The 57,671-nt window shown below is 69.1% G+C and carries 49 protein-coding genes and 2 tRNA genes (1 of these 51 running past the window's edge); 23 read left to right on the top strand and 28 right to left on the bottom strand.

Going from position 1 to position 57,671, the window contains the following annotated elements; translation table 11 throughout:
- Positions 1-641 carry the 3' portion of an urease accessory protein UreD gene (locus ACK5IN_RS00700; RefSeq protein ID WP_416894313.1) on the top strand. 337 nt of this gene lie to the left of the window's left edge, so only the last 641 of its 978 coding nucleotides appear in the window; its start codon lies beyond the left edge, outside the window; its stop codon occupies positions 639-641.
- 22 nt (positions 642-663) lie between these two features.
- On the top strand, positions 664-1,590 hold the full coding sequence (locus tag ACK5IN_RS00695; protein WP_416894312.1) for an urea transporter: 927 nt from the start codon (positions 664-666) through the stop codon (positions 1,588-1,590).
- 142 nt (positions 1,591-1,732) lie between these two features.
- Here the strand turns inward: ACK5IN_RS00695 and ACK5IN_RS00690 are convergent, their stop codons facing one another.
- From ACK5IN_RS00690 to ACK5IN_RS00675, 4 genes are read right to left on the bottom strand one after another with little or no spacing between them, the layout of a single operon-like run.
- A complete protein-coding gene (locus ACK5IN_RS00690; protein WP_416894311.1) occupies positions 1,733-2,473 on the bottom strand; it encodes a class I SAM-dependent methyltransferase in 741 nt (246 codons plus the stop codon).
- Positions 2,466-3,278 carry an ABC transporter ATP-binding protein gene (locus tag ACK5IN_RS00685; RefSeq protein WP_416894310.1) on the bottom strand — a complete coding sequence of 271 codons (813 nt, stop codon included), beginning with the start codon at positions 3,276-3,278 and terminating at the stop codon, positions 2,466-2,468. Before ACK5IN_RS00685 ends, ACK5IN_RS00690 begins: the two co-directional genes overlap by 8 nt.
- Positions 3,275-4,279, bottom strand: a complete 1,005-nt coding sequence (locus tag ACK5IN_RS00680) for an ABC transporter substrate-binding protein (protein WP_416894309.1) — start codon at positions 4,277-4,279, stop codon at positions 3,275-3,277. The genes ACK5IN_RS00685 and ACK5IN_RS00680 overlap by 4 nt, the downstream gene beginning before the upstream one ends.
- 24 nt (positions 4,280-4,303) lie before the next feature.
- Positions 4,304-5,398 carry a FecCD family ABC transporter permease gene (locus ACK5IN_RS00675; protein WP_416894308.1) on the bottom strand — a complete coding sequence of 365 codons (1,095 nt, stop codon included), beginning with the start codon at positions 5,396-5,398 and terminating at the stop codon, positions 4,304-4,306.
- A 91-nt stretch (positions 5,399-5,489) separates the two neighbouring features.
- Here ACK5IN_RS00675 and ACK5IN_RS00670 point away from each other — a divergent pair, with 91 nt between their 5' ends.
- Positions 5,490-5,957, top strand: coding sequence for a Fur family transcriptional regulator (locus tag ACK5IN_RS00670; protein WP_416894307.1), 468 nt, complete (start codon positions 5,490-5,492; stop codon positions 5,955-5,957).
- 18 nt (positions 5,958-5,975) lie between these two features.
- On the opposite strand, the gene crcB is transcribed toward ACK5IN_RS00670, so the two are convergent.
- The 6 genes from crcB to ACK5IN_RS00640 all read right to left on the bottom strand — a co-directional run bounded on the left by crcB (position 5,976) and on the right by ACK5IN_RS00640 (position 10,942).
- Positions 5,976-6,353: a fluoride efflux transporter CrcB gene (crcB, locus tag ACK5IN_RS00665; RefSeq protein ID WP_416894306.1), complete on the bottom strand. Its 378-nt coding sequence runs from the start codon at positions 6,351-6,353 to the stop codon at positions 5,976-5,978.
- Positions 6,350-6,826 (bottom strand): fluoride efflux transporter FluC, encoded by a 477-nt coding sequence (locus ACK5IN_RS00660; RefSeq protein WP_416894305.1) that lies wholly within the window; start codon positions 6,824-6,826, stop codon positions 6,350-6,352. The genes crcB and ACK5IN_RS00660 overlap by 4 nt, the downstream gene beginning before the upstream one ends.
- Before the next feature lie 214 nt (positions 6,827-7,040).
- Entirely contained in the window at positions 7,041-7,955 is a 915-nt protein-coding gene (locus ACK5IN_RS00655; protein WP_416894304.1) for a glycine betaine ABC transporter substrate-binding protein, read from the bottom strand.
- Positions 7,956-8,052: 97 nt separating this feature from the next.
- Entirely contained in the window at positions 8,053-8,967 is a 915-nt protein-coding gene (locus ACK5IN_RS00650; protein WP_416894303.1) for an ABC transporter permease, read from the bottom strand.
- On the bottom strand, positions 8,967-10,250 hold the full coding sequence (locus tag ACK5IN_RS00645; RefSeq protein ID WP_416894302.1) for a quaternary amine ABC transporter ATP-binding protein: 1,284 nt from the start codon (positions 10,248-10,250) through the stop codon (positions 8,967-8,969). The genes ACK5IN_RS00650 and ACK5IN_RS00645 overlap by 1 nt, the downstream gene beginning before the upstream one ends.
- Before the next feature lie 389 nt (positions 10,251-10,639).
- On the bottom strand, positions 10,640-10,942 hold the full coding sequence (locus ACK5IN_RS00640; protein WP_416894301.1) for a chorismate mutase: 303 nt from the start codon (positions 10,940-10,942) through the stop codon (positions 10,640-10,642).
- Positions 10,943-10,998: 56 nt separating this feature from the next.
- Here ACK5IN_RS00640 and ACK5IN_RS00635 point away from each other — a divergent pair, with 56 nt between their 5' ends.
- Positions 10,999-12,135: an AI-2E family transporter gene (locus ACK5IN_RS00635; RefSeq protein WP_416894300.1), complete on the top strand. Its 1,137-nt coding sequence runs from the start codon at positions 10,999-11,001 to the stop codon at positions 12,133-12,135.
- A gap of 13 nt (positions 12,136-12,148) precedes the next feature.
- On the opposite strand, the gene ACK5IN_RS00630 is transcribed toward ACK5IN_RS00635, so the two are convergent.
- From ACK5IN_RS00630 to ACK5IN_RS00620, 3 genes are all read right to left on the bottom strand, one after another.
- A complete protein-coding gene (locus ACK5IN_RS00630) occupies positions 12,149-13,162 on the bottom strand; it encodes a lactonase family protein (protein ID WP_416894299.1) in 1,014 nt (337 codons plus the stop codon).
- Positions 13,163-13,303: 141 nt separating this feature from the next.
- Positions 13,304-14,587, bottom strand: a complete 1,284-nt coding sequence (locus tag ACK5IN_RS00625) for an adenylosuccinate synthase (protein ID WP_416894326.1) — start codon at positions 14,585-14,587, stop codon at positions 13,304-13,306.
- 343 nt (positions 14,588-14,930) lie between these two features.
- Positions 14,931-22,328, bottom strand: a complete 7,398-nt coding sequence (locus ACK5IN_RS00620; RefSeq protein WP_416894298.1) for a DUF5979 domain-containing protein — start codon at positions 22,326-22,328, stop codon at positions 14,931-14,933.
- A gap of 333 nt (positions 22,329-22,661) precedes the next feature.
- Between ACK5IN_RS00620 and argG the strand changes: the two genes are divergently transcribed.
- Both argG and ACK5IN_RS00610 read left to right on the top strand, forming a co-directional pair.
- Complete coding sequence (gene argG / locus ACK5IN_RS00615) at positions 22,662-24,104, top strand: argininosuccinate synthase (RefSeq protein WP_416894297.1); 1,443 nt, start codon at positions 22,662-22,664, stop codon at positions 24,102-24,104.
- A 161-nt stretch (positions 24,105-24,265) separates the two neighbouring features.
- Entirely contained in the window at positions 24,266-26,845 is a 2,580-nt protein-coding gene (locus ACK5IN_RS00610; RefSeq protein ID WP_416894296.1) for a penicillin acylase family protein, read from the top strand.
- Between the two features lie 138 nt (positions 26,846-26,983).
- Here ACK5IN_RS00610 and mnhG read toward each other — a convergent pair whose 3' ends face one another.
- The 6 genes from mnhG to ACK5IN_RS00580 are packed head-to-tail and all read right to left on the bottom strand — an operon-like array spanning position 26,984 to position 33,209.
- Positions 26,984-27,346, bottom strand: coding sequence for a monovalent cation/H(+) antiporter subunit G (mnhG, locus tag ACK5IN_RS00605; protein WP_416894295.1), 363 nt, complete (start codon positions 27,344-27,346; stop codon positions 26,984-26,986).
- The gene (locus ACK5IN_RS00600; protein WP_416894294.1) at positions 27,343-27,612 is read right to left on the bottom strand and encodes a monovalent cation/H+ antiporter complex subunit F; all 270 of its coding nucleotides are present in this window, start codon (positions 27,610-27,612) and stop codon (positions 27,343-27,345) included. The genes mnhG and ACK5IN_RS00600 overlap by 4 nt, the downstream gene beginning before the upstream one ends.
- The gene (locus ACK5IN_RS00595) at positions 27,609-28,163 is read right to left on the bottom strand and encodes a Na+/H+ antiporter subunit E (protein WP_416894293.1); all 555 of its coding nucleotides are present in this window, start codon (positions 28,161-28,163) and stop codon (positions 27,609-27,611) included. The genes ACK5IN_RS00600 and ACK5IN_RS00595 overlap by 4 nt, the downstream gene beginning before the upstream one ends.
- Entirely contained in the window at positions 28,160-29,725 is a 1,566-nt protein-coding gene (locus tag ACK5IN_RS00590) for a Na+/H+ antiporter subunit D (protein ID WP_416894292.1), read from the bottom strand. Before ACK5IN_RS00590 ends, ACK5IN_RS00595 begins: the two co-directional genes overlap by 4 nt.
- The gene (locus ACK5IN_RS00585; RefSeq protein WP_416894291.1) at positions 29,722-30,264 is read right to left on the bottom strand and encodes a Na(+)/H(+) antiporter subunit C; all 543 of its coding nucleotides are present in this window, start codon (positions 30,262-30,264) and stop codon (positions 29,722-29,724) included. The genes ACK5IN_RS00590 and ACK5IN_RS00585 overlap by 4 nt, the downstream gene beginning before the upstream one ends.
- Entirely contained in the window at positions 30,261-33,209 is a 2,949-nt protein-coding gene (locus ACK5IN_RS00580) for a Na+/H+ antiporter subunit A (RefSeq protein ID WP_416894290.1), read from the bottom strand. Before ACK5IN_RS00580 ends, ACK5IN_RS00585 begins: the two co-directional genes overlap by 4 nt.
- Positions 33,210-33,316: 107 nt before the next feature.
- Here ACK5IN_RS00580 and ACK5IN_RS00575 point away from each other — a divergent pair, with 107 nt between their 5' ends.
- Entirely contained in the window at positions 33,317-34,543 is a 1,227-nt protein-coding gene (locus ACK5IN_RS00575; protein ID WP_416894289.1) for an MFS transporter, read from the top strand.
- Between the two features lie 14 nt (positions 34,544-34,557).
- On the opposite strand, the gene ACK5IN_RS00570 is transcribed toward ACK5IN_RS00575, so the two are convergent.
- Positions 34,558-35,937 carry an MFS transporter gene (locus ACK5IN_RS00570; RefSeq protein ID WP_416894288.1) on the bottom strand — a complete coding sequence of 460 codons (1,380 nt, stop codon included), beginning with the start codon at positions 35,935-35,937 and terminating at the stop codon, positions 34,558-34,560.
- A gap of 184 nt (positions 35,938-36,121) precedes the next feature.
- On the opposite strand from ACK5IN_RS00570, the gene nucS reads away from it, so the two are divergent.
- Genes nucS through ACK5IN_RS00550 form a run of 4 tightly spaced genes read left to right on the top strand, consistent with a single transcriptional unit; the run spans position 36,122 to position 40,908 of the window.
- The gene (nucS, locus tag ACK5IN_RS00565; RefSeq protein WP_416894287.1) at positions 36,122-36,817 is read left to right on the top strand and encodes an endonuclease NucS; all 696 of its coding nucleotides are present in this window, start codon (positions 36,122-36,124) and stop codon (positions 36,815-36,817) included.
- Positions 36,818-36,843: 26 nt separating this feature from the next.
- Entirely contained in the window at positions 36,844-37,527 is a 684-nt protein-coding gene (locus tag ACK5IN_RS00560) for an HAD hydrolase-like protein (RefSeq protein ID WP_416894286.1), read from the top strand.
- A complete protein-coding gene (locus ACK5IN_RS00555; RefSeq protein WP_416894285.1) occupies positions 37,520-38,806 on the top strand; it encodes a hypothetical protein in 1,287 nt (428 codons plus the stop codon). Before ACK5IN_RS00560 ends, ACK5IN_RS00555 begins: the two co-directional genes overlap by 8 nt.
- Complete coding sequence (locus ACK5IN_RS00550; protein ID WP_416894284.1) at positions 38,803-40,908, top strand: bifunctional lysylphosphatidylglycerol flippase/synthetase MprF; 2,106 nt, start codon at positions 38,803-38,805, stop codon at positions 40,906-40,908. Before ACK5IN_RS00555 ends, ACK5IN_RS00550 begins: the two co-directional genes overlap by 4 nt.
- A 57-nt stretch (positions 40,909-40,965) precedes the next feature.
- On the opposite strand, the gene ACK5IN_RS00545 is transcribed toward ACK5IN_RS00550, so the two are convergent.
- Positions 40,966-41,172 (bottom strand): cold-shock protein, encoded by a 207-nt coding sequence (locus ACK5IN_RS00545; protein WP_416894283.1) that lies wholly within the window; start codon positions 41,170-41,172, stop codon positions 40,966-40,968.
- Positions 41,173-41,520: 348 nt separating this feature from the next.
- Between ACK5IN_RS00545 and nhaA the strand changes: the two genes are divergently transcribed.
- Complete coding sequence (gene nhaA, locus ACK5IN_RS00540) at positions 41,521-42,870, top strand: Na+/H+ antiporter NhaA (protein ID WP_416894282.1); 1,350 nt, start codon at positions 41,521-41,523, stop codon at positions 42,868-42,870.
- Between the two features lie 68 nt (positions 42,871-42,938).
- Here nhaA and ACK5IN_RS00535 read toward each other — a convergent pair.
- Positions 42,939-43,022: transfer RNA gene (locus ACK5IN_RS00535), tRNA-Leu, on the bottom strand.
- Between the two features lie 231 nt (positions 43,023-43,253).
- On the opposite strand from ACK5IN_RS00535, the gene ACK5IN_RS00530 reads away from it, so the two are divergent.
- Genes ACK5IN_RS00530 through pknB form a run of 7 tightly spaced genes read left to right on the top strand, consistent with a single transcriptional unit; the run spans position 43,254 to position 52,054 of the window.
- Positions 43,254-43,997 (top strand): FhaA domain-containing protein, encoded by a 744-nt coding sequence (locus tag ACK5IN_RS00530; protein ID WP_416894281.1) that lies wholly within the window; start codon positions 43,254-43,256, stop codon positions 43,995-43,997.
- Positions 43,994-44,506 (top strand): FHA domain-containing protein, encoded by a 513-nt coding sequence (locus tag ACK5IN_RS00525; protein WP_416894280.1) that lies wholly within the window; start codon positions 43,994-43,996, stop codon positions 44,504-44,506. The genes ACK5IN_RS00530 and ACK5IN_RS00525 overlap by 4 nt, the downstream gene beginning before the upstream one ends.
- Before the next feature lie 6 nt (positions 44,507-44,512).
- Positions 44,513-45,751: a Stp1/IreP family PP2C-type Ser/Thr phosphatase gene (locus tag ACK5IN_RS00520; RefSeq protein WP_416894279.1), complete on the top strand. Its 1,239-nt coding sequence runs from the start codon at positions 44,513-44,515 to the stop codon at positions 45,749-45,751.
- Complete coding sequence (locus tag ACK5IN_RS00515) at positions 45,748-47,124, top strand: FtsW/RodA/SpoVE family cell cycle protein (RefSeq protein ID WP_416894278.1); 1,377 nt, start codon at positions 45,748-45,750, stop codon at positions 47,122-47,124. Before ACK5IN_RS00520 ends, ACK5IN_RS00515 begins: the two co-directional genes overlap by 4 nt.
- Entirely contained in the window at positions 47,121-48,578 is a 1,458-nt protein-coding gene (locus tag ACK5IN_RS00510; RefSeq protein ID WP_416894277.1) for a peptidoglycan D,D-transpeptidase FtsI family protein, read from the top strand. The genes ACK5IN_RS00515 and ACK5IN_RS00510 overlap by 4 nt, the downstream gene beginning before the upstream one ends.
- Entirely contained in the window at positions 48,575-50,317 is a 1,743-nt protein-coding gene (locus ACK5IN_RS00505) for a serine/threonine protein kinase (RefSeq protein ID WP_416894276.1), read from the top strand. Before ACK5IN_RS00510 ends, ACK5IN_RS00505 begins: the two co-directional genes overlap by 4 nt.
- Positions 50,318-50,356: 39 nt before the next feature.
- Positions 50,357-52,054 (top strand): Stk1 family PASTA domain-containing Ser/Thr kinase, encoded by a 1,698-nt coding sequence (gene pknB / locus ACK5IN_RS00500; protein ID WP_416894275.1) that lies wholly within the window; start codon positions 50,357-50,359, stop codon positions 52,052-52,054.
- A gap of 15 nt (positions 52,055-52,069) precedes the next feature.
- On the opposite strand, the gene ACK5IN_RS00495 is transcribed toward pknB, so the two are convergent.
- From ACK5IN_RS00495 to ACK5IN_RS00485, 3 genes are read right to left on the bottom strand one after another with little or no spacing between them, the layout of a single operon-like run.
- Complete coding sequence (locus tag ACK5IN_RS00495) at positions 52,070-52,687, bottom strand: anthranilate synthase component II (protein WP_416894274.1); 618 nt, start codon at positions 52,685-52,687, stop codon at positions 52,070-52,072.
- Positions 52,684-52,839: a hypothetical protein gene (locus ACK5IN_RS00490; protein WP_416894273.1), complete on the bottom strand. Its 156-nt coding sequence runs from the start codon at positions 52,837-52,839 to the stop codon at positions 52,684-52,686. Before ACK5IN_RS00490 ends, ACK5IN_RS00495 begins: the two co-directional genes overlap by 4 nt.
- Entirely contained in the window at positions 52,839-53,609 is a 771-nt protein-coding gene (locus tag ACK5IN_RS00485) for a class E sortase (RefSeq protein ID WP_416894272.1), read from the bottom strand. Before ACK5IN_RS00485 ends, ACK5IN_RS00490 begins: the two co-directional genes overlap by 1 nt.
- Positions 53,610-53,673: 64 nt before the next feature.
- On the opposite strand from ACK5IN_RS00485, the gene ACK5IN_RS00480 reads away from it, so the two are divergent.
- Positions 53,674-53,910: a cell division protein CrgA gene (locus tag ACK5IN_RS00480; RefSeq protein ID WP_416894271.1), complete on the top strand. Its 237-nt coding sequence runs from the start codon at positions 53,674-53,676 to the stop codon at positions 53,908-53,910.
- A 93-nt stretch (positions 53,911-54,003) separates the two neighbouring features.
- Here ACK5IN_RS00480 and ACK5IN_RS00475 read toward each other — a convergent pair whose 3' ends face one another.
- Both ACK5IN_RS00475 and ACK5IN_RS00470 read right to left on the bottom strand, forming a co-directional pair.
- Positions 54,004-54,888, bottom strand: coding sequence for a rhomboid family intramembrane serine protease (locus ACK5IN_RS00475; protein ID WP_416894270.1), 885 nt, complete (start codon positions 54,886-54,888; stop codon positions 54,004-54,006).
- Positions 54,889-54,909: 21 nt separating this feature from the next.
- Positions 54,910-55,467 carry a peptidylprolyl isomerase gene (locus ACK5IN_RS00470; RefSeq protein WP_416894269.1) on the bottom strand — a complete coding sequence of 186 codons (558 nt, stop codon included), beginning with the start codon at positions 55,465-55,467 and terminating at the stop codon, positions 54,910-54,912.
- Between the two features lie 97 nt (positions 55,468-55,564).
- Between ACK5IN_RS00470 and ACK5IN_RS00465 the strand changes: the two genes are divergently transcribed.
- Both ACK5IN_RS00465 and ACK5IN_RS00460 read left to right on the top strand, forming a co-directional pair.
- Positions 55,565-56,146 carry a DNA helicase gene (locus ACK5IN_RS00465; RefSeq protein WP_416894268.1) on the top strand — a complete coding sequence of 194 codons (582 nt, stop codon included), beginning with the start codon at positions 55,565-55,567 and terminating at the stop codon, positions 56,144-56,146.
- A gap of 89 nt (positions 56,147-56,235) precedes the next feature.
- Complete coding sequence (locus tag ACK5IN_RS00460; RefSeq protein ID WP_416894325.1) at positions 56,236-56,682, top strand: aminoacyl-tRNA deacylase; 447 nt, start codon at positions 56,236-56,238, stop codon at positions 56,680-56,682.
- 56 nt (positions 56,683-56,738) lie between these two features.
- Here the strand turns inward: ACK5IN_RS00460 and ACK5IN_RS00455 are convergent.
- Positions 56,739-56,811 (bottom strand) — tRNA-Ala (locus tag ACK5IN_RS00455).
- A gap of 186 nt (positions 56,812-56,997) precedes the next feature.
- Here ACK5IN_RS00455 and ACK5IN_RS00450 point away from each other — a divergent pair.
- Positions 56,998-57,671, top strand: a 674-nt coding sequence (locus tag ACK5IN_RS00450) for a replication initiator (protein WP_416894267.1), incomplete at its 3' end; no start/stop codon positions are given.

The raw sequence follows: 57,671 nt of genomic DNA, 5'->3' as shown, positions 1-57,671 counted from the left end.
CCGGCACATCCGCGCACGTGACGACGCAGGCGCACACCAAGGTCTACCGCATGGAGTCGGGGTACGCGACCGCGCTCGTCAACCTCGACGTCGCCGACGGGGCGTACGTCGAGTACCTGCCCGATCCCGTGATCCCGTATGTCGACTCGCGCCTGTACCAGCGCACCGCTGTGACCCTGCACCCCGGCGCGACGCTCGTGACCGGCGAGACCGTCTACGCGGGGCGGCTCACCCGCGGCGAGCACCACGACTACGCCGCCTTCGCGAGCGACTTCGAGGTGCGCCGACCCGACGGCTCCCCGGTCGCGTTCGACCGGGCGCGGCTCGTGCCGCACGACGGCGACGTCGCCGGGCCCGCCGTGCTGGGTGGTCGCGACATCGTCGCGTCGCTGTACGTCCTGACACCGCAGGTGAAGGCGGCCGAGGTGGCCGAGGCGCTGCACACGGCAGCCGCGACCGCCCTGGCCGGAGCCGAGGACGATGCCGCGCTGTTCGGCGTCAGCGTGCTGCCGGGCGACGCCGGTGCCTGGCTTCGGTACGTGGGCGACGACACGATCACCTCCGCGGAGGTGCAGCGGACTGCCGCCGCGGCCGCACACGAACTCATCACGGGGCGTCCGGCCCCGCTGATCCGCAAATGACACCGCCAGAGAGGGGACGACGATGACCACCGCCGACACCACCGCCGCGCCGAACCGGGGCCTCCAGTGGCTGCTGGGCATCCTGCACGGACCGTCGCAGATCTACTTCCAGCAGAACGTGTTCGCGGGCATCCTCATCTTCGCGGCCTTCTTCGTCGCCGACTGGCGCATGGGCATCCTCGCTATCCTGGGGGCGATCGGCGGGGCGATCGGCGGCCGGCTGATGGGCTTCCCGCTGTCGAACGTCGCCACCGGCATGCAGGCGTTTTGCGGCACCCTCGTGGGCGCGGCGGTGTTCGCGGCGCTCGGCGGCGAGCACTGGTACAGCTATGTGCTGGGCGTCGGCGGAGGCCTGGTCACCGGCCCGGTCACATGGGCGGTCAACGCGCTGTTCACCAAGACGGCACTGAAGAAGTACAACCTGCCCTACACGACGGCGCCGTTCGTGATCGTCGCGACGATCATCGCCCTCTCGACCCTGGCCCTCGCCGTCAAGAGCCCGCCGTCGGACTACTCGACCGAGCCGTGGTCGGCGTTCTGGACGTCGACGCTCACCAATGTGTCGCAGGTGGTGCTGATCGACAACACCTGGTCGGGGGCGATCATCCTGCTCGCACTGTTCATCTCGGCGTGGCGTGTGGGCGTCGCGGCCGTGCTCGGCAGTGTGCTCGGCACGGTCACGGCGATCATCATGGGCGAGTCGTGGTCAGAGATCGCCAACGGCCTGGCGAACTACTCGGGCGTGCTGACCGCGATCGCGCTGAGCGTGACGTTCCTGAAGAGCTCGGTCGCCTCGTGGCTGTACTCGCTGCCGTGGATCGTGATCACCGCGATCGTCACGCTGCTCATGCACCGCCTCGGGCTCGAGACCTACACGTGGCCGTACATCCTCACCACATGGGTCGCGCTGATCGTCGCGTTCTACCTGGGCGGGCTCAAGCGTTCGTGACGACGCTATATGGCGAACGAGACCGGATGCGCACTGCCAACGGCCTTTCGTCCTCGACGTGATCTGTTCGTTCGCGACCGGCTTTGTCGATGGTCGTGATCATGGCAGCGAGATCGCCATCCGTTCTGCCCTTTCCATCAGGTCAGGCTCTGGCAGTCAGGCGGTACTGCAGCTGCACACGGTGCCCCGGGGCGACGCCGTAGCGCCGGTCGAGGTCCATGATCTCGGGCAGCTCGTCGACCGTGACGTCTGCGAATCCGGCATGCGTGAGCATGTCGGCGGTGCGCTGGATGTCAGAGGCCTCCGCCAGCGGCAGGCGCGCCCGGGCCTCGGCGTCGTATGCGACACGGAACTCATCGTCGTGCGGGTTCGCCGCGGCCAGCTCTTCGGCGGCGTCGATCCCCTCGGGGTACCACAGCGAGTCGACGGCGACGAGCACCCCGCCCGGACGCAGCAGCTCGCGCCACGCGCGCAGCGCGTCGGCCGGGTCGCGCAGTGTCCACAGCAGATACCGGGCCGTGAGCGCATCGAACGAGCCGGCCGGGAACGGCGGGGCCACCGCATCGCCCTCGACGAACTGCGGTGCGCGCGACATCTCCTCCGCCTTGCGACGGGCCTCGGCCAACATGCCGTCCGCGAGGTCGACGCCGGTGACGGCGTACCCGAGCCGGGCCAGAAGCAGGGCGACGTTGCCGCTGCCCGTGCCGAGGTCGAGCACGTCGGCGGGTGCCGGCGGCAAGGCTGCGGTCCAGACATCCCCCCACACCTGCTCGGCACCGGGCCGCTGCTGCCGCTCAAGCTGGCTGGCGTCGTACTCGGGGGCACGAGCGCTCCAGTACGCGTTGATGCGGCTCTGGACGGGGTCGAGGAACGTGTCAGACATGGGCGTCCTTCTGGGCGTGATGCTCGTGGCCGATGGGCTCGGCGTGATTCGGGGTGCGGAACAGCAGCTGCAGCCGTCCGTCGTCCGCGGTGACCGGCTGGATGTGGATGCCGTAGACCGGCTCGATGATCTCGGGGCGCAGCACCTCGTCGATCGTGCCCGCTGCGACGACCCGTCCGCGGTCGAGCAGCACGAGCCGGTCGCAGTACCGTGCGGCGAGGTTGAGGTCGTGTAGCACGATGATGGTCGTGACATCCAGCTCGCGCACGAGCGAGAGCACCTCGTGCTGGAAGTGGATGTCGAGGTGGTTGGTCGGCTCGTCCATCAGCAGGTGGGTCGCCTGCTGGGCCAGGGCCCGCGCGATCAGCACCCGCTGCCGCTCACCGCCCGACAGATCGCCGACGTCGCGGTCGGCGAGGTGCTCGGCCCCGACGCGGCGCAGCGCCTCCGCGGCGATCTCGACGTCGTCGGCCGACGACCGCTGCCACGTGTTCAGGTGCGGGCTGCGCCCGAGCATCACGGTGTCGGTCACCGAGAGCGGCAGCTCGCCGACGGCCTCCTGCACGACGACGGCGACCTCGCGGGCGAGGTCGCGGCCGTGCATGCTGGCGATCGGCTGATCGTCCACCACGACCTCGCCGGCCGACGGCCGCAGCGCTCGGTACAGCGTGCGCAGCAGCGTCGTCTTGCCGCTGCCGTTGGGGCCGATGAGGCCGACGACCTCGCCCGAGCGCGCCGCCACCGAGGCGCCGTGCAGCACCTCGGTGTCGCCATAGGCGTGGCTGACGTGCTCGGCAGAGATCATGAGCCGTCGCCGAAGAACCCGACGATGCGCTCGAGCCCGTCCACCGACAGCGGGGTCGGCGGCTCGGTGAAGTTGAACAGCTGAGCGAGCACGTCGTCGTTCTCGAGCGCGCGCAGCGACTCGCTGCCGGGCAGGTTCGTCACTTCCTTGATCGCGGCATCCCCGTCGCCCTGATACAGGATGACGATAGCGTCCGGGTCATGACCGAGCAGCTCTTCGATCGACACCTCGAAGACCCGGTCGGCGGTGTCGGCGAAGACGTTCTCGAACCCGGCCGCCTCCACCTGCGGCTGCGCCATGGATGCGCGTCCGTAGGCGTAGAGCGGGCCGCCGCCGATCGACGGGTAGAGCACGGCGATGGTGCGCTTCTCGGCGCCGGCCGTGACCTCTTCCACGGCGGTCACCCGGCGCTGCAGGTCCGCGACGAGCTCTTCCGCCTCGTCGCTGCGGTCGAAGATCTTGCCGTACACGAGCACCTGTTCGTAGAGCGACTCGAAACTGGTGTCGCCGACCCCCGTGGCGCAGTAGACGGGCTGGATCAGCGCATTCGCTCCAGCGTCGAGCAGCCCTTCGCGGGTGATGCCCTCGGGCAGGCCGAGGGCGAGGTCGGGCTCTTCCGCGATGACCACCTCGGTGTTGATCAGCAGGTGGCCCGAGGCGTTGATGTTCTCCGACAGCGCGGGGATCTCGTCGATGCGCTTCGCGAGGTCGGGCGTGTAGTACTCGGCGGGGAAGCTCCCGGCGCGGGAGACGACGCGGTCGAGCACGCCGAGCCCGTCGAGGATGGTCACGGGGGCCGACTCGAGCAGGATGACGCGCTCGGGCGCCTGCTCGAAGACCACCTCTGCCTCGCAGTTCTGGACCGTGAGCGGGTAGGTCGTGCCGCCCGGCACCGGAATCGCGGCCTCGCCCGCCGCTCCGTCGGAGGGGACGGACGAGCATGCGGCGAGAACGAGGGTCAGGATGCCGAGCGCGGCGAGCGATCGTGTGGCGCGGGTCATGGGGTCTCTGCTTTCTGCGAGTGGTCAGGATCGGCGCGCGTACATGCGGCGCACGAGGATGAGCAGGAACGGAGCGCCGACGATGGCGGTGAGGATGCCGATGGGCAGCTCACGCGGCTGCATGAGCGTGCGGGCGAGCGCATCCGCCCAGATGAGGAACAGGGCGCCGAGCAGGGCGGAGACCGCGAGCATCCGCCCGTGGACGGCGCCCACCAGCCGCCGCGCGAGGTGCGGGATGACGAGTCCGACGAAGCCGATGGCCCCCGAGGCGGCGACCACCGCTCCCGTGCACAGCGCGACGACGACGAGCAGCTGCACGCGCACGCGGTCGGGCGAGACTCCAAGCGTGAGTGCCGTCTCGTCGCCCGCGGCGATCGCATCGAGGCGCCGTCCGTTCATGAGCAGCAGGGCGAGCGTGACCGCGACGACGGCGACGACGATCGCGAGCACGACGTCCCACCGGGCCAGCGAGAGCGATCCGAGCAGCCAGAACATCACCGATCGTGATCCCTCGGCCGAGTCGGAGGCGAAGATGAGGAAGCTCGTCGCCGCAGACAGTGCGTACCCGACCGCGACGCCCGACAGCAGCAGCCGCAGCGAGGTGATGCGCCCGCCCGCGCGCGCGATGAAGAAGACGAGCAGGGATGCGGCGAGCGCGCCGACGAAGGCGCTGAACGGCAGGGCGTACTGACCGATGCCCGCACCGAAGCCGAACAGGATGGCGCCGGCCGCACCGGTCGAGGCCCCCCCGGAGATGCCGAGGATGTACGGGTCGGCGAGCACATTGCGCACCATCGCCTGCAGCGCTGCGCCGCACAGCGCGAGCCCCGCACCGACGACCAGACCGAGCAGCACGCGCGGGATGCGCACGTTCCAGACGATCGCCTCTTCGGATCGCGACCAGGCGCCCTCGGCGGGGGAGCCGAAGAGGTGGTGCGAGACGATCTGCAGGATCGTGTCGGGGGCGATCGAGATCGGGCCTATGCCAATGGCCAGCACGGCGGAGACGAGTGCGGCGACGACCAGGCCCCCCGTCCACAGCGTCGTGCGCAGCTGCGCAGTGCGGACGGACTGCGCGAACGTCGGCGCCGGTGGCCTGCGTTCCCGTGTGATCGTCATGTCTCTCCCCCGTTGTTGCGACAATATCGCGCCTGTATTTCGCGCCGCAAACCCCCCTGCACTCCGGATGAGCCAGTGCCATGATGAGAGCGTGCCCTCACACCACGACGCGCTCCATGCGGCCGCCGCGCCGCAGGCCGTTGCCGCGGCGCTGGAGGCTCTGCAGGCGCGAGGCGAACGCGTGACGAAGCCTCGGCGCGTGGTCGTGACAGTGCTGGCCGAGCACCCGCAGCCGCTCAGCGCCGACGAGATCGCCGAGCTGGTCGAGCCGAGCGGAGTGCACCGTGCCACCGTCTACCGCACCCTCGAACGACTGGTCGCCGCCGGCGTCGCCAGCGTGCACACGGCCGCAGGGGCGGCACGGTATCACCTGAGTGTGAGCGATGCCGCGCACGGGCACCTGCACGCGGTGTGCCGATCATGCCAGCTCATCGTGCCGCTCCCGGTCGACGCGCTGCAGCCCGCGATCGCACGGGCGCGCACCACGACCGGGTTCGAGCTCGATCCCGCGCAGAGCGTGCTCTCCGGCCTGTGCCGGCGCTGTGCCACAGCGGTCTGAGCCGCGCGGCGCTGACCGTCAGAGCGCGCGGCCGAGGAGTAGTCCGGCGAGCGCGAGTGCGACGGTGAGCACCAGCATCCCGAACGCGTTCCACAGCGCCCGGCCGTAGGTGCGCTTCTGCAGCATGTGCACCGTGTCGACCATCGCCGTCGAGAAGGTGGTGTAGCCACCCATGACGCCGCCGCCGAGGATGAACAGCCACGACGCGTCCAGCAGCGACGAGTCGGCGAGGCCCGTCAGGAACCCGAGGATCAGCGATCCGGTCGCGTTGATGACGAACGTACCCCACGGGTAGCCGCTGGTGACGCGGCGGTTGACGAGGCCATCGATGACGAAACGCAGGGCAGCGCCGACACCGCCGCCGACCGCGGCGAGAAGGAAGACGCCGGCGGTCACGAGGTGGCCCCCTTCGGTGCGGAAGCTCTCGGGACGGCGATGCTCGCGAGCCAGATGCCGAGGGCTGCGGCGACGAGGCCGAGCACGACACCGAGGATGCCGTAGCCGACCGCGAGCGGCGGCTCGCTGCCGAGCAGGGTTGCCGTGTCGGTGGCGAACGAGCTGTAGGTCGTGAACCCGCCCATCATCCCGGTGCCGGCGAACAGACGCCAGTCGCGCTGCGCGGGCGTCTCGGGGCCGCGCCGCGCGAGTGCGGTGAGCAGGAACCCGAGGATGAATGCACCGCCCAGGTTAGCGATGACGATCGCCCATGGTACGCCCGTCTTCGCCCACGGCAGCAGCAGCTCGAGCACGAGCCGCCCGGCGGCGCCGAGCGCGCCGCCGAGGAAGACGTAGAGGATGAGCCGCGGCTGCGTGAACGCGGGTCTCGGGTTGTGCCGTGCGCTGTCGTGCGCATGCTCCTGGACTGTCACGCGTCCATCCTGGCAGAACCGGGCTTGACCTGCCGCACATGGTGAGTTGGTCGACCAAGACACCGAGCTCGCCGCCTTCCACCGCATCAACCCGGCCACGGCCGCGAAGGGAGTCGCAGAACGCGACACGTGGATGTCTGGCGCACCCGTAGACCGAACGACGGATGCCGCGGCCCCGTACGTGGGCCGCGGCATCCGCGTATCAGGCGTCGGGTCAGCCGGTGAGGCCGGCCACGAACTCCTGGTTGCCGTCCATCCACTCACGAACGATGTTCGTGAAGTCGCTTGGGACGTCCTCGTGGTTGTACATGACGTTCTCGAGCGAGAAGAGGGTGTCCGAGTCCATCCGGAAGTTCTTCAGCCACTCGTTCACATCGGGGAACTCCTCGGCGAACGACGTGGTCGCGAACGTGTGGATCGACTCGGCGTCGCCCAGCGTGCCCTCGGGGTCTTCGAGGTCGCGGATCGGGAACGCGTCGTAGGCCCAGTGCGGGCGCCACAGCGTCACCACGATGTCGTCGTCGGCGTCGATCGCCTTCGACAGCTCGGCGAGCATCGCAGGCGTCGACGAGGTGATGAAGTCCATGCCCTCCAGGCCGTAGGTCGGGATGACCACGTCCTGCGTGGCGGCCGTCAGACCGGCGCCCGGCTCGATGCCGACGATACGGTTGCCGAAGGCCTCCGCGTTGTCGGCAAGCTCGGTGAGCGAGGTGATCGGCGCGCCGTCGTTGACGGTCATGGTGAGCTTCGCGTCGTCGTTCCACGAGCCGAGGTCGACGATGTCGTCGCCGTACTGCTCGAAGTACTCGGCGTGGGTCAGCGGGAGCCAGCCGTCGAGCGCGAAGTCGTAGTCGCCGTTGGCGACGCCGGCGAAGACCGGGCCGGCATCCGCGTACTCGAGGTTGACGGTGTAGCCCTGGTCCTCGAGCGCGAGCTTCCACAGGTAGGAAGCCGCTTCGCCCTCAGGCCAGCCATTGAAGACGCCGATGGTGATCTCGCCACCGGCCGCGTCGCCTCCGGTGTTGTCGTCGTTGTCGTCCGTGCCGGTCGAGCCGCTTGCGCAGCCCGCCAGCGCGACGGCGGCCACGGCGCCGAAGGCGATCGTGGTCAGCAGGTGTCGCTTTCTCATGGTCATTTCCTTTTCTCCCGCGTTTGCTGTGTTCACGGGTGTTGGGGAGGCCCACGGGTGTCGCGGGCTGTTCGACGCGGGGCGCCGAAGTCTGTGTCTAGGCTCGCGCCGGTTCCGGCTCCTCCTGTCCGGTCGGCTGCTCGTCAGCGGATGCCGCCGTGCGCTTGCGGCGGGGCTTGCCGGTGCCGGCGAAGGCGCCGGTGACGCGGTCGAGGATCATCGCGATGATGACCACCGAGAGACCCGCCTCGAACCCGAGCGCGATGTTGATGCGGCTGAGCGCCTGGATGATGTCGGCGCCGAGGCCGGGGGCGCCGACCATGCTCGCGATGACAGCCATCGACAGCGAGAGCATGATCACCTGGTTGACGCCGGCCATGATCGACGGCCGTGCGAGCGGCAGCTGGATCTGGCGCAGAATGCGACCCGGCGTCGCGCCGAACGCGTTGCCGGCCTCGACGACTTCGGCGTCGACGCCGCGGATGCCCAGTTCGGTCAGACGCACACCGGGGGCGATCGCGAACAGGATCGTCGCGACGATGCCGGGGACGACGCCGACGCTGAACAGGAAGATCGCGGGGATCAGGTAGACGAAGGCGGGCATCGTCTGCAGGAAGTCGAGGATCGGGCGCACGATGGTCGACACCGCCTGCGAGCGGGCGGCCCAGATGCCGAGCGGAATCGCGATCACCACCGCGATCACCACCGCGACGAGGGTGAGCGAGATGGTCTCCATCGCGTTCTCCCACTGTCCCATCGCCCCGATCAGCAGCAGTCCGATGACACTGCCGATGGCGAGCTTGTAGCCCTTCGCGAGCCAGGCGATCGCCGCGATGACGACGATGACCACCCAGAACGGGGGGGTGAGGAACAGCCAGGAGACGCCCGTGTACATGCCGCCGAAGATGGCGGCGATGACATCGAAGAAGGGGCCGAAGACGTCGATCACCCAGTCGATGAAGTCCGAGACCCAGCGACCGATCGGAATGCGCAGGAAGTCCTCCGTGCCCATCAGCTCTGCCCTCCTTCGCTCGTGGCCGGTTCGAGCACGTCGTACTCGTCGACGATCTCGAGGACCGTGGACGGGATGATCGGGGTCTCGCGCGTCGTGGCGGGCACGTTGCCCAGGGCTGCGAGCAGCGTCACACGGGGGATCACGCCGACGAGGCGTCGATCGCCGTCGACGACGGGCAGTGCGTGTGCCGACCCGATGGCGTATTCGACGATGTCGGTGAGCAGGTCGTCTGGGCCGACCGCGTGGGGCACGTCTTCGACGATCGCGGCGAGGTCGATCTGACCCGCCTTCGCGGCACGGATGACGGCACGGTCGGTGACCTCGCCGACGAGGCGCAGACCCTCGACCGCGAACACGGCGCTGGCCTGGTACTCGCGCAGCACGCGCAGCGCACCGCGCACACCCGCGCTGAGCGGCACGGTGAGATAGGGCGGCTCCATGACCGCGGCCGCGGTGAGCACGCGAGCGCGGTCGACGTCCTGCACGAACTGCGCGACGTAATCGTTGGCCGGGTCGGTGAGGATCTCCTCGGGGGTTCCGTTCTGCACGATGCGGCCATCGCGCATGACGGCGATGCGGTCGCCGAGGAACATCGCCTCATTGAGGTCGTGGGTGATGAACACGATCGTGCGTCCGAGCTCCTGCTGCAGCTCGACGAGCTGCTCCTGCATCTCGCGGCGAATGAGTGGATCGAGCGCAGAGAAGGCCTCGTCCATGAGCAGGATGTCGGTGCCCGCCGTGAGGGCGCGGGCGAGCCCGACCCGCTGGCGCATACCGCCCGAGAGCTCGTCGGGCATCGCGTCCGTGCGATCTCCGAGACCGACCTTGCCGAGGATCTCGCGGGCCCGTTCGCGACGTTCGGTCTTGCCGACGCCCTGGATCTCGAGTGCGTAGGCCGCATTGTCGAGCACGGTGAGGTGCGGCAGCAGCGCGAAGTGCTGGAAGACCATCGACATCGAGCGGCGGCGGATGGCGCGCAGCTCGGCGGGCCGGGCGGTCGTGACATTCGCCCCCTGCACGATCACCTCGCCGTCCGTCGGCTGCAGCAGCCCGTTGAGCATGCGGATGATCGTCGACTTGCCCGAGCCAGAAAGGCCCATGATCACGAAGATCTCGCCGGGCTGCACGGTGAAGCTGGCGTCGATGACGGCGGCGGTGCCGGCATCCGTCACCTGCGCCCGCGTCTCTCCGGACTTCAGTCGCCGGACGGCACCCTGCGGGTTGCGCCCGAACACCTTGAACAGGTTCTTCGCCTCGACGGCGGGTTCGGCTGTGTTCACGTGCCTACCTCGGCGGCCGTGCGTGAGCCGCATCGGTTGCGCCCGGGTCGGGACCATCGGCGCCGCAACCGCCGAATACGTCGCGGGACTGCTGCACTCCAGCGGCGTACATCGGGTCCGCCGCCCAGACCTCCAACCGTACGTCCGTCCGAAACCCGAGATCCCCCGATCCCGGCCAGACGACCGCGGACTGGTCGTTGAAAGGCCACGAAGGCCTTTGTCGACGTTACCTGGGTTTACAGCGAAGCGCAAAGCCAGCCATCGTTCAGCGCAGCGGCACGGGCGAGCCAGCAGCTTCTCCGGCGCAGAGCCGACGACCTGGCCCAGGTTCGTCAGGTCCAGCCCGAACGTGGGCCCCTCCGCTGGCTGAGCCCGCGCATGAGCGCAGGCTATCCGCCCGCGGCGGCCGTGTGATGCCGAATCACCTCGGCAACCACGAAGTTGAACCACTTCTCGGCGAACTCGGGATCGAGGTCGGCATCGACGGCCAGGCGACGCAGCCGTGCGATCTGCTGCTCCTCACGTGCCGGGTCGGAGGCCGGCATCCTGTGCTCTGCCTTCATCAGCCCAACCTGCTGCGTCGCCTTGAAGCGCTCGGCAAGCATATGGATGAGGGCGGCATCGATGTTGTCGATGCTGCCGCGCAGGCGCAGCAGCGTGGCCTGGGGATCGTCTCGCGCGGTGTCAGTCATGGGGGCTCTCCTCGCGAAAACACTACCCGGCAGACGCTGAGCCCTAGAGTGTGACCATGACTGATGCCGTGAATGAGCCGTCGGGCGCGGAGTCGACTGTCGGCACGACCCCTCCGCCGGCTGCCGAAGCGCCCCGCCGCACCATCTGGACGAACCTGAGCAACCCGTTCGCCCTGGGGTTCTTCGTCACCCTGGGCGGCCTCGTCGCCTTCACCCTCGGACTGGCCATCTCGAACCTCGCCACCGTCATCATCTATGTCGTGTTCGCGCTGTTCGTCGCGCTCGGACTCGACCCCATCGTGGGGTGGCTGGAGAAGAAGAACATCACGCGGGCGTGGGGGATCGTCATCGTCTATCTGGCGTTCGCCATCGTCTTCGTCAGCATCCTGCTGCTGATCATCCCAACGGTCGTCGACCAGATCGCGCAGTTCTTCAAGGACATTCCGCGTACCATCAGCGACTTCCAGCAGTCCGACGTCTATCACTGGCTGCAGGACAACTTCGGCGACCAGGTGGGCAACGTGCTGCACGAGGTGCAGAAGTTCCTCACCGACCCGTCGAACATCGCCTCCATCGGCGGCGGCGTCTTCCAGTTCGGCGTCACCGTCGCGACGACCATCTCTGGTCTGATCATCGTCCTAGTGCTGAGCCTGTACTTCCTCGCGTCGATGCCGACGATGAAGGCGGCCTTCAACCGCATCCTCCCCGCGCGCAACCGGGCCCGCGCGGCAGGGATGACCGACGAGATCACCGAGTCGATCGGCGGCTACCTCATGGGCATGGTCATCCTCGCGTTCTGCAACGCGGTCATCGCGCTCATCCTGCATCTGGCGATCGGCCTGCCGTTCCCCGCGCTGATGGCCGTCGTGGCGTTCTGTATCACGCTGATCCCGCTCATCGGGTCGGTGCTGTACTGGGGCATCGCCACCGGACTGGCGCTGTTCACCGGCTGGCTGCCCGCGCTGATCTTCGCCGTTCTCTACCTCGTCTACATGCAGCTTGAGGCGTATGTGCTCACCCCGCGCGTCATGAACCGGGCAATCTCGGTGCCCGGGTCGCTCGTGGTCATCGGCGCGCTCGTCGGGGGCACGCTGCTGGGCCTGCTCGGGGCGCTCGTGGCGATCCCGGTCACCGCGTCAATCCTGCTGATCGTGAAGCAGGTGCTGATCCCCCGCCAGGACGCGAAGATCTAGCCGGCCCGAACCCTCACCGCAGCGCCAGCAGGCAACTCGGCGACGGTGCCTCGACACGGTGTCGCGCCCGGCCCGGCACACCGGTGCGCTCGTCGAGCGGCAGCTCGACGACGGTGTCGGAGCGCTGGCCCGCAACCAGCAGCGTGTCGCCGGCGACGAGGTGGTGACGCGGCCAGCCCACATCGGACTCGACGAGCGCGACCGCATCGAGGCTCTCTCCCGCTCCACGCACTCGTAGGGTGGCGACGGTGTCGGTGCCGCGCAGTCCGGCATAGAGGAAGCGCCCGTCACCGGATGCCACGAGCTCGGCCCCGGCATCGCCGATACCCGCAGCCGGCGATGTCGCCGTTCCCGAGAGCAGTCGCCACCGGCCGTCCGGTGCGGGTGCGAGCACGAACACCTCGCAGGTGAACTCGGTCACCACGTAGAGGTGCCCGCTGGGGTGCACGACCAGGTGCCGCGGACCGCTGCCGCGCGGAAGCGAGACCTCGTGGTCGAGTTGCAGGTCGGCGCCCGGGCGCCAGATGCGCACGAGATCGAAGCCCAGGTCGGTCGTCGCGATGCGGCCGTCGGGGAGAAAGGCGGCGGCGTGCGCACGAGACGATCGTTCGGCCTCGGGGACGGGATAGGGGTCCGCGGCGGAATCGGCGATCGACGGGGTGGACGGGCGGCCCGTGGCATCCACCGTCATTCGCACCACCCGGCCGTCGCCCCAGCACGACGCGATCAGCGAACCGCCGTCCGGTGCGACCGCGACATGGCACACGAGCTCACCCGCCGGCACCGACATGCCGAGAGCGGCATATGAGCGGTCGCCCGTGCGGCGGTAGGCCTGCACGGCCCCGGCGCCCTCCCGCGCCGCGTACACGATGTCGAGCACGGGGTGCGCAGCGACCCAGGACGGCGAGCCGGATGTCTCGATCACCGCACCGGGCAGGCTCAGTCCGTCGCGGGTGCGCTCAAGCATCCCGATTCCGGTCGCCCGACCATCCATATCGGCGGTATAGCCGCCCACGAGCACTCTCATGCCGCACCACCCCCACGCCGAAACGCCTGTTCCGGCGACAACAGGACAGACCCGGCAGTGCACGGCCTGCCTACGCCAGAACCGGAGTTCTCGGGAAGGGGCACAGCGCTGGCGGCCACAGGGAAGGGCAGCACAGGTCGTTCAGACGAGGTCGCGGCGCACGACCACCGCATCGCGTTCGGCACCGACGCCGATCACCGAGATGTGCGTGCCGCTCATGGCCTCGAGCGCCAGCACGTACTCCCGCGCCTCGACGGGCAGATCGTCGAACGTGCGGGCACCGGTGATGTCCTGCGTCCAGCCGGGGAGGTACTCGTAGATCGGCGTGGCGTGGTGGAAATCGGACTGGCTGACGGGCATCTCGTCGAACCGTTCACCGTCGACGTCGTAGGCCACGCACACCGGGATGCGTTCGAGCCCGGTGAGAATGTCGAGCTTCGTGAGCACGAGGTCGGTGAGGCCGTTGATCCGCGTCGCGTAGCGGGCCATGGGCGCGTCGTACCAGCCCACCCGACGGGGGCGGCCGGTCGTCGTGCCGAACTCGAAGCCTCGCGAGCGCAGCCACTCGCCGCTCTCGTCGAACAACTCGGTCGGGAACGGGCCCGAGCCCACCCGCGTCGTGTACGCCTTGACGATGCCGACGATGCGGTCGAGGCGGTTGGGGCCGACGCCCGACCCGGTGGCCGCGCCGCCAGCGGTCGCCGCCGACGAGGTGACGAACGGATAGGTACCGTGGTCGACGTCGAGCATCGTCGCCTGACCGCCCTCGAACACGACGACCTCGCCGGCGTCGAGCGCGTCGTTGAGCAGAAGCGAGGTGTCGGCGACCAGCGGGCGCACCCGGTCGGCGTACGACAGAAGGTCGTCGACGATCTCGTCGCACGTGATCGCACGCCGGTTGTACACCTTGAGCAGCAGGTGGTTCTTCTGGTCGAGAGCACCCTCGACCTTCTGCCGCAGGATGTTCTCGTCGAACAGATCCTGCACGCGGATGCCGACGCGGTTGATCTTGTCGGCATAGGCGGGACCGATGCCGCGACCGGTGGTGCCGATCTGCCGCTTGCCGAGGAAGCGCTCGGTGACCTTGTCGAGCGTGCGGTGGTAGTGCGTGATGACGTGCGCGTTCGCGCTGACGCGCAACCGCGACGTGTCGACGCCGCGCGCCTGCAGGGCTTCCAGCTCGGCGAAGAGCACTTCGAGATCGACGACGACGCCGTTGCCGATGACCGCGTTCACGCCGGAGGAGAGGATGCCCGACGGCAGCAGGTGCAGCGCGTACTTCTCGTCGCCCACGACGACCGTGTGGCCGGCGTTGTTGCCGCCGTTGAACTTGACGACCCAGTCGGTGCGCTCGCCGAGCAGATCGGTGGCCTTGCCCTTGCCTTCGTCGCCCCACTGCACGCCGACGATCACGATCCCTGGCATCACGGCCCTCTCGTTGGGTTGCACTCCATCCTATCGACCGGCCTGCGCATCGACCGCACCGACGGTCAATCGTGTGGTTGGTGTGGAATGCACTACGCGCAGGCCCACCGTGGCCCTCGCGTTCGTCGCGGCAGTAGCCGCCTTCATATGCGCGTCAACGTATATGGCCGTCACGGGGATCGTGCACAACGTGCGTCTGCGCAGCATCCCGCTCCCATCGGAGGCCGAGCCGCTCGCCTGATCGAACGAGATCCTGCACCTGGTCGGACCGCTGTTCGTGGTGCGTGCCAGCCCGTGCCGATGCTGACACGCGTCACCGTGCTCGACCCCGCCTTGATCCGACTCACACCCTCCGTTCGCGCCACCTCACGTAGACGAGCAGCCCGCCGAGCATCGCCATCAGCAGCCCGGTTCCACCCGCCCACAGGGGCAAACCGCTCGCACCGGTCACCGGCAGATCGTCGATGAATGTGTTGTCGAACGCCACGGCGACGGGCGTGTCATCCACCAGGACGAACACCGCCTCGGCGATCGTCTCGCCGTCGACGGTCACCGCCGTGGCGTCTGCGCCCTGCGCGTTCGTCTCGGTGATGGTGCACTCGGCCCCGCGTGGCAGGTCCGTGTAGCTCACGGTCTCGCCCACACGGATCGCGAACGTCTCATCGAGCACCGTCAGCGGCTCGGCCTGCTCGAGCACGCACATCGCGCGCATGTCGAAGCTGAGCGGGCGGGCGTCGTCGGCGCCGCTGCCCGAGAGCGTCTTGGTGACCTCGAACCCGCCGTACTCGAACGTGTTCGTCGCGGTGAGGGTCAGCAGTTGCAATTCGTCGTCGATCTCGATGATCGCCGCGTCGTCGTAGCTGCCAGCGCTCACCGCGGTTTCGGTCGCCCCGCCGGTCTCGGTCTCTTCGATGAAGCAGTGCGTGCCCAGCGGGAACACGCTCACGTTGCCGTCGGCGTCCACGAGCGACACGGTCTCACCGGCGCGTAGCGTGTACTCGGCCGAGTGCAGGGTGACCCGTGTGCCGTCGACGTCGAGCTGGCAGGTGGCGAGCACCGTGAACTCCGCCTCGGTGGCCCAGCTCTCCTCGGCGGCGGGTCCGTCGATCACCTTCTCGATCGCCGCGGTGCCGCCTGAGAAGACGTTCACGAACCCGGCCGTGACGGTCACCGGCCCGTTGTCGGTCTCATCAGGAATCTTCACCCGGATTGGCGGCGGCGGCGCGTCGGCACCGCCGTCGTTCATCTCGGTGGCGAAGCAGTCCGCACCGACCGGGATGCCGGGGATCGGGTCGGACACCAGGGGCTCGCCCGTGCCATCGCCCGTGAGTCGGATCTGCTCATCGATGACGGTGGCGCCCTCGTAGGTGCACACCACACCGAAATCGAATGGGCCGTCCGACAGCGTCGGCACACCCGGGCCATTGACCTCCTTGAGCACCCGCAGGGCGCCGGTTCGGAAGTCGTTGGTGACGGTGACGACGGATGCCTTGGCCGTCTTGTCGCCGATCGTCACCGTACCGTCGCGCGGGTCGGTGGTCGACTCGGTGGCGCCTCCATCGTCGGTCTCGGTGACGACGCACTCCGTGCCGTGCGGCAGATCGGTGATGGTGAGCTGTCCGCCCGCCGTCAGCGTGGTCGTGCCCGAGTAGATCGGGTTGGTGTCGGCCGAGTCCAATCTACAGACGACCTGCACGTCGAAGGTCCGGTTGACCCCCGAGGGCGGGGTACCCCCGGTGCCGGTGACAACCTTCTTGACGACGAGGTCGTTGACGTCGTATACGTTCGTGGTCGTGACCACGAACCCGGTGGCGGCTCCGACGGGAACAACGACGGTCGCCGAAGGCCCCGGCACCGGTGGGCCGCCATCGACGGTCACGGTCGTATCGTCGGCCGTTCCCGCATCGGTCTCGGTGATGAGACACTCGGCGCCGGCGGGCAGGGATTCGAACGCGGCGGTCGCGTCGGGTGCGAGCGAGAACTCCTCGTCAAGGACGGGCTCGTCCAGGAACGTGCACACGGCGCTGAAGGTGAACTCATCGGTGCGCTTGATGCCCGAGCGATCGGCCACGCGCTTGGCGACAGTGAGCCCACCGAGGCTGTACACGTTGTCGACGCTCACCCGTGCCGTGCCCGGGATGCCCGAGGCCTGAATCTTCACGGGACCCTCGGGCTCGACGCTCCACGACGTCTGCCCGTGGTCGGGCTCAGCGACGATGCACTCCGCGCCGGCGGGTACGAGACCGATCCCGGTAGACTCATCCGGGGTCAGCGTGATGGGCGCGATGCCGGGCACCGGCACCATCACCGTCGATCCGTCGTTCTGCCGATCGGGCACCTCACACATCACCTGCACGCCAGGGAAGGTCTTAGGCGCGAATGCGGCGCCGGCGCCGCTCACCGTCTTGGTGACGTTCATCGTGCCGGTCGGGTAGGCCACGCCGACCCGGCGCCCCTCCGTCGCGGGCACCCGCACCGGGGTGCCACCCTGCAGCGCCTGGCCGCCGACGGCCACGGTGTTCCATGCCACCGGGTAGTCGAGCTGCGGCTCGAGGTACGGCTGGGTGTGGGTGCGGAACTGCAGCGCGATCTGCTCGCCGGGCTCGAACAGCTCGCCGTCCTTGAAGTCGACAACGAACTGGATGCTGCGCACCAGTGCCGGGTCACCGATCTCTTCCGCCGTCTGCCACTGTTCTGGTGCACAGCCGGTGGACAGCGGGTTGAGATCGGCGGTGCACGGAGTGTCGGAGGTGGAGTAGAGCGCGGTCAGAGTGGGCGACCCGGGCGCGATCAGCTCGATGCTGTCGAACGCGTCGAAGATGCCCTTCCACTTCGACCCGCGCGGCAGCTTGACGATGATGCCCTGGTCGCCTGGGGTGGGCAGGTGGTCGATCGCGACGATCTTATCCATCGGCAGGGTGCCCGAGTTGGTCAGCACGAAGCGCCAGGTCACGTCCGTTCCGGGCATCGAGACGGGCACGCACGGCGCGCGGTAGAACCCGGCCGCATCGGGCCCGACGCACGTCCGGCCGGTGGGCTTGCTGATCGGCGCATGCGCCGGATCTTCCGCCCGCACGTACTTGCGGCTCGACAGCGCCGGATGAGACTTCAGGGTCACCGTGGTGTCGGCGAAGCACTCCATCACCGGCTCGCCGGGCTCGGTCTCGTCGACCACGCACCCGGTGAACGACTGCATCCGGTCGGTCGCGGTGATGGATGCCTTGTTGGTCACCTCGGTGCCGGCGATCACGCCAGGCCGGAACATCATCGGCACCGTGATCGTGTACGACTGCCCCTTGCCGAGCGCTGTACCCTCGGGCATCGTGAACACGATCCGGTCGGTCTGCTCGTCGACCGTAACCCCCGTGGGCGTGGTGGGTAGCGGCTGCCACAGCCTGCCCGGTTCGAACTCGGTGGTCGGGTTCGGGCCGGTGAGCGAGAACGTGTAGGGCGAGACACTGGGGTCGCGGTCGGGGTCGAGGATGAGCTGGCTGCCCTCGGCATCCATCGGCAGGTAATCGGTGAAGACCGGATTGTGGATGTCGGTCTCACCGGTGTTCGTGAAGGTCATTGTGAACGGGATCACCTTGCCCGGCTGTTGTACACCCGCCGGCAGCTTGCTCACCGCCACCGATGTGTCGAGCGCGAGGTAGGCATAGGTCTCCGTGTCGTCATCCGTCGCGCTGAGGCGCTTGCCGGTGCTGTCGATCGGGATCGACCGTGCCGACGAGGTCACGGTGTTGGTGAAGATGCCGGCGCGCTCCTCCCCTGGCGCGGGTAGGTTGACGACATTCGTGCTGGGCACCGGGGCGCCGCTACGCAGCGTCGCGCGACGCTCGACCTGGACGGGAACCTCCTGCCGCGGCTGCAGCAGGGTCGGGTTCTCCCCCTCGATATAGGCGGCGAGGGAGAAGACGAACCGGATCGCCTGGATTGCCTCGCGTTCTGTGTGCGTCAGCCCCGCCGACCAGGCCTTGACCTGCGCCGCGGTGCCAGCGGTCACGACCGTCGTCCAGTCGTCATAGCCCGTCGTGGTCAGCGACCCGCCGGGCTCGCCGACGAAACCGGCGCCGGTGACGATCTGCACGTCGACGCTCGTAATGGGCGGGTCGAGCGTGAACGACGGCGAGATGCCGACGAAGTCCATCGCGTTCCAGAACGTCGCATCGTGATCGACGATGGTCATCTCGGAAGCCCACGTCGCACCTGTCGGCTGCGCCGTGAGGAGCATGTCGATCCGGGTGTCGTCACCGACCTTCTGCTCGGCGGGAACGATCGTCTTCGTCGTCTCGACGCCGAAGGTGGGGGTCTCCAGGTCGATCGTCGCGTCGGCCTGGTCGATCGCATAGCGACCATAGTCTCCGTCGAGGTCGGAGATCTCGCCCGTCGCCTCGTTTCGCACCGGGGCATGCGGCAGCTCGACCTGCGCACCGGTGGAGCGCACGGTCGGTCGCAGCTGCAGGTCCAGCTGCACCACGGCGGGGTCCGCCGGGTCGATGCGGCCGTGGAACGCGATGCTGACGCCCACGACGTCGAGCAGCTGGCTGCGCGTGAGCGCGAGCGCCGCGGTCTTGCTGAAGGTCTGGTCGGGCGTGGACTCGTAGCTCAGCGTCACCTCGGTCAGCGCCGGGTCGGCGCCATCGGGCTCGGTGATGCTGTAGATGCGGTACAGGTTGAACACGTCGAACGGCGTCACCCCGGTCGTGCCCGCCGGGTCGGTGATCACCAGCTGGTCGACCTTCGCCGGTGTCGTGTTGCGGGTCGTGATGCGCACGCGGCTCGCGGGGTACGCCTCGGGGTCAGTGCCGGGTGCGGGCACCGCGATCGGGCCGCCAATCCACGCCTTGCTCGTCTCGGTGGTCAGCGGTACGTCGATGATGATGACATCGCTGTGCGCGTCGTCGGTCCTCGCGAGGTCGCCATCGACGAACCCGGACGCATTGACCGTGTTGCGCACCACGCCGTTCTCCGGGAGGTTGTACGGGAACTGGCCGAGCACCGGGCCGGGGTTGGCCGTGTCGCGGCGTTCGTCGCGGATCTGGAAGACGAGGTCGAGGGCCCGGTCGTGCGCGATCGAGCGGGCGACGCCCGTACCCACCTGCGGGGCGGCGAGCGCGGCCGTCGGGTCGGTCTGCGCAAGCTGTTCGAGCACGGCGCCGCGGTCTGGGCTCTCGACGAACACCAGGCGGACGCCAATGGTCGACAGCTGCTCGGCATCGGTCAACGACACCCCGGGGAACGTACCGGTGCACGCCCCGGGGCACGGGTCGTTCGTCGCTTTCGACCACGATGTGCCGTTGTAGAGCAGCACGTCGGTGACCTGATCGAATCTCAGGTAGGGATCCAGCGCCAGGGTGATCGGCTTGACCTGTCGCAGGTTGAACGCGTCGAACACGCTCTCGCCGATGGCGGTGGCTTCGGGTGCGGCGATGTCGGTGATCTCGACCCGGTCGAACGAGTAGCCGCCGGTCGACCAGTGCATGCGTGCGGGGATGGTGTCGCCCGATCGCGAGATCACGGTCTTGTTGCCGCTCGAACTCGAGGTGAGGAACTTCTTGTCGATGAGGTCGGCGTCGCGACCGGGATCGACCGGGATCAGCTCGACCTCGAAGCAAGCGGGTTCGACGGCTGTCGCATCCGAGCCGCCGTCGGTCGCATCGATCGTTCCCTCGCTGGTGGCGCAGTTCTGCAGGGTGCCTCCTGCCGCGGCATCGAATGCCGGCTTGCTGGTGTCGATGCGAGAGGTCGCGCGCAGTTCGCTGGTGAAATTCGGCGCGAAACTGGTTCCCGGCGGAAACCCATCGAACGGGCCTGTGTAGTCGTAGACGAAGCGGACGCCCCCGGCCACCTCCTGCACATCGGCCGCCACCTGCTCGGAATGCAGGGCGGGACCAGAGTGCGGGCCCGACAGCGTCTTCCACGTGGCGTCGCTCGTGTCGTAGTACTCGATCGTCAGATCGGCACCGACGGGGATCGGCGTCAGCGCGATGGAGGTGAGATCGAAGACATCCCACCACTCTCCGGTCCCGGCCGGGACGGTCTCCGGATCCTGCAGCACGATCCGGTTGGCGTCGACGGTCGACCCGTCGGTCTCGTCCGGCGGCGCGGGGCGGTCGGCACTGCCGCCGGTGAGCGACACCGTGACCGATTCACCGGGCACCGCGAGGATGTCGCTGGGCCGCACCTGCTTGTCGATCCACACCTCGAGCTGATCTTTGTACACGTACAGCACGTCGTCGGCCGTTGCAGTAGTACCGGTCGGCCCCCGCTCACCGGTGACGAGGCTGACGTTGAAGACCTGCAGCGGCAGCGTCGCGATGGGCAGGGTCGGGTCGGCGGTCACGTCGAAGACCACGCCGGCGGGCGAGTTCCGCTGGATGCTGCCGGTGAACGTGATGTCGAATCCGGTGACGTCGTTCGGCTCGACGCCGGCCGGCAGCACGGGCATCTCCCCGTCAGCGACGTGAAAGGTCTCGTCGACCGGCCGCAGCGTGATCGTCGCCGCCGTGGCCCCCTCGGGGTAGGTCACCGCTCCCGTGAAGCCGGCGAAGATGATCGCGGGGTCGAGCGCGCCGGTTTTCGGCTCGCTGATCGTCAGGCTGTCGATGGAAGCCGGCGACGTGTTGGCGCCGGTCAGGGTCACCTTGCTCGACTCGCCGGGCACGACGATGTCGGGGGCGAACGTCTTCCCGGCGCTGACGGTCACGATGTCTGCGCGCAGCGTGTGGGGAGCGCTGGCGTCATCGGTGGCGGAGGCGGTACCCAGGGTGACGCCCGACCGCACCGTGTCGACCACCCGGTAGCCGTCGGGCTGCGCCGCCGCGAGCGCGGTGTGCGCGAGATCGAGCTCGACCGTCGCCGGCGAGTCGGCGGGGATGATCGTGCCGGTGAAGGTCACCCGGGTTCCCTTCACCTCGCCGGGGTCGACGCCGGAGGGCAGCGAGCCGCCAGAGGCAGCCACCCACGCACCGTCGACATACACCTCGTAGATCGTGCCGGTCGGGTGGTTGGCGCCGGCGGGGGGAGTGATCTCGCCGAACCTGACGAAGCCGAGGTAGTCGAACGGGTTGGGCACGGCACCCGGATCCACCGGGTCCTGCAGCGTGAGAGTCTCAACCGGCGCGTTCCCGTCGATCGTGCCGGTCAGCACGGCCGTCACGGGCGTGCCCTCGACAGCGAGCGCGCTGGCCGGTGTCAGGGTCTTGCCCGCCTCGGTAGCCAGCTTCAGCGGGATTTTCGGAGTGACGGTGACGCTGGCCCGCTTCGGCTCGGCATTGCTCGCCGTGATCGAGGCTTCGTTGACGACCGGAACCCCGTTGGCCGCATAGGGCAGGTCGTCGCGCACGCGCACCGAGATCGACACCGTCGCCGTCGAGCTCGCGGGCAGACCCACGATGTCGTCTCCGTTGAAGCTCACCGACACCGTCTGGCCGTCGATGGTGACGGGGTCGTCGTACGACGCCCCGCTGACCTGCACGTCGACGATCTCGAACTCGTCGGGGACGACGTCGGTCACGGACGCGTCGAAGCATCCGCTCTCGGTGATCGACGAGCAGCCCACGGTGATCTCGTACGAGAACGTCTCACCGAGCTCGACCTCGTCCGACGTCGCTGCCTTCTCGATCGTAGTGACCGCCGAGATCGGTTCTGCGCTCGCCGCGAGCGTCGGCGCGGTCACCAGACCGGTGATCAGCACCGAACTGGCAAGGACAGCCGTCCAACGTGTGCGACGCGAAGCCATGGATTCCCCCTGAAAGCCGTGAGGCATACCGTAACTAATATGCCGGCTCTCCGCACTGGGGCGTGGTCGCCGGGGTCATCGGGTGGATTGTGTCGATCTTCGTTTTCCACCGGTTGCACGTCGTCCTGCGCAAGATGCTCACCGTCACCGATGGGTATGACGCAGCACACGTGTCAAGTCAAGTGCAGCTCGTCCGCATCCCAATCCCCTTCCCAGGAAGCGACGATTCGGCGCTCAGGTCTACGATGCCTTCGGCGAAGTACTGCTACGGTGCAGCCGGTCTCCATCCAGTCGGCGGCGGCTGCGGCATCCAGCCCTCACTAGACTGGCCGCATGTCGAAGGTCCTCCAGTCCCTGCCCATCGGCGAGCGCGTCGGCATCGCCTTCTCGGGGGGTCTGGACACCTCCGTCGCGGTCGCCTGGATGCGACACAAGGGCGCGGTGCCCTGCACGTACACCGGCGACCTCGGTCAGCCCGACGAGGACGACATCGCATCGATCCCCGACCGGGCCCTCGACTACGGCGCGGAGGTGTCGCGCCTGGTCGATGCCAAGTGCGCCCTCGTGGAGGAGGGCTTCGGAGCGCTGGCGTGCGGTGCATTCCACATCCGCTCGAGCGGACGCACATACTTCAACACCACACCGCTCGGCCGCGCCGTCACCGGCACGCTGCTCGTGCGCGCCATGAAGGAGGACGGCGTCGACATCTGGGGCGACGGGTCGACCTACAAGGGCAACGACATCGAGCGCTTCTATCGCTACGGGCTGCTCGCCAATCCGGCGCTGCGCGTCTACAAGCCGTGGCTCGACGCCGACTTCGTCACCGAGCTCGGCGGGCGGCAGGAGATGAGCGAGTGGCTCGTCGAGCACGGCTACCCGTATCGCGACTCGGCCGAGAAGGCGTACTCGACCGATGCGAACATCTGGGGTGCCACCCACGAGGCGAAAACCCTCGAGCACCTGAACGTCTCACTCGAGACCGTCGAGCCGATCATGGGCGTGCGGTACTGGGACCCGGAGGTCGAGATCAGGACAGAGGATGTCTCGGTCACCTTCGACCGCGGCCGCCCCGTGGCCCTCAACGACCGTGAGTTCGACGACCCGGTCGAGCTTGTGCTCGAGGCCAACCGCATCGGCGGGCGGCACGGCCTCGGCATGAGCGACCAGATCGAGAACCGCATCATCGAGGCGAAGTCGCGCGGCATCTACGAGGCGCCGGGCATTGCGCTGCTGTTCATCGCCTACGAACGCCTGGTGAACGCGATCCTCAACGAAGACACCCTCGCGACCTACCACGAGCAGGGCCGACGACTCGGCCGCCTCATGTACGAGGGGCGGTGGCTCGAGCCGCAGTCGCTCATGCTGCGCGAGTCCATCCAGAAGTGGGTGGGATCGGCGATCACCGGCACCGTCACCCTGCGGCTGCGCCGCGGCGACGACTACACGATCCTCGACACCGACGGCCCCAGCCTGTCGTACCTACCCGAGAAGCTGTCGATGGAGCGCGTCGGCGACGCGGCCTTCGGCCCGATCGACCGCATCGGCCAGCTCACCATGCGCAACCTCGACATCGCCGACTCGCGCACCCGGCTCGAGCAGTACGCCGGGTTCGGGCTCATCGGCGGAGCCACGGCCGACCTCGTCGGTCGCCTCGAGCGCGGGGCCGCCGACGAGATCATCGAGCACGTCGAGAAGGTCTCGGCCGAGGGCGAAGAGCTGGCCGACGCGGTGGACGAGGCATCCGAGTCCGCCTCGTTCGACTTCGGTGCCGACTGATCCCCGCTACACCGCAGCAGCCGCCACCGTAGCCCCACAGCCTCGTCAGCCGGTTTCGCGCCATGCGCCATTCGGCGGCGCACCCCCGGCGGGTTAGGATTCCGAAGCGTGTGCGTGCGACCCGAGTGCACCCGTGCCCTGCCCGACCCGAGAGTGCATCAATGACGACCCCCGCCGAAACAATCGACGCTTCCCATACCGACGCCGAGGCGCTGCCCCGCCGCCCACACTCGATCGGCCGCATCGTCGGCATCAGCGTGTTCGGCCTCATCGCACTCGTCGTCGTGCTCGCGCTGGTCGTCGCCGGATTCGTGGCGTGGACCGTGCAGCGCTCGTTCCCCACCCTCGACGGCACCATCGAGGTCGACGGCCTCAACGCGAAGGTCGAGGTGCTGCGCACCGACCAGGGCGCCGCGACGGTCATCGCCAACACGACCGGCGACCTCTTCTTCGGCCAGGGCTATGTGCACGCCCAGGACCGCTTCTGGGAGATGGACTTCCGCCGGCACGTGACCAGCGGGCGCCTGACCGAGCTGTTCGGGGCGTCGCAGCTCGAGACCGACATGTTCCTGCGAACCCTCGGCTGGCGCGACATCGCCGAGCAGGAGGTCGAGCTGCTCGACGACACCGTCCGCGGCTACTATCAGGCCTACGCCGACGGCGTGAACGCATGGCTCGAGCAGAACCAGGGCGCCGACGCCTCCCTCGAGTACGCCGTGCTCGACCTGCAGAACGGCGACTACGAGATCGAACCGTGGACGATCGCCGACTCGGTCGCCTGGCTGAAGGCCATGGCATGGGATCTGCGTACCAACGTCGAGACCGAGACCGAGCGCGGGCTGCTCGCCCAGGACCACACCGCGGACGAGATCGCGGAGCTCTACCCGGGTTATCCGTTCGATCGCAACCCGATCATCGTGCCGGTGCCGCAGGCCGCGAAGACGGCGAACGTGCGCGAAACGCCGGATGCCGGCATCCACACCGCCGGCGTCACGTGGACCGAGGTCGGCACGGTCGTCGAGGCCGCGAACGCACTGCTCGGCGATGTCGGCGAGGGCGTCGGTTCGAACGCGTGGGTCGTCTCGGGCGACCTCACCGAGAGCGGGCTGCCGCTGCTGGCCAACGACCCGCACCTGGGGGCGTCGATGCCCTCGATCTGGCACCAGGTCGATCTGAAGTGCCGGGTCGTGACCGAGAATTGCGCGTTCGACGTTGCCGGTTTCGGGTTCTCCGGGGTGCCGGGTGTCGTCATCGGCCACAACGCGCGCATCGCGTGGGGCTTCACGAACCTCACCTCCGACGTCGCCGACCTCTACATCGAGGCGGTCGACGGCGACGAGTACTGGCGCGACGGAGAGCTCGTGCCCCTCGAGACCCGCACCGAGACGTTCCGGGTCGCCGGCGGCGACGACGTCGAGCTCGAGGTGCGCTCGACCGTGCACGGGCCCATCATCTCCGGGCTCACCGCCGACGAGACCGCGATCGCCGAGGGCTACGTCTCCGAGGACGCCCCCGAGGGCGCCGAGTACGCCGTCGCCCTGCGGTGGACGGCCCTCGAGCCCGGCAACACCGCGGCATCCATCTTCGCCCTCGACGTCGCCACCGACTGGGAGAGCTTCCAGGACGCGGCCGCCCTGTTCGACGTGCCCGCGCAGAACCTCGTGTACGCCGACACCGCCGGCAACATCGGCTATCAGGCCCCCGGGAAGCTGCCGATCCGCGGTGCCGGCGACGGCGCGTACCCGCAGCCCGGATGGGACAGCGCGTACGACTGGCAGGGGTACATCCCGTTCGACGAGCTGCCCTCGGTGATCAACCCGCCCCAGGGGTTCATCGTCACCGCGAACAATGCCGTCGTGGGGCCCGACTACGAGTACTTCCTCGGCGACGACTGGGCGCAGGGGTGGCGCGCGGCGCGCATCGCGACGCTCATCGAGCGGGCGGCCGCCACCGAGAAGCTCACCGTCGAGTCGATGCGCGAGATCCAGGCCGACCAGGAGTTCTGGATGGGCCTGCGCCTCGCATCGGTGTTCAAAGACGTACCGATCGACGACCCCGGGACCGCTGAGGCGATCGAGCTGCTGCGCAGATGGGATGGCCAGAACACGGCGAGCTCGAACGCTGCCGCCTACGCGAACGTGTTGTGGGACACGCTGGCCGTGCGGCTGTTCCAGCAGCCCGGTGCCGAGGTGCCGCTGAGCAATCAGGGCCGCCTGTACCTGGTCGTCGACACGCTGCTGAACGACCCGGAATCGTCATGGTGGTCAGATGCCGGTGGCACCCGCGACGAGGTGCTCGCCGACGTCGCCCACGACGCGTACGACCGGCTCGTGGCGCTGCAGGGCGACAACCCGAAGGCGTGGAACTGGGGTTCGCTGCATGCGCTCACCCTGACCAGCGGCACCTTCGGTTCGTCGGGCATCGCGCCGATCGAGTGGCTGTTCAATCGCGGCCCGTTCCCGGTCGGCGGCGGCTCGTCGGTGGTGGATGCCACGGGCTGGCGCCTGGGCGAGTCGTTCGAGACCGTGACGGTGCCCTCGATGCGCATGATCGTCGACCTGGCGGACTTCGACGCGTCGCGCTGGAACCATCTGACCGGCAACAGCGGCCACGCGTTCCACCCGAACTATGCCGACCAGACCGACGACTGGGTCAATGCGCGGTTGTCGCCGTGGCCGTTCTCGCGCACTGCCGTGAAAGCGGCTGCCGCGCATACGCTCGTGCTCGCGCCGGCGGCGTAGCCGCTGTACGCGGGCACCGCTGCGCGTGGGCCCCGTGCACCAACTTCGCAGAGACGCGCGACGTTCGCAGGCATCCCGGACACTGCTGCGAACTTCGTGACTTTCTGCGAGCTCGGAACGGGCGCGCGCGGGCGCGGATCAGCCCCCCGCGGCCGGCGGGGTCTCCTGCGCGTCGCGCAGCTCGTCGACATACAGACTCCGCTCGTCGATCGTGCCGTTGCGGTATGCGGCACGCCCCACCATGTGCGCCGACAGCGGCGCCGTGGCGAACTGGATGAGGATCACCGGAACCAGGAACGCGACCACCGGCCATACGCGCATCGCGAGTGCGACGGCGATGCAGATGAGGATGAGCCCCAGCACCTGTGGCTTGGTCGCCGCGTGCAGGCGGGTCGGCACGTCGCGGAACCGCAGCAGTCCGACCGATGCGGTCAGGCACAGCAGCGCACCGATCAGCACCAGCGCGAGGGCGCTGATGTCCAGCACGTCATCCCAGGTCATCGCGGCGGGTTGTCCTTCCTCGCGACGAAGCGCGCGATCGCAATCGAGCCGAACACGCCGACCGCGGCGATGACGAGCAGGACCGGCAGCGTGCGGGTGTGGTGGTTGATCACCATGTCGGCGCCGAGCACGCACATGATCTCGGTGAGCAGCACGTCCGACGCGACCGCGCGGTCGAGGATCGACGGACCGCGCACGATCCGCACCAGCGCGAGCAGGGCGGCCACGGCGAACACGACGTAGATCACGATGATCAGGACGTTCATCGCGCCCCTCCGATCAGCTCGCGCTGCGCCCGCGAGCCCACCGCACGCACGATGCGCTCCTCCCAGTGCAGCACACTGCGGTGCTGCGCCGCCAGCTGCTCCTCCGTGTACACACCGATGACGTGCAGATAGAGGGTGCGGCGGTCGCGATCGGCCTCGAGGATGAGCGAGCCGGGAATGAGGGATGCCGTGATGCCCACGTGCGTCTGGATGAGGTCGTCGTCCGTGCGCAGCTTGACTGCGATGATCGCCGCACCCGGCTGTCGCCGCCAGTCGAACACCTGGTACGTCACCAGCAGCGAGCCGCGCACCACCGCCCACAGGAACTCGACGACGAACAGGAACCCCCACCACAGGTTCACCCGCCCCGACAGCTCCACCGGCGGAAGCCGGAACACCCGCGTGACGAAGACCGCGACGATCAGGCCCGTGACGAAGGCGAGCACCGTGAACTGGCCCCACAGCAGCATCCACAGGGCGATCAGCCACACGAAGAACGGCAGCTGCCGCCACAGGCGCTGCCACCGCGAGATCGGCGTGACGGGGCTCATCCGTCGGCCTCCTCTTGCAGCTGCACGAGCGAGATCGGCTGCGAGAGCCCGTCGCCGATGCGCTCGCACAGGGCGTAGAGCGGTCCGGCGAAGACCGTCAGGGCGACCGTGAACGCGACCATGCCGGCCGTCGAGGCGGTCATGATGCGCGGGATCGCCCGGCGTTCCTTCTGCATGGTCGCGGCCGGCGCACCGCCCAGATAGGCGACGCGCGCCTCGGTCTCGCTCTCGTTCAGGTCCTCGTCGTCCCCGCGCCAGAACGACAGGTTCCACGCGCGCATCAGCGTGTAGAGGGTCAGCAGCGACGTGACGACACCGCCCACCATGAGCACCATCATGATCGGCGTGCCGACCTCGGCGGCCGCGTCGAACAGGGCGTACTTGCCGAGGAAGCCCGAGAACGGGGGCAGTCCGCCGAGGTTGACGGCCGGGATGAAGTACAGCACCGCGATCATCGGTGCGGCCCTCATCAGCCCGTGCACCTTGAGGATCGACGTCGATCCGGCTCGGCGCTCGATGAGACCCACCGATAGGAACAGCGTGGTCTGCACCACGATGTGGTGGACCATGTAGTAGATCGTGGCGCCGATCGCGACCGGGGTGGCGATCGCCAGGCCGAAGATCATGTAGCCGACATGGCTGACGAGCGTGAACGACAGGATGCGTTTGAGCTCTGCCTGGGCGACGGCGCCCAGGATGCCCACGATCATGGTCGCGAGGGCGACGACCATCAGCAGCAGGTTCACGTCGCTGTCGCGGAACAGCTGCGTCTCGGTGCGAATGATCGCGTACACGCCGACCTTGGTCAGCAGGCCCGCGAACACCGCCGTCACGGGTGCGGGGGCGGTCGGGTACGAGTCGGGCAGCCAGAACGACAGCGGGAAGACCGCGGCTTTGATCGCGAACGCGAGCAGCAGCATGAGGTGCAGCACGAGCTGGGTCTCGTGCGGCAGCTCGGTCATCCGCTGTGCGACCTGTGCCATGTTCACCGTGCCGAGCGCCGCGTAGATCGTCGCGATCGCGGCGAGGAACAGGATCGACGAGACCAGCGACACCACGATGTACACGACGCCGGCGCGGATGCGCGACTCGGTCGAGCCGAGCGTGATCAGCACATACGAGGCGACCAGCAGGATCTCGAACCCGACGTACAGATTGAACAGGTCGCCGGCGATGAAGGCGTTGAAGATCCCCGCCGCCAGGATCAGGTATGACGGGTGGAAGATCGACACCGGGGTCTCGTCGTCGCCGTCGGCAGCACCCTGCCCGACCGAGAAGAGCAGCACCGCCAGCAGCACGATGCTCGAGACGACGACCAGCAGTGCCGCCAGCCGGTCGACGTACAGCACGATGCCGAACGGTATCGGCCAGCCGCCGACCGAGACGGCGAGCGGCTGACCGCCCATGTCGACGACGACCAGCAGGATCGCGGCGATGACGCACACGAGCGTCAGGGTGACGATCGATACGGCCACCTGCACCCGCCGGCGTCGGTTGGCGATGAGGTTGATGGCCGCGCCGAGCAGCGGCAACGTCACCAACAAGGGGACCAGGCCGCTCACCGGTGCTCACCTCCGTCCGGCCGGTCGACGGGTGCGTCGTCGACGACGCCGTCCAGCTCGCGACTGCTCACGATCGTGATGGGCGACGTCTCGAGCCCGACGAAGTCCGTCGTGACGTCATCGTCGTCGTCCTCGACCTCCACTTCGTCGTCGAGTGCGTCTTCGTCTTGGACGCCCCGCTCGCGCACCGCGATGTCTTCCGTGTCGTCCTCGACCGTGTCCGCCTGACCGAGCTGCCACGACCGGTAGATCAGTGCGAGCAGGAACGCCGACACGGCGAACGTGATCACGATGGCGGTCAGGGTCAGCGCCTGCGGCAGCGGATCGGACATCCCCTCTGTGCCGCTGCCCGCCGACGCGTCGTCGAAGAAGGCGGCGCGACCGGGCTGGCCCATCACGATGAGCAGCAGCAGATTGGCCGCGTTGCCCAGCAGCAGGAACCCGATGAGCACGCGAGTGAGGCTGCGCTCGAGCATCGCGTACACACCGCAGGCGAACAGCACGGCCATGATGATGATCAGCACGAGAGAGACGTTCACGAGGCCGCCCCCCGCGCGCGCCGAGCCGGTGCGGGACGAAGGTCCTGGATCTGCCGGTCGACCTCGGCGCCGAGGCTGCGCAGCACATCGAGCACCAGTCCGATCACCACGAGGTAGACGCCGATGTCGAAGATCGTCGAGGTGACGAACTCGAGGTGCCCCAGCGCGGGCAGCTCGAACTCGAAGAGCGAGCTGGTCAGCGGCGCCAGACCGAACAGCAGCGGGACAACCGCGCACCCGACGGCGAGGATCATCCCGGCCCCGAGCAGCCGACCCGCATCGGTGGGCGCGGCTGCACCCAGCTCGTACCGCCCACCGGCGATGTAGCGCATCACCAGCGCCATGCCCGCGATCAGGCCTCCGGCGAAGCCGCCGCCGGGCAGATTGTGCCCTGCGAACAGCACGTACAGCGACACGACGATGATCGTGTGGAACAGCACCCGCACGATCACCTCGAGCATGATCGACCGGTTCTCGGGGTGCTCCCGTTGACCGCCGACGAGCCACGCCCGCCGGCTGGTCGTCGGGATCTGACCGGTCTGCGCACGCAGGCCCTCGCTGGTCTCGAGATAGGGACGGCGGCCGCGCCTGTCGGGCAGCGCCGCGACCGACGAGAGCATGTCGGTGCGGTCGGTGACGAAGACGAGGGATGCCACGCCCGTCGCGGCGAGGATCAGCACCGACAGCTCGCCCATCGTGTCCCACCCGCGCAGGTCGACCAGCGCCACGTTGACCACGTTGCGGCCGTGCCCGAGCTCGTACGCGAGCTCGGGGAACTGCTCGGAGATCGGGCGGGTGATCCGCGCCCCGCTGGCGACGATCGCCACCAGCGCCATCGTGAGGCCTACGGCGGCACCGAGCACGGCCCGTGTGATGGGCGCGACCGACGCGTTGTGCTCGCCCATGCGGGAGGGGATGCGTCGCAGCACGAGTGCGAACGCCACCAGTGTCACGGTCTCGATGAGGATCTGCGTGAGCGCGAGATCGGGTGCGCCGCTGGTGGCGAACAGCAGCACCATGCCCAGGCCGGTCACCGATACGAGCACCACGCCGGTGTAGCGCTTCTTGGCGCGCACGGCGATCAGCCCGGCGACGATCATGAGCGGCGCGGCCAACAGCTGCATCGGCGACTGCCAGGCATCCAGCTGTGCAGTCCAGTCCGGGTCGGCGATCAGCGCCGTCGCTTCGGCGGCGACGAACACGACGAAGATCGTGCCGACGTACACGGGCAGCGAACCGCGCTGACTGAGGCTCGTGACCGTGACGGCGAGGCGGGCGACGACGCGCAGCACGAGGTTGTAGACGTCGGACGCGGTGAACGGCAGCACGCGGCGGTGCTTGGCCCACCCGATCGCACGTGCCCCGGCGAACACGGCGAAGCCCAGCGCGATCGTGGCGAGCGAGATCCACAGCGCCGGCTCGAGGCCGTGCCACAGCGCGAGGTGGGCGGGGTACGCGGGGGCGGGGATGCCGGGCGTCGCCGCCGGGGAGGTGTCGGCGTAGCCGGCGAAGGCGCGGTCGAGGACCGGGGCTGCGATGCCCGCTGCCACGGTGAGCGCCGACAGCAGCACCGGTGCGGCGACGAAGCCGATCGGCGGGCGCGGCCACTCGGTCGTCGGCAGCGGTGCGCCGGAAGAGTCGGTCTTCGTCCAGAATGCGCCCCACACGAATCGCACGCCGTACGCGACGGTGAGCACTGACCCCAGGGCGACACCGACGAGTGCGACGACGCCCCATGCCGAGCCGCCGACGGCCTCGTGCAGCAGTGCGGCGAGCGCACCCTCTTTGCCGACGAACCCGATCGTCGGGACGATGCCCGCCATGCACGCGATCGCGACCGTCGCCGCGGTCGCCAGCACGGGGGCCCGGCGCCCGAGCCCCGACAGCTCGCCGATGTCTCGTGTCCCCAGCTGGCGATCGATGATGCCGACGACCAGGAACAGGCACGACTTGAACAGTGCGTGCCCGAGCAGCAGAGCGAGCCCGGCGAGCGCCAGGTCGCGCGTGCCGAAGCCGAGCACCACGGTCAGAAACCCCAGCTGACTGACCGTGCCGAACGCGAGCAGACGCTTGAGGTCGTACTCGCGCAGTGCCTGGAACCCGCCCAGCAGCATCGTGAACACACCCAGCGATACGACGATCGGGCGCCACGACTCGGCGACCGCATACACCGGCGCAAAACGCGCGATGAGGTAGATGCCGGCCTTGACCATCGCGGCGGCGTGCAGATAGGCGCTGACCGGGGTGGGCGCCGCCATGGCGCCCGGCAGCCAGAAGTGGAACGGGAAGATGGCCGACTTGCTCAGCGCGCCGACGAGGATCAGGACGAGCGCGGCGCTGACCGTCGCACCCTGCGGGGCGAGGGCGAGGATGCCGGACAGGCTCGAGGTGCCCGCGGCGACGACCAGCAGCACCGCGCCGATCAGCATGACCAGCCCGCCGAGGGTCGTGACCAGCAGCGCCTGCAGGGCGGCCCGACGGCTGGCGCCGCGACCGTGGTAGTACCCGATGAGCAGGTACGAGAGCACGCTCGTGATCTCCCAGAACATGACGAGCATGATGAGGTCGTCGGTCAGCACCAGCCCGTACATCGTGCCGGTGAACGCCAGCAGCACGGCCGCGAACTGCCCGAGCCCCTCGTCGCTGCGGTGGAAGTACCAGCGGCAGTACAGCATCACGAGGGCGCCGACCCCCGTGACGATGAGCGTGAGCAGCCAGCTCAGCGTGTCCATGCGCATCGACAACTCGATGCCGAGCGCGGGAATCCAGTGGAACGTCTCGAACGGAGTCGGTCCGTGCAGCACGTTGGGCGTCAGCCACAGCGCGTACGCGAACGCGACCGCGGGCAGCACCGCCGCGATGTAGAACGCACGCGGTCCGAGGCGGTGGACGAGCCAGGGAAGGACGAGCGGAACCCCCGCGAACGCCGCGAGGAGTATCAGCATCGGCGGCTCCTCGGGGCTCGACGCCCCGGTCGGCGGGGGTGGGCGGCGTAACGCGGCCAGTCTACCGGCGCACGTGCCGCCTCACCGCGGGCACGTAGCCTGGTGTGGTGCAGGCGGCCCTCTCTCGTTCGCAGCTGATCCGGTGGCGTGCAGCGATCTTCGCGATCTTCCTCGCGACCGGATTCGGGTTCGCCTCGTGGGCCTCGAGGCTGCCGGCGGTCAAGTCCGCTCTCGGCGCCGACGACTTCGGCGTCGGAGTGCTGCTGTTCGTGCTGGGCGCAGCATCCATCGTCGGCCTCTCCCTCGCGAACGTGATCGTCGCGCGCTGGGGTGCGCGGCGCGGGATGCTGGCGTCGATCGTCACGTTCAGCACCGGTGTCGCGATCGCCGGCTTCGGCGTGGAGTTCGCCCAGTCGTTCCCGATCGCGAGCGTCGGACTCGGGCTGATGGGCCTCGGCATGAGCGCGACCGACGTCATGATGAACGTCGAGGCGGCCGCCGTCGAGCAGGCGTTCGGCCGCACCCTCATGCCGCTGTTCCACGCGTTCTTCAGCATCGGCACGGTCGCCGGCGCCGGCGCCGGCATCGCGATGGCCGCGTGGCGCGTGGGCGTCGCCTGGCACCTGTGGGGCGCGGGCCTGCTCGTGCTGATGGCCGGGCTCATCTCGCTGCTGCACGTACCCAACCGCGAGATCGCGCACGACGACGCCACGACGCCGCGCACCCGGCGCGAACGCTTCGCCGAACTGGCGGCGGTGTGGCGCGACCCGCGCACGTACGCGATCGGGGCGATCATGCTCGGCATGGCGTTCGCCGAGGGCAGTGCGAACGACTGGCTGACCATCGCCGTCGTCGACGGGCACGCCGCGACCGAGACGATCGGTGCGGTGGCACTGACCGTGTTCTCGGTGGCGATGACGGTGTTCCGCATCCTCGGCGGTCCGGTCGTCGACCGCATCGGCCGGGTGTGGTCGCTGCGCGTGCTCGCGGTGACCGCAGCCGTGGGCCTCGTGCTGTTCATCCTGGCGCCGAACCTGCCCATCGCGTTCGTCGGCATCGCCCTGTGGGGGGCCGGAGCGTCGCTCGGCTTCCCGCTCGGGATGTCGGCCGCCGCCGACGACCCGAAGAAGGCCGCCGCATCGGTGTCGGCGGCCGCGACGATCGGGTACCTGGCGTTCCTGTGCGGCCCGCCGGTGCTCGGGTGGGTCAGCCACCAGATCGGCATCCTCCCCACGTTGTGGATCATCGTGGCACTGATCGTGATGTCGGGTCTCGCCTCGGGCGCGGCCAGGCCGATTGCCGGCTCGAAGGTCGGTGCCGGCCACGCGGACTGACCACGCACCGGTCGTCAGGCACGGCGCCGCGCCCCGACCAGCACGATCACCAGATGCGCCGCGCCGAGGGCGAGCGCGGCCACGGCAACGGCGCCCCAACCCGCGGTCGTGATACCGGTGCCGATGAACTGGCCGAGCATCACGGTCGCGATGATCGCGCCGATGTACCGCATCGACTGCAGCACGCCCGAGGCCGCTCCGATCTGCCCGGCGGGGGCCGCGGACTGCACGGCGTGCGTCGACGCGAGCGAGACCATGCAGTACGGGATGCCGAGGCCCGCAGCGATCAGCAGCATCCATACCGCGTCCGTGGTGACCACCCCGAGCGCGAGCGTCGCTGCCGCGGGGACGAGCAGCACCGCTCCCCCGACGAGTACGGGGCGCACACCGCGCCGCGCGATCGCACGTGCGACGAGGGGAGCGAGCACCACGGTGAACGCGCACAGCGGCAGCACGAGCAGGCCGACCACGGCGGCCGAGTATCCGCCGCGGTCCTCGAGGAACTGCGGCAGTCCGAAGAACGCCAGGTAGAACAGCGCGCTGAACACGGTGAACCCGAGGTACGCCGTGCGCAGCGTGGCGTTGCCCACCAGCATCCGCAGGTCGATGAACGGCAGCGACGCGCGCAGCTCCCGCCACACGAACAGAGCGAGCGCCACGACGCCGACGCCGAGCAGCCACCAGTCCAGGCTGCCCGTCGTGTCGAGCGCGAACACCACGAGCGCCGTCATCGCCACCGCGAACGCGAGCACCCCGGCCGGGTCGAGGTTGACGAACAGACGGCCCGCGCTGACACCGCTGCGCCGGGAGTCCCGCGGGGCGAGCACCGCCACCCCGGCGAACGCGACCGCCGCGAGCGGCACGTTCACCCAGAACACGGCGTTCCACCCGGCGAGGGTCACCAGCGCGCCGCCGAGCACCGGACCGACCGCGGCGCCGGCGGTGTTGGTCACCTGGATGCGGGCCAGCAGGTGCGGGACCGGGATGCCTCCGGCCGCCGAGAGCGGACCGACCAGCGCCACGGCGGCCGGGAACGCCACCGAGGTGCCGATCGCCAGCAGCACCCGCGCGGTGCACACCAGCAGGAACGTGTCGCCGAGCGGCGCGAGCGCCGCCGCGAGCGCGACGAGCACCATGCCGACGAGGAAGACGCGGCGCGCGCCGAGCGCGTCGACGATGCGGCCCATGAGGGGCTGACCGATGATCGACGCGATGTAGAACACCGTGATGACCCACGTCACGGTGGCCAGGTCGAGCCGGAAGTCGTGCTGCAGCGACAGCAGGGCGACCGCGATCATCGACGAGTTCAGCGGGTTCAGCGCGGTGCCGACGGTGAGCGCGGCGACCGTGAGACTGGCACGCCGGCGCGCCCTGGGGTCGGCCGCAGCATCCATCACTCCCCGATCCTCCCACTCGGGCCGAGAACCACCCGAACAGGTGGGCGAAGGCGCGGGGGCAGACCGGCGGGTTCGGGATCCGAGTCGAGCGCCACCGCCAGTCGCGTGGGCTGAGTCATGGTTCTGCTCCTCGATCGCCGATGGCACCGTGCCCAACGCTGACAAGCATTAGGCTCATCCGATGCGTCTCGTCATCGCCCGCTGCAGCGTGGACTACTCCGGCCGGCTCAATGCGCATCTGCCGCTGGCCACGCGCCTGCTCGTGCACAAGGGCGACGGCTCGTTGCTCGTGCACTCCGACGGGGGTTCGTACAAGCCGCTGAACTGGATGTCGCCGCCCTGCACCCTCACCGTCGAGGAGCCGGATGCCGCGACCGCCGAAGACGGGGTGATCGAGGTGTGGCGGGTCGTCCATGCCAAGAGCGGAGACGCGCTGCACGTGCGCATCCACCAGGTAGTGCACGACTCATCGCACGAGCTCGGCATCGACCCGGGGCTGCAGAAGGACGGCGTGGAATCCGACCTGCAACGGCTGCTGGCCGAACAGGTCGGGGTCGTCGGCGAGGATCTGACACTCGTGCGCCGCGAGTTCCCGACCGCGATCGGCCCGGTCGACCTGCTGCTGCGCGACCCGGCCGGCGGCACGGTGGCGGTCGAGGTGAAGCGCCGCGGCGACATCGACGGCGTCGAGCAGCTCACCCGCTACCTCGAGCTGCTGAACCGCGACCCGCACCTCGCGCCCGTGACCGGCGTATTCGCCGCGCAGGAGATCAAGCCGCAGGCCCGCGTGCTGGCGAGCGACCGCGGCATCCGCTGCGTCACACTCGACTACGACGAGATGAAGGGCATCGAGTCGGGGGCGCCGCGCCTGTTCTGAGCGCGGCGCCCCCATAGGCTGGGACCATGGCCGCTCCCTCTCCGTGCTCGTGCGTCCTGTGGGACATGGACGGCACGATCGTGGATGCCTCGGAGGGCATCCTGCGCCGGCTGGGCCTGGCGATGCAGCACTTCGGGCATCCCGAGGTGACCCGAGCCGAGCTCGTGCACTGGATCGGCCCGCCCATGTTCGAGTCGTTCCAGACGCAGCTGGGGATGAGCCCGGGCGAGGCCGCCGACGCACTCGTCTTCTACCGCACCCTCTCGCAGCAGGACGGCCACACGACCGGGGCGAGGCTGTTCCCAGGCATCGCCGAGCTGCTGCACGACGTGCACACGGCGGGGATCCCGCAGGCGATCGCCAGCTCGAAGCCCGAGGTGCAGGTGCTGGCCCTGCTCGATCACTTCGACCTCACTCCGTACTTCACCGCCATCGTGGGTGCCGCAGCCGATGAGAGCACCCGCAGCTCGAAGTCAGAGGTCGTGGGCGAGGCGCTGCGGCGACTCGCAGCCGGCGGTGCACCGACCGACCGCCCCGTGCTCGTCGGCGACCGGCACCATGACGTCGAGGGCGGCGCCGAACACGGCGTGCCCGTGGTGTTCGTGCGGTGGGGCTTCAGCTGGCCGCACGAGTCCGAGGGTGCCCAGGCATCCGTCGACGACGTCGCCGGGCTGCGCGCGCTGATCCTTCCGGAAGCGACTGATGCCTGAAGAGCTCGCTGCGGTACTGGGCTGGGTGATCCCGGCGGTGGTGGTGTTCGGAGTCGCGGCCATCGCGATCGCCGCCCTGATCTGGGGGCTGCGGCGCGCCGCCCGCGGGCCCAGGGCGCTGGCCGCCGCCGAGGCGCGGCGCGACACCGCCGGTGCGAAGCTCGTCGCCCTCGACGACGCCGTCGCCGAGCTCGACCTCGAGGTGGGTCTGTCGGGCGCGCTCTACGGCGGCGACGCACCGCCGTCGCTACGCCGCGCGCGCATGTCGGCGCAGCACACCCGCGACGCGCTGTTCGAGGAGTACCGCGCCCTGCTCTCCGGCGCCGACGGCTCCGAGCCGCTGCCGCACGAGGTCAGTCGCGCATCCGACCGTATCTCGGCGACGGCCGACAAGGCGATCGCCCTCACCGCCGCCGCACGCGGCGAGCACGTCGCCTGGATGCGCACCCACGTGTCGGTCGCCGACCAGATCGCTGCCGCTCAGCGGCGCCTGGACGATCTGCGCGCAGCGATGGGCGACCCGACGGCGCTGGTCGCCGACCTGTCGGCCCGCTTCGCCGAAGAAGAGTGGACGGATGCTGCGCACAGCGCCGATACCGCGATCGCCGAGACCGAGCGCGCGCAGCGTGTGCTGGCCACCGCCGCCGTGCAGGCCGACGACCCCACGGCCTCGGCGCTGTCGACCCTGGCCGAGGGCGAGCGCGCGCTGCGCACCGCGCAGGAGGCGGCCCGCGCGCTCGAGGAGTCGCACCGGCTCGTCACGCAGGCGGCGCAGGCCGTGCCCGACGAGCTCGATGCGGCACGGTCAGCGATGCGCCAGGCGATGGTCACGCGCGAGGGCCTCGAGCCGGTCGACAGCGACCGGCTCGGCACCGCGATCGCCGAGGCCGAGCGATCGCTCGCCGCGCTGCGGCCGCAGGCACCCATCCGCCCGACCTGGACGGTCGACCAGGTCGCGCACCTGCGCGACCGGCTCGACCTCGCACTGGGAGACGCACGCACCGCGCAGCAGCGGCTGCGCGGTGCCCGCAGCGCCCTGCCCGGCACCCTCGCGGCGGCGCGCGGCGCGGTCGCCCGGGCCGAGGCATCCGCCGCACACACACATCCCTCCGCCGACGCCCGCGTGCGCCTGGTCGCCGCCGAACGCGAGCTCGCCGCAGCCCGACAGGCGAGCGACCCGGTCGAGGCGTTGGATGCCGCGCGGCGCGCGATGCGACACGCGGAGGACGCGCAGGCGCTCGCCGATTACGACACACTGAGGGGCGGGAGGAAGTCATGACCGATACCACCGAGGCCGAGGCCGCATCCGTTCCACGTCGCGCGCACCCCGTGGGGCGGTTCCTTGCCCGCATCCCGGGCACGCTCGCGCTCATCGTGGTGATCCTGGCCGTCGGCGTCATCGGCCGCGGGCTGTGGGAGCCGTACGTGAACAGCGCCGGCTGGGGCACGTTCGCCTACGGGCTGCCGGCGCTCGACGAGGGTCGCTGGTGGACGCCGGTCACCGGCACGTTCCTGGTCGACCAGCCGTGGGTGTACATCACGTCGTTCATCGCCCTGTGGGGTGTTGCGGTGCTCGAGTACATGCGCGGCTGGAAGGTTGCGATGTCGTACTTCTGGATCGGCCAGCTGTTCGCCGTGCTCGGCGCCGCACTGCTGTTCTGGGTGCTCAGCTACACCGACTGGCAGTGGGCGATCAACGGCGCCGCCCAGCTCGACGTCGGCTTCAGCGGAGGTGCGTTCGCGTGCATGGCCGCCGCGATCGGGCACTTCCGGGCGCCGTGGCGCGCCCGCGCCTGGATGGTGTTGCTGGCGTACGTCATCGTCGCGCTGCTGTTCTGGGGCGACATCGCGGAGCTCGAGCACGCGCTGGCCGTCTTCCTGGTGCTGGGCGTCGACCGTTCGCTCAAGGTGCGCAAGGCCACGGTGCGCGAGCAGCGATTCATCGCATTCATCGCCATCATCATGCTGGGCGTGATCCAGATCGTGGTGCTGCTGGTGCCGACCGACGGACTGTTCGGCGAGACCGCGCCGGGCGAGGGCACCTGGTGGGACATCGCGATCGACATCGTGGTGATCATCGCGATCGCCGAGGGTCTGCGCCGCGCCCGCCGCTGGGCATGGGTGATCGCCGTCGCCCTGGGTGCGTACAACATCCTCACCGGCGGTCTGCTGCTTGCCGTGCTGTCGGTGATCGACTGGCGGGAGAACCAGATCGACATCTCGGGGGATCCGTCGCTGCTGCTGGCCACATCGACGCTGTGGCTGTTCATGCTCGTGTATCTCATGCGGGTGCGCCGCGCGTTCCGGTGGAAGCGCAAGGGCACGCTCGGGCTGGAACCGGTGCCCACCGTCGACGAGGTGAAGGAGCTGCTGCGCGCCCACGGCGGCGACACCCTGTCGTGGATGACGACCTGGGCGCCGAACACCTACGCACGCACGTCGACGGGCATCGTCGCGTACCAGCGTCGTGCCGGTGTCGCCCTCGCCCTGGCCGATCCGATCGGCCCGGAGGAGGGCCGGGAGCAGTCGGTGCGCGAGTTCATCGACATGGCGATGCACGCGGGGCTCACCCCGGCGTTCTTCAGTGCGAACGACGCGACGAGGGATGCTGCGCCCGATTCGTGGAACGACCTGATCGTCGCCGACGACACCATCGTCGATCTGCCCGGTCTCGAGTTCGCCGGGAAGCGATGGGCGACGGTGCGCACGTCGCTGAACCGCGCCGGCCGCGAGGAGATGACCTTCCGCATGACGCACCTCAAGAAGGAGTCGTGGGGCATCCAGGCGCAGGTGCGTGCCATCTCGGAGATGTGGGTCGGCGATAAGGGACTTCCCGAGATGGGCTTCACGCTGGGCACCCTCACCGAGGCGGAGGATCCCGAGGTGCGACTGGCGCTGGCGGTCTCGCCGAGCGGCGACGTGGACGGGTTCCTGTCGTGGCTGCCCGTCTACGGCGGCGACGGCGCGGTGCGCGGGTGGACGCTCGACCTCATGCGCCGCCGGGACGGCGGCTTCGGTCCGGTGATGGAGTTCCTGATCGGCAGCTCGGCGGCACACTTCCGCGACGAAGGAGCCGAGATCGTGTCACTGTCGGGTGCGCCGCTCACCCACGACTACCCCAAGGATGCAGGCGGTCTGGCCCAGCTCAGCGAGAGCCTGGCCGACATGCTCGAGCCGGTGTACGGGTTCCAGTCGCTGCACCGCTTCAAGGAGAAGTTCAATCCCCGCTACGAGACGATGCATCTCGTGTTCCGGGATGAGGCCGACCTGGCTCGCATCGGCATGGGGCTCACCCGGGCATTCCTGCCCGACGCGTCGCTCGCTCAGCTGGCGGGCGCCGGTATCGGGCTCATGCGCGGATCCGGCGACGACGACCGGTAGCGGGAACGCCTCTTGGGCCCACCGGCCTGGTGGGCTCAAGAGGCGTTCGAGATCAGCTCAGAGGGGGCGGATGTTCGCCGCCTGCAGGCCCTTGGGGCCCTCGGCGGTCTCAAACTCGACGCGCTGGTTCTCCTCGAGCGAGCGGTAGCCGCTCGCATCGATTGCAGTGTAGTGCGCGAAGACGTCGGCGCCGCCGTCGTCAGGAGCGATGAAGCCGAAGCCCTTCTCCGAGTTGAACCACTTGACAGTGCCGGTAGTGCTCATTCCATGCCGTTCGTAGGTGCGGTCCTCAAGAGGCCCGCAGGGGGTCGAATCCCTCCACGTTAGTGGCACGAGGTGTCCCCCGGCGAAACTCCGCGCAGATGGTGACACAAATGTGAGAAACGGGTCTCAAGCCCATTCGACGCCCGGGCGGGGCTTTCGCCACACGGCCCGGGCGTCGACGGATCCCCCCGGATAGGCCACGCGAAGCGCGGCGTTGCAACTTTATCCGATGTGTCGGCATTGCGGGAGTACGAGAGAGGTCGCGCGCGGTGGCGAGTCGGTAGACTGCCGGAGGAGAGTCGGGAAGCCTGGTCGACGTTGCACGCATCAAACCCATCGGAGACCCCTGTGACCTCACCCGGCCCCACCCCGCCCGCGACGGCGCGAGGCCTGTTCCCCCGGCTCGGAAGCTACGCCGAAGCTCTCCGCATCGGTACGCTGCTGCGCAAGGAGACCGTCGGCGGCGCCCTGCTCGTGCTGATGGCGGCCATCGGCATCCTGTGGGCGAACTCGCCCTGGGCAGACTCGTACTTCGCGCTGCGTGACTTCGAGATCGGCTATGAGCCGTGGCATCTGCGACTGAGTCTCGGCGCCTGGGCGGCCGACGGCCTGTTGGCGATCTTCTTCTTTCTCGTCGGCCTCGAGCTCAAGCGCGAGTTCGTCGCCGGAGACCTGCGCCGCTTCAGCACAGCCATCGTTCCCGTCACCGCCGCGGTCGGCGGTGTGATCGTGCCGGCGCTGCTCTATGTCGCCATCGTTGCGCCGGCACCAGGACTGATGCGCGGCTGGGCGATCCCCACCGCGACGGACATCGCCTTTGCGGTGGCCGTGCTCGCGCTCATCGGCTCGCATCTGCCCGCACCGCTTCGCCTCTTCCTATTGACGCTCGCAGTCGTGGACGACCTCATCGCGATCAGCATCATCGCGATCTTCTACACCGCCGCGATCAACCTGATCCCACTGCTGCTCGGCCTGCTGACGATCGCCGTGTACGCGGTGCTCGCCCAGCGGTACCGGCAGTTCTTCCACCTCAGGTCCTCGGCCGCCTGGCTGATCCTGCTGCCCATCGGCGTCGTGGCCTGGGCGTTCATCCACGCGTCCGGCATCCACGCGACCATCGCCGGGGTACTGCTCGGATTCACCATCCCGGTGCTGCACCGTCGCCGAGACAACATCGCCGACACCGCCCCCGGTCTGGCCGAGGAGTTCGAGCATCGGTTCCGTCCGCTGTCGGCCGGGATCGCGGTCCCGGTGTTCGCCTTCTTCTCGGCGGGCGTCGCCATCGGCGGCACCGAGGGCTTCGTCTCCGCCCTCGCCGATCCGGTGACCATCGGCATCGTCGTCGCACTCGTTGCAGGAAAACCCCTCGGCATCGTCGCGGCGACGTGGCTGACCACGCGCACGCGCGGCATCCGGCTCGATCCCGCCCTGCGTTGGATCGATATCACCGGTGTGGGCCTGCTCGCCGGCATCGGCTTCACGGTGTCGCTCCTGGTGACGGAACTGAGCTTCTCCGCATCCGATCCGCCCCGCGATCATGCCAAGGTGGCCATCCTGCTCGCGTCGGTTCTCGCCGCAGCGATCGCGTCGATCCTCCTGATCAGCAGGAACCGCGGCTACCGCAAGATCGCACAGAGCCACGCGGTCGACACCAACCGCGACGGCATCCCGGACGTCTATCAGCACCGGCCCGAGTGAGGCCGGCTGACCGAGATGGCCCCTGACCTGGAAGACTAAATCCCGGGTCAGGGGCCATTTCATTCGCGTGCGCGAGGGGGGACTTGAACCCCCACGCCCTTGCGGGCACTGGCACCTGAAGCCAGCGCGTCTACCAATTCCGCCACTCGCGCGAGGCGCGTCGGACGCGCACTCAACCTCCCGAGAATATCACGCTCCACCTCGTGGTCCTGCACGCCAGGTTCGCAGTTTCGCGCGAAGCCCGCAGCATCCCTCGCCTTTTCTGCGAACTTCGTGCCAGACTGCGAAGCCGACGACCGGCGACCCGAAGCACCCGTTCTCCACAGGACACTCAGCCGGTGCAATTAGCATGTGCGTATCGATCGGCCTGCCTGAGGAGCCTCGTGGGACTACTTGACAGCTTCGAGAAGGGACTCGAACGCGCGGTGAACAGCGCGTTCGCGAAGACCTTCCGCAGCGGCATCCAGCCCGTCGAGATCGCTTCGGCGCTGCGCCGGGAACTCGACACCAAGGCGGCGGTCGTCAGCCGCGACCGCATCCTCGCCCCGAATGCGCTGACCGTGCGGCTGTCGCCGGCCGACGACGAGAAGATGCGCACGATCGGGCCGGCGCTCGGCGAAGAGCTCGACACGCTCGTGCAGACGCACGCCACGTCGCAGGGCTACAGCTTCGCCGGGCCGGTGACCATCGCGCTGCAGCCCGACGACCGCGTGGCCACGGGCACGATCCAGGTCGACTCGCAGACCGCCTCGGGCGGGCAGGTGTCGTGGCGGCCGGTCGTCGAGATCGCCGGCCACCGGCATCCCCTCGTGAAGTCCCGCACCGTGATCGGCCGCGGCAGCGACGCCGACATCACCATCGCCGACGCCGGCACGAGCCGCAAGCACGTCGAGATCCTGTGGGACGGCGAGCGCGGCATGGTGCGCGACCTCGGGTCGACGAACGGCTCGACCATCGACGGGCGCCGGTTCTCGGAGGCCCCGCTGACGCCCGACAGCGTCGTGCGCATCGGACGCACCGACATCGTGTTCCGCGTCGTGCCGCAGGCGGCCCGGCAGCCCGCACGCCAGCCCGCCGCCAACGCCACCCGCGTCTTCGATCTGCTCGAGAAGGGTGACGTGACGTGAGCGAGCTCACCCTGCTGCTGCTGCGCATCGGGTTCCTGCTGCTGCTGTGGTGCTTCGTGTTCGCCGTCGTCTACTCGTTGCGCGCCGACCTGTTCGGGGTGCGCGTGCGCAAGATGCCGGTGGCGGCCGCCGCCGGCACCCATCCGACCGGCACGCCGTTGCCCGATGCCGCCCCCGCACCCCGCACCCCGGCGGGCATCACGAAGGCGACCACCGACACGGCCGACCGCATCGTCGTGACCTCGGGACCGAAGGCGGGCATGGAACTGCCGCTGGGCACCGAGCCGCTGACCATCGGCCGCTCGAGCGAGTCGGGACTGGTCATCCGCGACGACTACACGTCGACCCAGCATGCGCGGTTGATGCTGTGGGGACAGCAGTGGATGCTGGAGGACCTCGATTCCACGAACGGCACCTGGCATGACGGCCAGCGCGTCTCCACCCCCGTGCCCGTGCTCGTCGGCGCCCCGATCAAGGTCGGGGCCACGACCTTCGAGCTGCGGAAGTAAGGCGGCATGGTCTTCGAAGGCTCGAGCGCCGCGATCTCGCACACCGGCAAGGTCCGCTCGAACAATCAGGACTCCGGGTACGCGGGCTCGAACCTCTTCGTCGTCGCCGACGGCATGGGCGGCCACGCCGGCGGCGACGTCGCCTCGAGCATCGCGATCAGCCGCATCGAAACCCTCGACCGCCACTTCGCGAGCACCGACGACGCCGAGCGGTCCCTGCAGGAGGCGATCGCCGACGCGGCCGCCGACCTCGTCGACATGGTCGCCCGCCGGCCCGAGCTGGCCGGCATGGGAACGACGGTGTCGGCGCTGCTCATGGTCGACGACTACGCGGTCATCGCGCACATCGGCGATTCGCGCATCTATCTGTACCGGGACGACGCGCTGACGCAGATCACCGCCGACCACACGTTCGTGCAGCGCCTGGTCGACTCGGGTCGCATCACGCCGGAGGAGGCGCGGTACCACCCCCGGCGCTCCGTGCTGATGCGGGTGCTCGGCGACATGGACACCGATCCCGAGGTCGACACGTTCGTCATGCCCACGCAGCCGGGTGACCGGTGGCTGCTGTGCTCCGACGGCCTGTCGGGGGTGGTCGACGATCCGCACACGTCGAAGGCGCTCGGACTCGGCCTGGCGCCGGCGCGCACCGCCGACAACCTGCTGAAGCAGGCGCTGGATGCCGGTGCCCCCGACAACGTCACGATCGTCATCGTCGACGTGGGGGGGCAGCATCCACTGCTCACCGGCACGCCCACGATCGTCGGCTCGGCGTCGAATCCCGAGGGCGTCGCCGTGCCGGCCGCCCGCCCGGGGCGCACGAGCTGGCTGCACCCGGCACGGCAGGCGGCGAACGAGCCGAGCCACTACGAGCCCGCGGCCGAGTTCCTCGAAGAGCTCATCGAAGAGGACCGCCGCCGCGCACGACGGCGCCGCGTCACATGGATCGCCGGGTTCGTCGTGGTCATCGCGATGCTCATCGGCGGCCTCGTCATCGCCTACAACTGGACGCAGACGCGCTTCTTCGTCGGCGCCGATCACGACACCGTTGTGGTGTTCCGCGGCATCCAGCAGGGCATCGGCCCGATCCCGCTGTCGAGCGTCTACGAAGACACCGGCATCCCGCTCGACGACCTCACGTACTTCCAACAGCTGTCGGTGCAGGAGACCATCTCGGCGGGGTCGCTGAAAGAGGCGCGCGAGATCGTCGATCGCCTGCGCCCGGCGGACGGGGGTGACGGATGACTGCTCCCGAGCTGACCGCCGACACCGCTGTGGTGCGGGCCCTGAAGAAGATCCGGGTGCCGCAGACGCAGCGCAACCGCGAGCTCGCCCTGCTGATCTTCGCGCTCGTCATCAACGCGTGCGCGGTCGCCCTCGTGCAGCTGGGCGCGACCGGCGTCATCGACGCGAAGTTCCTGGTCTATTGCGGCGGCCCTGCGGCTCTGACGGTCGCCCTGCACATCGTGCTGCGGCTCACGGCCCGCGCGGCTGACCCGTTCGTGCTGCCGATCGCGACGCTGCTGACCGGGCTGGGCATCGCGATGATCTATCGGCTCGACATCGCCGAGCGCTACCACGGCTGGGCCGCCGACTCGACGCGGCAGCTGGCATGGTCGCTGATCGCGCTGGTCGGCGCGATCGCCGTGGTGCTGGTGCTGAAGAACTACCGGCTGCTGTTCCGGTACACGTACCTGTCGGGGCTGGCCGGCATCCTGCTGCTGATCCTGCCGGTCATCCCGGGCCTGGGCGCCGACGGCAACGCCGACATCTGGGTCGACTTCGGCATCTTCTCGTTCCAGCCCGGCGAGCTGGCCAAGATCTTCCTCGCGATCTTCTTCGCGGGCTATCTCGTGCGCACCCGCGAAAGCCTCACCTCGACGGGCACCCGATTCCTCGGCGTGACGTGGCCGCGCGTGCGCGAGTTCGCCCCGCTGCTGGTGGTCTGGCTCATCTCGCTGGGCATCATCGTGATGCAGCGCGACCTCGGCACAGGCGTGCTCATCTTCGGCATGTTCGTCGCGATGCTGTATGTGGCCACCGGCAAGACCGGGTGGGTGCTGATCGGCGTGATCCTCGCCGTGGCGGGGGCGTTCGCGGCATCCCGGCTGCTCCCGTACGTCGGCGAGCGCTTCACCAACTGGCTCGACGCGTTCAACCCGAACCTCATCGACAACACCAGCTATCAGCTGGTCAACGGCATCTTCGGCCTCGCCCAGGGCGGGCTGCTCGGCACCGGTCTCGGGCAGGGCCGCCCATACCTGACGCCGCTCGCGGCGAGCGACTACATCTTCCCCAGCCTCGGCGAGGAGCTGGGCCTGATCGGGGTGTTCGCGATGCTGTGCCTGTACATGGTGTTCACCAGCCGCGGCATCCGCATCGGCCTGGCCGGTCAGGACGACTTCGGCAAGCTGCTCGCGACGGGCCTGTCGTTCACGATCGCGCTGCAGGTGTTCATCATGGTCGGCGGCGTCACCCGGCTCATCCCGCTCACCGGCCTCACGACCCCGTTCCTGGCCGCGGGCGGCTCGTCGCTGGTGGCGAACTGGATCATCGTGGCACTGCTGCTGCGGATATCGGATGCGGTGCGCAGCCGCCCCCGGGTGGTGATCGGGTGACGAAAGAGCTCCGCCGCCTCAGCATCCTGATGCTGATCATGTTCCTGGCGCTGTTCGCCTCGACGAGCTGGATCCAGGTGGTGCAGGCCCCATCGCTCACGGCCAACCCCGAGAACCGAAGGGCGCTGTACGACAGCTACGAGGTGCAGCGCGGGGCGATCGTCGCGCAGGGCACGCCGATCGCCACCTCGGTGCCGACCAACGACCTGTACAGCTGGCAGCGCATGTACGTGGACGCCGACATGTGGGCCCCGGTCACCGGGTACATCAATCCGGTGCTGAACTCGGCCACCGGCATCGAGCAGGCGATGAACCAGCAGCTGTCCGGCACCGGCGGCTCGCAGTTCCTGGCGAGCCTCGACCGCATCCTCACGGGCAAGCCGCCGCGCGGGTCGAACATCGTGCTGAGCCTGGAGCCCGACATCCAGCGTGTCGCGTACGACGCGCTGGGCGACCTGCAGGGCGCGGTCATCGCCACCGAGCCGAGCACCGGGCGCGTGCTCGCCATGGTCACGAGCCCGAGCTTCGACACGAATCTGCTCGCCTCGCACGACTCCGCCGAGGTGAACGCGGCGTACGACGCGCTCGAGGCCGACCCGCGGCATCCGCTCTACAACCGCGCGATCGGCGGCGACCTCAACCCGCCCGCATCGACGTTCAAGCTCGTCGTCACCTCGGCCGCCTTCGCGTCCGGCGAGTGGACGCCCGAGTCGACGCTGCCCAACCCCATCCGCTACACGCTGCCGGGCACCTCGACCACGGTGCAGAACTCCGGGGGCAGCGACTGCGGGGGCGCCGAGACGGTCACGATCGCCGATGCGCTGCGGTTGAGCTGCAACATCCCCTTCGCCGAGCTCGCCGTCGAACTCGGCGACGATGCGATCCGCGAAGAGGCCGAGAAGTACGGGTTCAACCGTTCCTTCTCGATGCCGCTCGAGTCGACGCCGTCGACCTACCCGCGCGCGCTGTCGGACGACAAGACGGCCCTGACCGGGTTCGGTCAGGGCGATGTGCGCGCCACCCCGCTGCAGATGAACATGGTGTCTGCCGGCATCGCCAACGGCGGCCTCGTGATGGACCCGATGATGGTCGATCGGGTCGTCGGTCCCGACCTGTCGGTGCAGCGGACCTTCGAGCCCACCGAGTTCGGGCGGGCGCTGGACGAGGACCTCGCCGCTACGATGACGCGGCTCATGGTCGCCAATGTCAGTTCCGGCGTAGCGAGCAATGCAAGAATAGACGGCGTCGACGTTGCCGGGAAGACGGGCACCGCGGAGAACGGAAAGACCGACCCCTACACGCTGTGGTTCACCGGGTTCGCCCCCGCAGATGATCCTCAGGTTGCCGTCACCGTCGTCGTGGATGATGGCGGAGGACAGGGTCAGTCAGGATTCGGGAACACCATTGCGGCCCCGATCGCGAAGAAGGTCATGGAGGCGGTGCTGAACCGATGAGGCCAACACAGGGGATGTCTTTCGGCGGCCGGTACGAGCTGCAGTCACGCATCGCGATCGGCGGTATGGGCGAGGTCTGGGAGGCCACAGATCACGTCATCGGACGCACCGTGGCGATCAAGATCCTCAAGGACGAGTACATGGGCGACCCGGGCTTCCTCGAGCGCTTCCGCGCCGAGGCCCGGCACGCGGCGCTCGTCAACCACGAGGGCATCGCCAGCGTCTTCGACTACGGCGAGGAGAACGGGTCTGCCTTCCTCGTCATGGAGCTGGTGCCGGGCGAGGCGCTGTCGACCATCCTCGAGCGCGACGGGTCGCTGTCCAGCGACAAGACGCTCGACATCGTCGCCCAGACCTCCGCCGCCCTGCAGGCCGCGCACGTCGCGGGTCTCGTACACCGCGACATCAAGCCCGGCAACCTGCTGATCACGCCCGACGGCCGGGTGAAGATCACCGACTTCGGCATCGCGCGCATCGCCGATCAGGTGCCGCTCACGGCGACCGGCCAGGTCATGGGCACGGTGCAGTACCTGTCGCCCGAACAGGCATCCGGGCACCCGGCTTCCCCTGCCACCGACACCTACTCACTCGGCATCGTCGCGTACGAGTGCCTGGCCGGCAAGCGCCCCTTCACCGGCGAGTCGCAGGTGGCCATCGCCATGGCGCAGATCAACGAGCAGCCGCCGCCGCTGCCGCCGACCGTGGCCGTGCCGGTGCAGAACCTCGTGATGGCCATGATCGCCAAGAAGCCCGAGGACCGGCCGGGATCGGCCGCCACCGTGGCCCGCGCCGCCGCGGCGTTGCGCCGGGGAGACGTGGTCGCTGCCGCTGCCGCCGTGCCCGCCATCGCCACCGGAGGCGCTTCCGGCGACGACATGACACAGCTGGTCGGCACCGGGCTGGCGACCGACGCGGCCACGCGCATCATTCCGGCCGGCGCCGCGGGCGCCACCGCGACGGCCACCCTGGCCACGGCCGATGCCCCCGCCAAGCGCAAGCGCAGCGCATGGACGTGGCCGCTGATCGTGCTCATCGTGCTGCTGCTGCTCGTGCTCGGCGGCACGATCTGGGCGCTCGTCGCCAACAACGACGGCGGACCCGCGCCGACATCGAGCTCGGGCACACCCACGCCGACCAACACGACACCGACGCCGACACCGACACCGACCGAGGACCGCATCAACGTCGACGAGCTCGGCCTGATCGGCAAGACCTGCGACGCCGCGCGTCAAGTGCTCGACGACAACGACCTCGTCGCCTCGTGCGTCGAGGGCAACGCGGCCGAGTCCGCCGACCAGCAGGGCCTCATCTACGCCGTCGACCCGACCGGCCGCGTCCCGGAGGGCACCACGATCACCGTCACGACCTACAGCGCACCCGTCGCGATCGGCAAGCCGACGACGGCCCCGCGCATCACGGTCGGCGGCAACCCGGCCACCCAGGTCGAGGCGGGGTCGACGGTCAAGCTGAACTGGGAGTTCTTCAACTGCCCCTCCGGCACCGGGGTGCTCAGCGCCTACACGGTGGCAATCCGAGGAGCGGAGTTCGCCGCAGGCGGCACCGAGCGCAGCTTCGGCCCGACCGAGCGTCAGACCGACATCGTCGTGAACGGCGCCGTCGGATCGAACGTGAGTGCGACGTATACCGCCACCTGCGGCGGCAACAATTCGGGTTCCTCCCCGCCGATGGACGTGCCGATCATCGCGGCGGCCGAGGCAGGTGAGGACACCGAGCCCTGATCCGTTAAGCTGGCTGGGTTCCACCGCAGGGGAGTGTACGTGACGAGTGACACGCGTGTGCTGTCGGGCCGCTATCGCATCGATGAGCTGATCGGTCGTGGCGGCATGGCCACCGTGTACCGCGGATACGACCTCACGCTGGGCCGCCCTGTCGCGATCAAGGTGCTCAAGCCCGAACTCGCGCGCGACAGCACGTTCCGCACCCGGTTCCGCCTCGAGGCACAGGCGGCGTCGCGCATGTCCGATCCCAGCATCGTGCGCGTCTACGACGCGGGGGAGGACAGCGAACGGGATGCCGATGGCACGACGCATCCCGTTCCGTTCATCGTGATGGAGCTCGTCCATGGCGAGTTGCTGAAGGACGTCATCGCGGCCGGCCCGGTGCCCGTCACCGATGCGGTGCGCTATGTGGACGGCATCCTCGAGGCGCTGGCGTACTCGCATCGTGCGGGCGTCGTGCACCGCGACATCAAGCCGGGCAACGTCATGGTCACCTCGACGGGCCAGGTCAAGGTCATGGACTTCGGCATCGCCCGTGCCGTGTCGGACTCGTCGTCGACGGTGGCCGACACGACCGCGATCATCGGCACGGCGTCGTACTTCTCGCCCGAGCAGGCCAAGGGCGAGCCGGTGGATGCACGTGCCGACCTGTACTCGACCGGTGTGGTGCTCTACGAGCTGCTCACCGGACGCCCGCCGTTCCGGGGCGACACCCCGGTGGCCGTCGCGTACCAGCACGTCAGCGAGACGCCGCTGGCCCCGTCCGAGGTCAACTCCGACGTGCCGCGTGCACTCGACACAGTGGCGCTGCGAGCGCTGGCGAAGGATCCGTTCCAGCGCTATCAGGACGCCGCGCAGTTTCGCGAGGCACTGGATGCGACCGTCGACGGCCGCTCGCCGTCCAAGCGCGCCGTGGGCACGCTCACCAGCGAGCTGTACGGTCCCAACCCGCGCCAGGCGGCAGAGACCGCGCGCACGCTGCGCCAGCTGAGCACCGACACGACGATGAAGCGCACGCAATCGGGGCCGCCCGTCGCGTGGATCTGGACGAGCGTCGCGGTGCTCGCGGTGCTGATCCTGTCTGTGGTGTTCTTCGTTCTGTCGATCCAGCCCGACTCCGGGGTGCCATCGAGCTCGCGGGTCGTTCCCGACGTCTCGGGGATGAACTACGACGCCGCCAACCGGCTGCTGCAAAGCGAGGAGCTCGTGCCCTATCGCGTCGACCAGATCGACGGCACCGTGGAGGAGGGGCTGGTCATCCGCACCGATCCCGCCGCCGAAGAGACCGTCACACCGGGGCAGCAGATCACGGTCTACGTATCGACCGGAGCCGAGAAGGCGGCCGTGCCGCCGCTCGTGGGCGTCTCGCTCGAGGAGGCGACGACCGCCCTGACCGACGTGAAGCTGACGCTCGGCGTCGTCACCCAGCGCAACGACCCATCGCTGGCTGTGGGCGTGGTCATCTCATCCGACCCGGTCGAGGGGACCGAGCTCGTGCTGGACACTCCGGTGAACCTCGTGGTGGCCACCGGTCGTGTGCAGATTCTCGACTACACCGGGTTCACGCTCGACGCCGCCACGGCCGCGCTCGAAGGCAGCGAGTCGCAGCTGCAGGTCGAACGCGTCGACGACCCGTCGTGCCCGGCCACCGATCCGCTGACGGTGATCGCCCAGTCGATCCCGCCCGGCGAAGCGCCCGTGCACGCGACGGTGCAGCTCACGGTCTGCTCCGGGTAGTCGCGCCGCAGGCGCTCAGGGGTGCAGACCCACCGCTGCGGCGCGGGCCGCCGGCATCCCGGCCCCTGCGAGCCAGTTCGCCAGCAGCCGGTGCCCGCCCTCGGTGAGCACGCTCTCGGGGTGGAACTGCACGCCGAAGATGGGCAGATCGCGGTGCGCGATGCCCATGATGACCCCGCCAGAGGTACGACTGGTCACCGTGAGCTCATCGGGCAGGGTCTCGGGCACGATCGCCAGCGAGTGGTAGCGGCCCGCGGCGAACGGGGTGGGCAGCCCGGCGTACAGCGCCGACCCGTCGTGGTGCACGGCGGAGACCATGCCGTGCATGAGTTCGGGGGCGTGGTCGACGCGGGCGCCGAAGGCCGCGGCGATCACCTGGTGCCCCAGGCACACGCCGAGCAGCGGCATCCGCACCGCCGCGGCCGCGTGCACGACGTCGATCGATGCACCGGCGCCGGCGGGTTTGCCCGGCCCGGGGGAGATCATCACGGCGTCGACGCCGGCGAGGGATGCTGCAGCACCATGGAGCTCGTCGGCCTCGACCAGGTCTGCCGCCGCACCGAGTTCACGCAGATACCCGACGAGGGTGTGCACGAAGCTGTCGTGGTTGTCGACGACCAGCACCCTGGTCATTCGACAGTGACCTCCTGCGGGTTGACGAACTGGCTCACCCAGGGAAACCCGTACCAGAACAGCACGTACAGCAGCACCACCACCACGATGAGCACGATCAGCAGCCGCACCCACCACGGGCCGGGGAGCATCCGCCACAGTGCGCCGTACATCAGGCCTCCGTCACCGGGTCGAGCGACGTGGGCGCGCCGGCACCGCGCGGCTGGAACGAGTCGAACGAGCCATAGGCGATGATGCGCTCGACATTCGAGTAGCGGGGCGAGCAGCTGGTGAGGGTGATGAAGCGGTCGCCGGCCTCGGCACCCAACGCCTGCGGCACCGGCAGCAGCACCTCGACGGCGTCGGGCCGCACGTACTCAAGGGTGCGGAACCGGTAGGTATACCAGCCCTCCTGCGTCTCGAGCACGATGGCGTCGCCCACATGCAGGTCGGCGATGCGCGCGAACGGCGCACCGAACGTGGTGCGGTGTGCGGCGAGCGCGAAGTTGCCGACCTCACCGGGCAGCTGCGTGTCGACGTAGTGGCCGATCATGGCCTGGTCGAGGATGCTGCGCTTGTCGACACCGTCGGCCACCTTGACGGTGTAGTCGTCACCGAAGCGCGGCACGTACAGCAGCCCGAACACATCGCCCTCGGTCGGCGGTGCGATCGCTGCGGGATCGACGGGCTCTGCCGGGTCTGCCGGGTCTGCGGGGTCGGGGAGGATCGCGGCATCGTCGGCGAGGGCCCACTCCTCGGCCAGCTCGTGGCCCTCGGCGTTGGCCTGGGCGCCCATGATCCAGTCGCCCACCCACAGCTGCCACGCGGCGTACAGCAGCACGACGACCCCGACCGTGATGAGCAGTTCGCCGAGCACGCCGGTGACGCTCGCGCCCCGCCGCGGACGGCGGGCACGGGCGTCTGCAGTCATGGCCCCGGTCACAGAGCGAGTTTATCCCCTGAGACCTGGAAGGATGCGGCACGTCCGGTGACCTAGACTGGGGACCATGGCACGGTCACACAAGGGCGAGGAGCCCATCGTCGAGGGCGAGCGCGAAGACGCGCCCAACCCCGTCTGGTTCAAGCCCCTCATGGTCGGCTTCATGCTGCTGGGCCTCGCCTGGATCATCGTCTTCTACCTGAGCCTGCAGGCGTATCCCATCCCCGGTATCGGCGGGTGGAACCTCGCGATCGGCTTCGGCATCGCGTTCATCGGCTTCCTGATGACGACGCGGTGGCGCTGAATCCGAGCTCGAATTACACGCGTGTGATTCATCCCCAACTGGGGATGAATCTGTGGATAGACCAGCCCGTCGGGGCGCAACGCGGCGCAGGCGTCAGACGTAGAGCACCGCGGGGATGATCAGCAACGCGAGCAGCACGACGGCGACCGCGATCAGCAGCCACTGCTGCAGCCGCTGCTGACGAACTCCGCGCGTGCGGGCGAAGAGGAATCCGACGGCGGCGCCCACGATGAACCCACCGACGTGCGCCTCCCCCGAGATGCGGATCGCGGCGAGCGAGCCGCCGACGATGCCGAGAATGATCGGCAGCGCGAAGTTGATCGCGATGATGATCACGATGCCGGTGACGTTCGCACCGATGTGCCGGCCGATCACCAGCAGTGCGCCGAACAGGCCGAAGATCGCACCGGATGCCCCGACCACCCACACCCCCGGGGCGAGCAGTGCCACGGCGACCGAGCCGCCGAGCCCGCTCAGCAGGTACAGGGAGAGGAACCGCCACCGGCCGAGCAGCGGCTCGAGGCTGCGGCCGATCATGAACAGCGCGAGCATGTTCAGGCCCATATGCCAGAAGCTGCCGTGCACGAGCAGCACGGTGAACAGGCGCCACGGCTCGAATCCGACCTGGGGCATCACCAGCAGGCTGTTGAACGCCAGCAGCTGCTGCACCGGTGAGCCGGGGATCAGCTGCGTCAGGTATGCCACGGCGGTGATGCCCATGATCCAGAACGTGACAAGCGGTCTCGTGTCGCGCACGACCGAGAGCGTCGACCCCCGCGATCGGGCGGCTCGCGCCACACGCGGGGCCGCCCGCCGCTGCTCGCGCATGCACTCGGGGCAGATCACACCGACGGCGCCCTGCGTCTGGCACTCCCCGCAGATCGTGCGCCCGCAGCGCTGGCAGAGCGCGAAGCTCTGCCGATCGGGATGCCGGTAGCAGAAGTTGTCGGGATTCGACCTGAACGCGTCGGTCGTCATGCGCGGACTCGCCGTGCCGGGTCAGGCGTCGGCGATGTCGATCGACGAAAGGACGACGGGCTCGACGGGCCGGTCGCCGGCCGCCGTCGGCACTGCGCTGATCGCGTCGACGACGGCCCGCGAAGCGTCGTCGGCGACCTCACCGAAGATCGTGTGCTTGCCGGTGAGCCACGGGGTCGGGTCGGTGGTGATGAAGAACTGCGATCCGTTGGTGCCTTCCGGCTGGCCCGTGATGGCGTTGCGGCGCAGGCCCGCGTTGGCCATCGCCAGCAGGTAGGGGGCGCCGAACGACAGCTCGGGGTGGATCTCGTCGTTGAACGTGTAGCCGGGGCCGCCGGTGCCCTGACCGAGCGGGTCGCCGCCCTGGATCATGAAGCCGGGGATGATGCGGTGGAAGATCACATCCGTGTAGAGCGGACCCTCACCGGGCGCGCCCGTGGTGGGGTCGGTCCATTCACCGGTGCCGTCGGCGAGTCCGGTGAAATTGCGCACCGTCCGCGGTGCGTGATCTCCGAAGAGGTTGACGACGATGTCGCCGTGGTTGGTGTGCAGGGTCGCGACCGCGGTGGGAACTGGCATATGTACATTCTCGCAGAGTTCTGCGCAATCTCTTCCGGCACAGGCATGGTCTGGCAAGATGGGGACGTACGACATCCTCACGACAGGGAGGGGCCCCGTGAGCCTCAGCCGCAAGCGCAAGAAGGAACTCCGCAACCTGCAGAGCCAGGCGAACAAGCTCTGGGAGTCGCAGCAGGTACTGGTCGGTGAGGCCGGTTCGGTCGCCCGCGAAGCCGGACGCCAGCTGGGCAACTACAGCCGCGAGCACGTGGTGCCGACCGTGCAGTCGACGTACGGCCAGTACGCCGCCCCGTACGTCGACCGCGGCGTGAAGTTCTCGAAGAAGTTCGTGAACGACGGGATCATCCCGGCGACGGGTACCGTGGTCGGCTCGGCGCTATCGGTGTGGGATGCCGCAAACGAAGCCCGTGCCCGCCTGGCCGCCGGCCGCGGAATGAACATCGACTTCGCGCGCCTCCAGAAGAAGGCGGACAAGCGCGGCAAGGCTGTGTCGAAGAAGCTCTCCGCGCAGCTGCGCTCGGTGCAGCCCGAGAAGAAGGGGCTGGGCGCCGGCGGCGTCATCGCCATCATCCTCGGGGTGGGTGCCGCGATCGGCGTCCTCTACGCGGCGTGGCAGACGCTGCGCGCCGACGACGAGCTCTGGGTCGCCGACGACCCGCTGCGTGCGCCCGACGCGTGACCCCTTCCCTGCCCGAGACTGTCTCGCTCCCCGAGCCTGTCTACGGGCGCGTCGCGCGCGCGGCGGCGGCCCTCGGTCTCGAGATCGAGATGCGCGAGCGCCCCGCAGCGAAGAGCCTGCCCGAGGCCGCAGAGTTGCTGGGCGTCAGGCCGGCCGACATCGTCAAGACGCTCGTCGTCAAGCGCACCTCGACAAGCTCGGGGAGCGAGGGGGAGTTCCTGTTCGCGCTGGTACCCGGCGACCGGGCGATCTCGTGGCCGAAGCTGCGCGCCGTCGTCGGCGTCAACCGCCTGACGCTGCCCGACCCCGATGTCGCCCTCGCGGCAACCGGTTACGAACGCGGCACGATCGTTCCGCTCGGCAGCACGACCGCCTGGCCGGTGTACGCCGACGAGCACATCGTGGGCACCCGGATCGCGATGGGTGCGGGCGCGCACGGGTACAGCATGTTCGTCGATGCGGACGCCCTCATCGCCGCGCTCGGCGCGACGGTGGCCGACATCTCACAGGAGCTCACAGCATCCCGCTCATCGTGAGCGCGATGTCCACCAGCCGCACCCGCTGCAGTGGAGTTCGAGTACACCTTCACTTGTGGAGCCTAGGAGATTCGAACTCCTGACATCTTGCTTGCAAAGCAAGCGCTCTACCAACTGAGCTAAGGCCCCGTGTGGGCTTCCCGCAGAGGAAACCGGTGGGGCTACCAGGACTTGAACCTGGGACCTCTTCATTGTCAGGGTATCTCGTGGAATCTTGACGATTCCATCTGACCTGCTGACAAGTGATTTCGGTGCGCCGGGCGAACCCCTGTGTAAGAGGATAGCAGTTCGGGGCACACGCGGGGCACACGTCGCATGGACGCTCCAAGCTTTCACGATCTGCCCGACGAGTGGGCGGTGCCGCTGGCTACGGCACTCGTCAACGGCAGGTGCTCGCGCCCCGTCGAGACGGCGGGCGGGCTCCTCGTGCGGTGCGGATCGCGACGGGTGGCGGTGTGCCCTTCGTGTGCCGAGATGGTGCGCGGCGATTGGGCGGCAATCGCTCAAAGCGGCGGCTTCGATCCCCCAGCAGGCAAGCGGTTCAGGTTCTATCTGCTGACGCTGACCGCGCCGAGCTTCGGGCGAGTTCACTCGATCCCGCACGCTGCGAAAGAGTCGCGCCGCTGCCGCTGCGGTGCGCGACACACTGAGGCAGACGCGGCATTGTCGGGGGTGCCGGTCGATCCCGACGCCTACGACTACGCGGGCGCGGTGGCGTTCAACTACGGGTTCGGTCCGCTGTGGAACACCACGAAGACACGGCTTCGGGATGCGTGGGAGTCGTTGGCGTTCTTCGCGGTGCGGGAGTGGCAGGATCGCGGCGTGCTACACCTGCACGCGATCATCCGTATCGACGCTGCCGAGACAGGCCCGCCGTCAATGGTGGAGGCTCGGGCGAAGAGCACCACTGCCCGCAATCCGCTCGACGGTTCGGTGCTGCGGTGGGGTGCGCAATCGAAGTGCGACCCGCTCACCACGGACGGCGACGG

This window comes from Microbacterium sp. (assembly GCF_047971895.1).
Taxonomy (GTDB): Bacteria; Actinomycetota; Actinomycetes; order Actinomycetales; family Microbacteriaceae; genus Microbacterium.
This window is presented reverse-complemented; position numbering and strand designations above follow the sequence as displayed.

Bases quoted from the DNA above. Each gene is read 5' to 3' on its own strand.
- ACK5IN_RS00695 (WP_416894312.1), top strand. From the start codon at position 664: ATGACCACCGCCGACACCACCGCCGCGCCGAACCGGGGCCTCCAGTGG.
- ACK5IN_RS00690 (WP_416894311.1), bottom strand. From the start codon at position 2,473: ATGTCTGACACGTTCCTCGACCCCGTCCAGAGCCGCATCAACGCGTAC.
- ACK5IN_RS00685 (WP_416894310.1), bottom strand. From the start codon at position 3,278: ATGATCTCTGCCGAGCACGTCAGCCACGCCTATGGCGACACCGAGGTG.
- ACK5IN_RS00680 (WP_416894309.1), bottom strand. From the start codon at position 4,279: ATGACCCGCGCCACACGATCGCTCGCCGCGCTCGGCATCCTGACCCTC.
- ACK5IN_RS00675 (WP_416894308.1), bottom strand. From the start codon at position 5,398: ATGACGATCACACGGGAACGCAGGCCACCGGCGCCGACGTTCGCGCAG.
- ACK5IN_RS00655 (WP_416894304.1), bottom strand. From the start codon at position 7,955: ATGAGAAAGCGACACCTGCTGACCACGATCGCCTTCGGCGCCGTGGCC.
- ACK5IN_RS00650 (WP_416894303.1), bottom strand. From the start codon at position 8,967: ATGGGCACGGAGGACTTCCTGCGCATTCCGATCGGTCGCTGGGTCTCG.
- ACK5IN_RS00640 (WP_416894301.1), bottom strand. From the start codon at position 10,942: ATGACTGACACCGCGCGAGACGATCCCCAGGCCACGCTGCTGCGCCTG.
- ACK5IN_RS00635 (WP_416894300.1), top strand. From the start codon at position 10,999: ATGACTGATGCCGTGAATGAGCCGTCGGGCGCGGAGTCGACTGTCGGC.
- ACK5IN_RS00630 (WP_416894299.1), bottom strand. From the start codon at position 13,162: ATGAGAGTGCTCGTGGGCGGCTATACCGCCGATATGGATGGTCGGGCG.
- ACK5IN_RS00625 (WP_416894326.1), bottom strand. From the start codon at position 14,587: ATGCCAGGGATCGTGATCGTCGGCGTGCAGTGGGGCGACGAAGGCAAG.
- ACK5IN_RS00620 (WP_416894298.1), bottom strand. From the start codon at position 22,328: ATGGCTTCGCGTCGCACACGTTGGACGGCTGTCCTTGCCAGTTCGGTG.
- argG (WP_416894297.1), top strand. From the start codon at position 22,662: ATGTCGAAGGTCCTCCAGTCCCTGCCCATCGGCGAGCGCGTCGGCATC.
- ACK5IN_RS00610 (WP_416894296.1), top strand. From the start codon at position 24,266: ATGACGACCCCCGCCGAAACAATCGACGCTTCCCATACCGACGCCGAG.
- mnhG (WP_416894295.1), bottom strand. From the start codon at position 27,346: ATGACCTGGGATGACGTGCTGGACATCAGCGCCCTCGCGCTGGTGCTG.
- ACK5IN_RS00600 (WP_416894294.1), bottom strand. From the start codon at position 27,612: ATGAACGTCCTGATCATCGTGATCTACGTCGTGTTCGCCGTGGCCGCC.
- ACK5IN_RS00595 (WP_416894293.1), bottom strand. From the start codon at position 28,163: ATGAGCCCCGTCACGCCGATCTCGCGGTGGCAGCGCCTGTGGCGGCAG.
- ACK5IN_RS00580 (WP_416894290.1), bottom strand. From the start codon at position 33,209: ATGCTGATACTCCTCGCGGCGTTCGCGGGGGTTCCGCTCGTCCTTCCC.
- ACK5IN_RS00570 (WP_416894288.1), bottom strand. From the start codon at position 35,937: ATGGATGCTGCGGCCGACCCCAGGGCGCGCCGGCGTGCCAGTCTCACG.
- nucS (WP_416894287.1), top strand. From the start codon at position 36,122: ATGCGTCTCGTCATCGCCCGCTGCAGCGTGGACTACTCCGGCCGGCTC.
- ACK5IN_RS00560 (WP_416894286.1), top strand. From the start codon at position 36,844: ATGGCCGCTCCCTCTCCGTGCTCGTGCGTCCTGTGGGACATGGACGGC.
- ACK5IN_RS00555 (WP_416894285.1), top strand. From the start codon at position 37,520: ATGCCTGAAGAGCTCGCTGCGGTACTGGGCTGGGTGATCCCGGCGGTG.
- ACK5IN_RS00550 (WP_416894284.1), top strand. From the start codon at position 38,803: ATGACCGATACCACCGAGGCCGAGGCCGCATCCGTTCCACGTCGCGCG.
- ACK5IN_RS00545 (WP_416894283.1), bottom strand. From the start codon at position 41,172: ATGAGCACTACCGGCACTGTCAAGTGGTTCAACTCGGAGAAGGGCTTC.
- ACK5IN_RS00520 (WP_416894279.1), top strand. From the start codon at position 44,513: ATGGTCTTCGAAGGCTCGAGCGCCGCGATCTCGCACACCGGCAAGGTC.
- ACK5IN_RS00515 (WP_416894278.1), top strand. From the start codon at position 45,748: ATGACTGCTCCCGAGCTGACCGCCGACACCGCTGTGGTGCGGGCCCTG.
- ACK5IN_RS00505 (WP_416894276.1), top strand. From the start codon at position 48,575: ATGAGGCCAACACAGGGGATGTCTTTCGGCGGCCGGTACGAGCTGCAG.
- ACK5IN_RS00495 (WP_416894274.1), bottom strand. From the start codon at position 52,687: ATGACCAGGGTGCTGGTCGTCGACAACCACGACAGCTTCGTGCACACC.
- ACK5IN_RS00490 (WP_416894273.1), bottom strand. From the start codon at position 52,839: ATGTACGGCGCACTGTGGCGGATGCTCCCCGGCCCGTGGTGGGTGCGG.
- ACK5IN_RS00480 (WP_416894271.1), top strand. From the start codon at position 53,674: ATGGCACGGTCACACAAGGGCGAGGAGCCCATCGTCGAGGGCGAGCGC.
- ACK5IN_RS00475 (WP_416894270.1), bottom strand. From the start codon at position 54,888: ATGACGACCGACGCGTTCAGGTCGAATCCCGACAACTTCTGCTACCGG.
- ACK5IN_RS00470 (WP_416894269.1), bottom strand. From the start codon at position 55,467: ATGCCAGTTCCCACCGCGGTCGCGACCCTGCACACCAACCACGGCGAC.
- ACK5IN_RS00460 (WP_416894325.1), top strand. From the start codon at position 56,236: ATGCGCGAGCGCCCCGCAGCGAAGAGCCTGCCCGAGGCCGCAGAGTTG.